This is a genomic window from Streptococcus suis (genome assembly GCF_002964575.1).
GTDB classification, from domain to species: domain Bacteria; phylum Bacillota; class Bacilli; order Lactobacillales; family Streptococcaceae; genus Streptococcus; species Streptococcus suis_R.
The window spans coordinates 1-51,960 of the sequence record NZ_POQQ01000056.1; the positions used below are offsets into that span (position 1 = coordinate 1).

The window sequence follows — 51,960 nt, forward strand, 5'->3', positions numbered from 1 at the left end:
TCTGTCTCATGTAGGAGTTGTTTGAGTCCCTCGCTAGTGAGGCATTCTTCCTTGGACAAGGCAGTATTCACCCCTTCTTGAACTAGCTTGTCATAAAGGGCAGAAATGTTTCCATTCAAGGCATCTTCATAGCGTTCAACGGCCTTTTTCCACGTGAAAGAATACTTGTTGGCATCAGCTTCTACCTTAGTCCCGTCAATGAAGAGAGCCTCATCTTCAATCAAGCCATTCTCTCTGAGGAGGAGAGTGAAGTAGATGAAGGCAGTTTTGATGAGCTGGTTGGCGTGTGTGCTAGCCCGAAAACTGTTTATGGTCCGATAACAGACATAGGTATCCTGACTCAGCCATTTCATAGGAATGACTTCTTCATTCATTTGAACGATTTTCCGACCAGAGAATACCTGACGAGCATAGGCAAACAGGGTCATTTTGAGCAACATGGCTGGATGAAAGGCTGAACGACCAGTATGGGAAGTTTCTTCTAATAGAACGGATAAAGGAATGGTATCCACAAACTGACTAATCAGACGAGCCTCGTGAGTAGCAGGTAAATCCCAAGCAAGATTTAATTCCAAACTTAACTGATTTGTGTTATACTGTTTATACATTTTCATGCCTTTCTAGTTGTTTTGTCGTTATTATAATTATAAAGCATGAAATGGAAAACGAGCAAATCCTAATTGGAATTGCTCGTTTTTTTATATGTGAGCGGCTAGTTTTTGCCCAGCCTCTTTTCTATCTCCACGGGTTGTAAAAACGACCACCGTTTACAACTAACAGACCGATTGTAATTAGAACTAGAATTACAATAAGGGCTAGAACGAGATAATCCACTCTTTGCAGGGCTTGGTAGGTGTACCAGGTCCGCATTTTGTTTTTCCCAAAACGACGCAGCTCCATAGCCATTGAAATGGTATCAATCCGCTCTAAAGAACTAAAAATCAAAGGAATGACCAGAGCAAGATTCCCCTTGATACGGTCCATTAACTTGCCCTTATTGGACAACTCCAAACCACGCGCTTCCTGGGACATCCGAATGGTATAAAACTCCTCCTGAATATCCGGAATGTACCGCATGGTCAAACTAACCGCATAAGCAACTTTGTAGGATACCCCAATCTGATTTAAACTTGAGGCAAATTGGCTTGGGTGAGTGGTCATCAAAAAGACAAGGGCCAGGGGTACTGTACAAAAATACTTCAAGAGTAGATTGACAAGATAAAAGAGTTGTTGACTGGTTAGAGAATAGGGACCCAAACCAGAGATCAAAACCGTCTCCGCACCATATAGCTCCACTCCGTATCTTGGAGCAAAAAGATGCACCATCAGAGCGTTAAGCAGGGCAAAGACAATGGTCAACAGCAAGACAAAGGAAACATCCTTATAGCGAATACCTGATAATTTAAACAAGGAAAGCGAAAATAGAGCAATAAAGGCAATCAAACGCGTATCGTAGGTCACCATTGCAAGAATGGTCACAATCAAGAAAAATAAGAGCTTACTCACAGCAGACAAATCATAAATAAAGCCTGTTCCCTTATGATAACCAATTAAATGTTGTTGACTCATTGCCCCCTCCTTTCTGCTTGCATGTAAAACATAGTCAATTCCAGTGGATTAACGCCTAAACGTTCCGCCAAGTGGAATATGGATGTTTCTTTCAAATTAGCCTCTTCTATGACTTGTGCATCTGACAAGATTTCAGCAGGACTAGCATCCGCAATAATCTGTCCATCCACCACAACAATAGCCCTATCCGAGTAATCCAACATCAACTGCATGTCATGGGTAATCATCACAATGGTGTGCCCCTGGGCATTTAGTTGGTCCAAGAAGTCCCTCATTTCCTGATAGTGACGTTGATCCTGACCAGCCGTCGGCTCATCCAATAGAATAATCTCAGGATTGAGCACCAAGATAGAAGCAATGGTCACCCGCTTCTTCTGACCGTAGGACAGGGCTGAAATCGGCCACTTGCGGTACTGGTACAAACCACAGACCTCTAAAATCTTAAAGACCCTGGCTTCAATTTCCTTCTCAGTCACTCCCCTCATTCGCAAGCCAAGGGCCACTTCATCAAAAATCATGGTCTGACTGATCATCTGATTTGGATTCTGAAGGACATAGCCAATCCGCTCCGCCCTCTCTTTGACAGAATCATCCTTGATTGATTGCCCCTGCCACAGCATTTCCCCATCGGGTTGGATAAAGGCACACAAGGCCTTGGCCAAGGTTGATTTTCCAGCTCCATTTTTCCCGACAATGGCCAAACGCTCACCTTTATGTATCTTCAAATGGATATCTGAAAGAATGAGCCTATCCGAGTAGGCAAATTGTAAATCACGTACTTCAAGCAAAACTTCCTTTGCCACTTCTTCCAAGCTGATTTCAGGGAGTTTGCCCATTTCTAATTGACCCAAATCAATATCCCAAACTGAAGAGAGCTGACCCGCTGTTTGGATGGGATAACCCAAGGCTCGTAAGGTGGAAATATAAAGCGGCTCACGGATGCCATTTTCTTTGAGAAGACTGGTCTGCAGGAGCTGATCTGGATGACCATTAAACAACATCCGCCCTTCGTTTATCAGTACAATCCTATCTACCTGACGATAGAGGACATCTTCTAAGCGGTGCTCAATAATAATGGTCGTCGTTCCCTCTTGTGCATGCAAACGATCAATCAAGTCAATGGTATCCTGTCCAGATTTTGGATCCAAATTAGCCAAGGGTTCATCGAATAGCAAAATCGGACTTTCATCGATTAGGACCCCCGCAAGACTGACCCGTTGCTTCTGACCTCCCGAAAGATCCTGGGGACGAAGGTTCAACAGTTCTTTTAAGTCCAAGCGTACAGCCCAGTCATGAACTCGTTCCTTCATGGTCGCCAAGGTTTCCATGTCATTTTCCAGCGCAAAAGCCAAATCTTCCGCTACAGAAAGCCCAATAAACTGACCATCCGTATCCTGCAAAACGGTGCTGACCAGAAGAGATTTTTGGTAAATAGACTGGTCAAAGGCAGAGACCCCCATCAGTTCAAAATCCCCTGTATGGGTTCCCTTATGGATGGCAGGGATAATCCCATTCAAGACCTGACCGAGAGTGGACTTACCTGAACCAGATGGCCCAATAATCAGCACCTTCTCTCCTTCATAAATGGTCAAATCAATACCATGTAAGGTCGCATCCGTCTGCGCATTGTATTTAAAGGAAAAATTCTTAAATTCGATGACTTTTTTCATATTCCTATTATATCAGAATCCAGCATGAAAAAAAGGAAGAATTCTCCCTTTCTCCCAATCCATAAGCTATGACGAACGATTAAAGGGGACGCTTCTTCGTGAACTACTTATTTCTATTCATTCGGCCTAGCTTGGAAAATACTGGTTAACTCTTTCGTTCCTAGCACTCACCAAGTAACAGACAGCACAAGACAGGAAAAGAAAAATTGCACTGATTTCTCAATGCAATCTTGATGTTATTAGGCATTTGCTGGAGCCAAGGTTTCCCCAATCGCTTCCAAGCGCTCTGCCCATTCTTGACGGGTCAAGCCGTTTTCAGTGATGTAACGGTTGCGCTCATGAGCACGGCATTCAGCTGAACAGCCACGAACATACTTGTGCTCGTTTTCTTCTGATGTCAAGATACGGCGGTTACAGAATGGGTTGCCACAGTTGACATAGCGCTCACATGGTGTACCATCAAACCAGTCCTTACCAACGACAACTGGGTTAACATGGTTAACATCGACAGCGATACGCTCGTCAAAGACGTACATCTTACCATCCCACAATTCACCACGAACTTCTGGGTCTTTACCATAGGTTGCGATACCACCGTGCAACTGACCGACATCCTTGTAACCTTCACGAACCATCCAGCCTGAGAATTTCTCACAGCGAACACCACCAGTACAGTAAACAACTACGCGCTTGTCCATGAATTTCTCTTTGTTATCACGGACCCATTGTGGCAATTCACGGAAGTTGCGGATGTCTGGGCGGATGGCACCACGGAAATGCCCAAGGTCGTACTCGTAGTCATTACGGGTATCTAGAACAACTGTGTCTTCGTCCAAAAGAGCTTCCTTGAATTCTTTTGGTGACAAATAAGCACCTGTTGTTACAAGTGGGTCAATGTCACTGTCGAAGTCGTTGTCTTCTAGACCAAGGTGAACGATTTCTTTTTTATAACGAACAAACATTTTCTTGAAAGCTTGCTCATTTTCTTCGTCAATCTTAAACCACAAATCGCTGAACAATGGGTTGGCATGAACATAGCCCATGTATTTTTGAGTTGTTTCATAGTCACCAGAAACGGTACCGTTGATACCTTCGTCGGCAATCAAGATACGGCCTTTGAGTCCGATAGACTGACAGAAAGCCAAGTGCTCTGCAGCATATTCTTTGGCATTTTCAATTGGAACATACTTGTAATATAACAATACGCGAATGTCTTTTGACATGATTTCTCCTTCTCAATCTTTGCAATAGATGATAGATTTCTGACATTTCTCATAAAAGTCAAGGACTATTATACCGCTTACAAGACTAAAAAACAAAAATCTGAACTGAAACTTATTCTTCCAATTCAGATTTGAGTTTCTCTAATTTTTCCAAGGTGTCATCTCCAATAAGTTGCCCCACTTTTCGCTTGTGTCGCTTAGAAATATTTTTCTGCCACTTATCCTCGATAGGATTGCTCTGTTTATCCGTTTTTTTAGGTTCCTCCACTTCCTCGCTCTCCTGCCATTCCACATCTCTTATCACTTCTTCCCAGTAGCTGACAATAGCAGAGCAAAGATAAAATTGTAGCCTGCGCAGGCATTTTCCAATAAGTGTAGATGGTGGTGGTTCTTCTACCAAACGGTAAGTCCTTTGAAGCTCAATCAATTGGGACTGGTATTTTTCCCATTGAAGCATGGATTTACTCGGTTTTTTACGGTAGAGGTGGCTTTGTCGGATAACCTCTATATAGGGTGCTACAAACCGGCTAATCCGTAACTTGAGAGAGGAACGAGAAAGATAGGTGGCTGTTAGTAAGCCTGATGCCAAAAGGCGCTCAACCTCCCTAGCCTGATGATCAGGAAACCGGTAGTGAACCATACAGTTTCCTTCTTCTTCCTCTATGAGCAACCGAACCTGCAACCTTCCTTTATACCAACTTGCAAAAATATCCTGCTTGACATCCCAAGCCTTCTGGAAAAATTGAAGCAAGTAGTAACCTTGTTTGGTTAAGGCGTACCAGCTTCCCTCTTGATAAAGGTAGTTTCGGATAGCCCCCTTCATATAAAATTCTCCGTGAAAGTCATAGAAGGTCGGTTGCTTATAGCTTGAGGTGGAAGAATGATTGCTGATACGAAAGACCTTATAATAACAGGTATTCCACAGGACACAGACATAGAGAGAATCCGTCCTTTCTGACTGATAAATCGTTAGTATCTCCTCACCTGGATTGAGAATAGAGTGAATGAGAGGAGCTAGATTTTCTTCTGTCCAAGCCATACATAATCCCTCCCTTCTTTTATATTATTATATCATACTATCAATTGTTTTCTCAAAAAAATCAACCTAGAAATTTTCTAGGTTGAACACATCATTTGAACTTATTCTATTTTTACATCTACAGGATTGGAAAAACATTAATCTTTTGACAAGCTGCCTGTTTTGGTTTGCGAACGAGCATATACGCCAAGAAGGATTGTACCAGCAATGGCTATTGTAATGCTATTGACAACTCCTGCTACCAAGCCTTGAGTGAAAACCTTATTGGCAGCTTCACTATAAATGACGATATCCAAAACTGGAGCGATAATCCCCCATGCGATGACATTGGCTACAACTTGGAAAATATTGAAAACCAAAATATCTTTTCCTTCAAAAATCCCTTCTTGGACACGAAGACGATTTTTGGCAAAACCAATGACCAAACCAACTACTCCTGAGGCTAAAATCCATGACCACCATGGACCGTATGTCAAGGAATCCTTAAGCGTATGCCCAATAAAACCAACAAAGAAGCCAACTACCGGACCAAACACGACTGACAAAAGTGCCTGAACAGCATATTGGAGCTGAATAGAAGTATTGGGAACAAAGGTAGGAATATTGATTAGCAAGCCAATGACAACAAAGAGGGCAGCGCCGATACCGGTCGCAACGACAGTTCTGATTGAATGATTTTTCATAAGTATCTCCTTACAATTCTTTAATTACTAATGCGTTTGATTTCAATGTGCCAGTTTTGACCGACACCAACATTATAGGCCTTGGCAAAGGAACCTTGGTTAATAGCCAATCCCACTCGGTAGAGCGAGTTGATATAGAGCAAGGGTTGACCAATTCTCACATCCGCAAAGGACTTACCATAGGTCACTTGGTTTTGATAGACCAACATATCGTTGTTGTAGATGGTCACTTCAAAGCGGTCCTCAAACTGAGGATTCAAAGTATAAAATTCCTCACGCGTGATGGAGGTCCAAAGTGAACCAAAACGAACATCCAAAATATCGATTGCTCCTTTTACAAAGTCCTGACCGATTTCAGTCGGTACAGTTGGAATTTCAACGATGGAAGCTACATCCAACTCTGGACCCACTTCTTCAAAGCTGATATGACCAGATGCTAATTTGGCACCTGTGTAAGCATACACATCGCGACCGTGAAAGGTGTAGGAATGCTCCGTGTTGGCTCTACGGTTGGCTACTTCTGAAATTTCACGAACAGCCTTAATGCCCACATGTTTCTTGATGAAAGAAAGCGTTCCGTTATCCGGGGTAACGATATAGTGGTTTTGTTCCGTCAAAGCCACCACACTTTTACGCTTAGAGCCTACTCCTGGGTCAACAACCGAGACAAAAGTTGTACCTTCCGGCCAATATTCAACTGTCTGAAAAAGACGGTAAGAGCCTTCAAAAATGTTGTAGGGTGTAATATCGTGGGTGAGGTTGTGAACTACTAGGTCACGCGACTCCTGAAGAGCCACACCAATCATAGCTGACACAGCACCATCTACTAGACCAAAGTCAGATTGTAAAACAAGTAAATTATTTGACATAGCTCCTCCTAAAAATGATACTGTTCTATCATAACAGAAAAGCTACAAGCTTTCAAATAGCTATTTTCTAGGGACGGTTATAGTTATCTATTATAACTAGATAATACTACAAACTTTCTCAGTCACACAAAAAATAAATTTTTTAATAAAACACTTGCATTTCAAAAATTATTGTTTTATAATAATTTTACAGATAATATTATCATAAAACAATAATAATCGGAGGTTTGCTATGAAAACCAATCTACTCAAAACAGCTGGCATTGTGGCTGCTTGTGTTCGTTTCTTCTTCTATTTATTAATTGCAGGCAATATTTTCTTTAGCCTGGCTGGTTTCAGAGGCGACTCATTTGTGATAGGCTCTTGGGAATACACCTTTAACAAACCCATTGACCAGATTAGTGTTTGGCTCATCCTTTTAACAAGTGGATTAATCTTAATCATCTTGGCGGTACTCAGTCACATTGCTCACTTGCTTCAAAAGTTATGTAAATTGCTTCTGGAAGAAGATTATTTCGCTTCAGCTAGTCTGGAACTTTATCAGAAACTCTTCATCAGTTTGCTCGTCTTGACTGCTGGGCAATTTTGCCTAACCAGCTTGATTGCTTTGACAAATGCTACTGGACCAACCAACTTCCTCAATCTTCGCTGGTCAGACTTTATCCTCAACGCCCTCTTCCTCCTCGCAACTTATTTTGTCTGGAGATTGGTTCAAAAAGGGCAACAATTAGCAACTGAGAACAGTGAGTTTATCTGATATGGAAATGATTCGCGTAAACCTAGACAAGGTCCTCAAAGACCGACAAATGACTTCCAAGGACCTAGCAGAGCAAGTCGGCATCACCGAAGCCAATCTGTCCATTCTCAAGACAGGCAAGGCAAAAGGTATTCGTTTCAATACCTTGATGAGCATCTGCCGAATTCTAGACTGCCAGCCAGGAGATATTTTAGAATATGTGGATGATGAAGAGTGATAGGGTTCTCCTAGATTTAAGGCTGCAAAGAAAACCAGCTACCGCTGGTTCTCATTTCCAACCTTCTAGGACGTCCCACTTACAATGAGAATCGTCTACCGACGATTTCTATTTCCAACCTTTTAATAAAAATGACTGTCCCCCGGACTTTTGAGTACAAAGAAAACTGCCTGCCGGCAGTTCCTATCTCCAACCTTTTAATAAAAATAACTGTCACCCGGACTTTTGAGTATAAAGAAAACTGCCTGCCGGCAGTTCCAATCTCCAACCTTTTAATAAAAATGACTGTCCCCCGGACAGTCATTTTTATTAAAAGCCATCTACATTTGTGTAGATTTTTTGGACATCTTCGTCGTCTTCGAGGGCGTCGTAGAGTTTTTCAAATGTTGCGAGGTCATCGCCGTCAAGTGATACTTCTGATTGTGGAATCATTTCAAGTTCAGTAACGTTAAACTCTTCAATGCCTGATTCTTTCAAAGCCACAATTGCCTTGTGCAAATCAGTTGGTGCTGTATAAACAGTGATTGTTCCGTCTTCTGCTTCTACATCATCGACTTCAACATCTGCTTCAAGGAGCAATTCGAAGATGGCGTCTGCATCATCACCAGCAAAGACAACCACGCCTTTTTTATCAAACATGAATGATACGGAACCAGACGCACCCATGTTACCGCCGTTTTTACCAAAGGCAGAGCGAACATTGGCTGCGGTACGGTTTACGTTTGATGTCAAAGTATCAACGATAATCATAGAACCATTTGGTCCAAAGCCTTCGTAACGACCTTCCACGAAGGTTTCGTCTGTGTTTCCTTTTGCCTTGTCAATGGCCTTGTCAATGATGTGTTTTGGAACCTGCGCTTGCTTAGCACGGTCGATAACAAATTTCAGCGCTGAGTTTGTTTCTGGATCTGGGTCACCCTTTTTCGCTGCTACATAGATTTCAACACCAAATTTGGCGTAAACTTTTGAGTTAGCACCGTCTTTTGCGGTTTTCTTGGCTACAATATTGGCCCATTTACGTCCCATGGGGAACCTCCTACATTTTATAAAATCGCTTTATTATACCATAAATGGCAAGGATTGAGAAGATTTTTAAAACAAAAGACAAGCTCACATGAACTTGTCTTTTTATCTTACAACTCAACTGTCGCAACTTGGCTATCTTGACCGACCTGTCCAAGATTTTCAAGGCTGACAGATTTGATTTCTGCTGTGTTTGTGAAGGCAACGACGATGGTTGTTTCACGTCCTGCTGAGCGAATGGCATCCAGATCTGCAACAAGGAGCAAGTCGCCTGCTTCAACGCGTTGACCATCTGTAACCTTAGCTGAGAATGGAGCACCGTTTAGCGCAACCGTATCTAGGCCGACGTGCACCAAGACTTCTACACCCTTGTCAGACAAAATACCGACAGCGTGTTTGGTTGGGAAGACACTGGTTACAATACCTGAAACTGGTGCATAAACATTGCCGGAGCTAGGCTCAACTGCATAACCGTCACCCATCATTTTTTGTGAGAAGACCGGATCTTTCACTTCTGTGATGGCAATGGCTTGACCTTCAGCAACAGCATAAACTGCCTCGGTCACACCCTTGAATTGTGCTTTCTCAACTACTGTTTCAGTCGCAACAATTTCCGTACGAGGGATGGCTACGCCAGATTCTAGCAAGTCTTGAATGTCTGATTTGAGAACATCTGCTTTTGGTCCATAGACTGCTTGAACACCTGAGTCCTTGATAATCAAGCCCATAGCACCAGCCTGTTTCCAAGCATTTTCATCTCCAACCTGTGCCACATCTTTGACACTTACACGAAGACGAGTCATACAAGCATCCACATCTGCGATATTATCTCGACCACCAAGCAAGTTGATGATTTGTACCACTTGTGAATTAGCATCTGCAGTATCTACGTTTGAATTTGAAACCACATCCGTTGTTTCTGTATCATAGTTGCCATTGCGTCCAGCTGTTGCTAGGTTGAATTTTTGAATCATGAAGTTGGCAATGAAGTACATTGCAACTGCAAAGAGGGCTGTTACCCAAATGAAGTTAACTACATCCATACCGATACCGGCTTTAATCGCCATCGGTGTACGTGTAAGGAATTCGATATTACCAAATGAGTGCATACGCAAGTTGACAACATCAGCCATGGCAAAAGCCGCACCTTGCACAAAAGCATAAACGACATAAAGTGGCATTGCCGCAAACATGAACATGAACTCGATTGGTTCTGTTACACCTGTCAAGAAGACAGCAAGTGCAGAAGATAGGAACATACCTTTGTATTTTTTCTTCTTATCTGGATCAACGTTGCGATACATAGCATAGGTCAAGCCCATAAGGATACCTGATGAACCAATCATTTGACCAACTTTGAAACGAGCTGGTGTTACATTAGCAAGGAGATCATTGTACTGAGCCATGTCGCCTGCATCTTTCAGGTAAATCAAGTCTGTGATCCAAGCCAACCAAAGCGGATCTTGTCCAAATACCTGTGTACCTGCTTGAGCACCTGTCAAGATGTCATAGGTACCGCCAAGTGATGTATAGTTCATTGGAATGGTCAACATGTGGTGAAGACCGAATGGAAGAAGCAAACGTTCCAAGGTACCGTAAACAAATGGTGCCAAGATTGGAGCTGTTTCTTGTGAAGTCGCAATCCATTTACCAAAGCTGTTGATACCTGTTTGAACGATTGGCCAGAAAATTGCCAAACCAAGTGCCACAAGCACAGAACGATAGATGACCACAAATGGTACGAAGCGTTTGCCGTTAAAGAAAGTCAATACATCTGGTAATTTGCGGTAATTGTAGTATTTGTTATAGGTTGTTGCCCCTACAAAACCAGCAATGATACCAACGAAGACACCCATGTTAAGCGCAGGTTGGCCCAAGATATTGACGAAATAACCTGAAACTGGGATTTGTGTCCCGAAGACTGTGCTGACTGTCGCTTCTGCATCTGCCAACATGTCAGTTGTCACACCAAAGAAGTGACCTGTAATCAAGTTAATAAGGATGAAGGCAAGACCTGCTGAGAAGGCACCACCAGCCTTTTCCTTAGCCCAGCTACCACCGATAGCCAAGGCAAAGAGCAAGTGAAGGTTTCCGATAATCCCCCAACCGATTTGGGCAATGATGTTCCCGATACGAATCAAGAGTTCTGATTCCGGGCTGATTAGTGGAATCGAGTTTCCGATAGAAACCATGAGACCTGCCGCTGGCATAACGGCAATCACGACCATCAAACACTTACCGAATTTTTGCCAAAATTCGAAACTAAGAAATTTTTTCATGTTTTTCTCCTTAAATTTTTCTTGGTCTCTTGACCATTAAATACTTAATCTTACTTCCACACCAAAGTGGTCCGATATTACAGGAAGATTGTCCCCGTTGAACATCACTCGACTGGATTGAACCTGTCTTTCCTGATTTAAGAACACATAGTCCAGACGTTTTTCCTGGCTATGACCTTCCCATCCGTCAATAGCTTTTTCAACAGTGATACCGCTATCCTTGTCCGCTGCCAAATCATAACTATCATAAAGGCCCAGGTCCTTGATAGCTTGATAGGCTTGGGGATTTGATAAAGCATCTGTATTGAAATCACCCATGAGGATTTTCAATCGATTCGAATCCGTTCTCTCAATAATCGAGCGAATATTTTCCAACTGATTTTCTTCTTGACTATCAGGAAGATTGATATGGCAGGAATACAAATCTATCAACTCATTCCCATATGCCACTGTCAAGCCAATAATCTTGCGAGACAGGATTGATGTCAAATCTTGGTGCTGACTACAGTAGAAGGCATCCACTTCGTAGACCGGTAATCTTGTGAGAAAGGCAATCCCTTCATCATACTTATCATATCCGATATGAGAATTGGACCAGAAATAAGAATATTCTGCTACTCCCAGCTCTTTCAGCTTTTCAAGCAAAACCAAACCATAATTATCCTGGCGCAGTTCTCTGGTCACCAAGGGACTCGTCATCAGTTGATTGACTTCTTGCAGGGCAATCACATCGTATTGCTTTTGAGCAATGGTCTGAGCAAGTATGTCCAACTTTTTGTCTTGATTTTCTTCTAACCAGGCATGGACATTAACTGTTAGTAATTTCATAGCTCTCCTTTCTTCATCGTATTCTAAAATAAAACGTTTCCGTATTTGTAAACTAATTGTAACGTAAACGTTTCCATTTGTCAACTCTTTTACGGAACAATTTAGAAACTTTTACGTAATTCTTTTAGAATTCTTTTAAAAAAGCTATAAAACTGACGATTATTCCTAAATATGTTAAACTAGTGACAGAAGAGTTGAGGAGTCACCATGAGTAAATATAAAAAAGTCTACGCAGACATCAAGGAAAAAATTGAACAAAATATCTGGCAGGCCAATCAGGAGATGCCAACCGAAAATGAGCTAATGGAGATCTACTCCTATTCCAAGGATACTATCCGCAAGGCACTATCGCTATTAGAAATGGATGGCTATATTCAAAAGCGTCAGGGGAGAAACTCCATTATCTTGGACCACAACCTGATCAGAAAACCGTACGTGTCTGAATTGAAGACCGTTAGCGAACTCAACCGCTCTGCCCACCATCAAGTCCAGACCCAACTGACCAATCTCTACATCGTACAAGGTCAGCCAGAAGTCATGAAGGAATTGGAAGTGGATGAAAAGACGGATCTGTACCGTGTCAGCCGCGTTCGGACTATTGACGGAGAACGATTAGAGTATGAGATTTCCTACTTTGACCGCAGGATTGTTCCCTATCTCAGCAAGGAAATCGCTGAAAAATCGATTTATCAGTATCTAGAATCGGACCTGGGCTTAGGAATCTCTCATTCACGCCGGGAAATTTCCTTCCGCTTTGCAACGGAGGAAGAAAAATCCTTGCTTGATCTGGCTGGCTACGACATGGTGGTTTCCGTCACCAGTACCACCTTTCTGGCGGACGGCCGTCCTTTTCAGTACGGAACCATCACCTATCGACCAGATAAGGTCACTTTTGTATCAATGGCCAAACGGTAAAAAATGAAAAATACAAAAAAGAATGTTCCCACTCAGGAACATTCTTTTCAATTTAGGAGAGCAAAAGTATTAGTTTGAATGCCAAATATCTTGGTTGTACTGTTCAATAGTACGGTCAGATGAGAAGAATCCTGCTTTGGCGATGTTGTGAACAACTTTCTTGTTCCAAGATTCTTGATCTTCGTAGTCTGCAAAGACTTGCTCTTTGACTTCAATGTACTCCGCCAAGTCAATCAAGGTCATGAACCAGTCTTTAGAAATCAATTCATGGTGCAGACGACCAAGACGCTCTTCATTACCAAGTGCAAGCACTTCATCGCTGACGATAAAGTCTACCGCACGTTTGATGTTGGCATCGCCATTGTAGTAGTCTGCAGATACGTAACCAGCCTTGTCGTACAAGTCGATAATAGTATCTGAGTCCTTACCAAATATGTAAATATTGTCCATGCCAACCAACTCTGCAATCTCAACGTTGGCACCGTCCATAGTACCAAGTGTCAAAGCACCGTTGAGCATGAATTTCATGTTACCAGTACCTGATGCTTCTTTAGAAGCCAATGAGATTTGCTCAGAAATATCTGTCGCAGGGATGAGTTTTTCAGCAACAGTTACATTGTAGTTTTCAACCAAATGAACATTGAGGTATTTATTTACTTCTGGATCATTATTGATCAACTCTGACAAGCAAAGAATCAAATGAATGATGTCTTGAGCGATAATATAAGCTGGGGCTGCTTTACCACCGAAGATAACAGTGATTTTACGTTTTGGCAGGTTACCGTTCTTGATTTCAAGATACTTGTGAATGACATACAAGGCATTCATCTGTTGGCGTTTGTACTCGTGGAAACGTTTGATTTGTGTATCGATGATAGAGTTTTCGTCCAATTCGATACCCTTGTTATCTTTCAGGTAACGTTTAAGAGCCAACTTGTTGTTGTGCTTAATTTCCGCCAACTTAGCATGAACTTCCTTGTTATCCGCAAAGGCAAGCAATTTCTCAAGCTTCGTCGCATCTGTCAAATACTCATCGCCAATCAATTCCTTGATGTAGTCAGCAAGGTCTTGGTTAGCAAATTCCAACCAACGACGGAAAGTGATACCGTTTGTCTTGTTGTTGAATTTTTCTGGATAAAGCTCGTAGAAACCTTTCAACTCAGAGTTTTTCAAGATTTCCGTGTGGAGAGCCGCAACCCCGTTGACAGAGTTTGAGAAGTGGATATCCATGTGGGCCATGTGCACACGACCAGACTCATCGATGATGTGAAGAGCAACATCAGCTACTTCCTTAGCTACCAAGGCATCCAATTCCTTGATGATATCTACCAAGTGAGGCACCACTTCTTCCAAGAATGACAATGGCCATTTTTCAAGAGCTTCTGCCAAGATAGTATGGTTTGTGTAACCAGTCATGTTCTTAACGATTGCCACTGCTTCAGCAAATTCCAAGCCGTGTTTTTCAGTCAAAAGACGAATCAACTCAGGAATCACCATTGATGGGTGAGTATCATTGATTTGAACATAAGCATAGTCTGCCAAGTCATGTAAGTTTGACCCACGCTCAATCGCTTCATCAATCAAGAGTTGTGCGGCGTTTGATACCATGAAATATTGTTGGTAGATACGAAGCAACTCACCATTTTTATCTGAATCATCTGGGTACAAGAAGAGGGTCAAGTTTTCTTTGATGTCTGTCTTGTCAAATGAGATACCTTCTGTAATCAAGTCATAGTTGACAGACTCAATGTCAAACAAGTTAAGGTAGTTCTTTGTTTCTTTTTTATAGCCAAGAATGTCAAGACGGTCCAATTTTGATTTCAAAGTGAAGTTTTTGAATGGAACATCATAGCTAATAGTTGTTGGAATCAACCAAGAATCATTTTCAATCCAGAAGTTTGGCTCTGCATCTTGTTGGTTGTCCTTGAAGACTTGTTTGAAGAGACCGCAGTGGTAGTTGAGACCAACACCCTCACCGTTGATACCAAGTGTTGACATAGAATCCACAAAACATGATGCCAAACGACCAAGACCACCGTTACCAAGTGATGGTTCTGGCTCCACATCTTCAACTTGTGCCAAAGACTTGCCAGCTGCTGCCAATTCTGCCTGAATGTCCTTGTAGACACCCAAGTTGATCAAGTTGTTTGACAAGAGTTTACCGATAAGGAACTCTGCTGAGATGTAGTAAACCTTGCGTTTACCTGTGTTTTTTGGTTTTGTAGCTACAGCTTCTTTTACGTAGTTTAACAATTGAAGATAGATTTCTTCGTTTGTGAGTTCTGCAAGTTTTTTGTTCGTGTTTGTTTCTACAAAAGTTGTAAAGTTAATCATGTTTTTCATTTCCTCGTTGATATAGTGTTGTCATTTTGACTAAGAAGTCTTTGCGTTCCTGGGTTAAATCTTCAGCTTTCATTCGCCATTCCCAGTTGCCTCCGACAGTTGAAGGCATGTTCATGCGGCTTTCTTCGCCCAAGTCAAGAACATCTTGCATGGTCGCAATAGCTGTGTCGCTGACAGTGGCAAAGAGTGTTCGAAGCATGGCTTGAGTCACTGGCTCAATCGGCTTTCTATTAGTATAAGCATCTACAAACTCCTGTTGTTCAGGCTCTAGATTGTTATACCAACCGTTGACCACCTCATTATCATGTGTGCCTGTGTAGGCGATAGAGTTTGGTACGCAACGGTGTGGGATGTCAATGCTCTGTCCAGTCACATCGAAGAAGCCAAATTCTAGAATCTTCATTCCTGGATAGCCGCAATCCGCAAGCAACTTACGAGCCTTGGCATCAATATTTCCTAGGTCCTCTGCAATAATTGGCAAGTCGCCGAGGGTTTCCTTGACCGCCTTGAAGAGATTGTAGCCTGGACCTGGCTCCCAAGTACCAATCTTGGCAACTTTAGCATCTCCTGCTACCTGCCAGTAATCTGAGAAGCCTTTGAAGTGGTCAATTCTCAAGACATCGTATAGTTTGAAACTCTCGTGAATGCGGTAGATCCACCAGTTGTAGCCAGTCTTTTCATGTTGCTCCCAATCGTAGAGTGGGTTGCCCCAAAGCTGGCCATCTGCAGAGAAGTTATCTGCTGGCACACCTGCCACATAAAGCGGCTTGCGCTCGCTATCTAATTTGAAGAGCTGTGGCTTGGTCCAAACTTCCACACTATCAGCAGAAACATAAATTGGCATGTCTCCGATAATCTTAATGTGGTTTTGATTGGCATATTCTTTTAGCTGTTTCCACTGGCTAAAGAAGAAATATTGAGTGACTTTAAAGTAGTCAATTTGGTCTGCCAATTCCAAGCGGTATTTTTCAAGGGCTTCTTCATTTCGAGCAACAACTTTCTTGTCATCCCACTCTTGTAGGGCCTTGTTTCCAAAGTGTTCTTTAATAGCCATGAATTCCGCATAGTCATTTAACCATGACGAATTGGCTTTTTCAAACTCTTGAAAGGCTGCTTTACGCTTGTCATCACTCAAGAAGTTTTTAACGGCTCTTTCCAAAATCGGACGGCGAGCCTCATAGATCAAGGCGTAGTCTACTTTTTCTGGATTGTCCCCAAATTTCACATCTTGGTAGTCAAAGTTGGCCAATAAATCTTCTTCTGCCAACAAATCAAAATCAATTAAATGGGTATTTCCTGCAATGGCAGAAAATGATTGATAAGGTGAATCTCCGTAACTTGTCGTTGTGAGAGGAAGGAGCTGCCAGTAGGTCTGCTTGGTTTCGACCAAGAAATCTACAAAGTCATAGGCAGGCTTTCCAAAAGTACCGATACCAAACTTACCTGGAAGTGAGGTAATATGCATTAAAATTCCACTGGTACGATTCGCCATAAAAACGTTTTCCTTTCTTTCGATTACAATGATAGTTTAACGCAAACGTTTGCATTTGTCAAGGATTTATACAATTTTTTTAAAACTTTTACGTAAAACCGCTCAAAATCTCCCATAAATACGCATTCTACTGCTCTTGTTACCGTTAAACAAAAGAAGAAATTCTGAGTATTTTAACCCAGAATTTCATTATTATTCGATTATTTTATGAAAAGGTTTGCTCGCTGATTTGAATCTCATTTTCCACTACATCAGCCAACAAGTTTGTCACATCTAGGTGATCCAGATAGTAATCCGTTACCTTGTCTCGAATCTGATTTTCAATCACACGGCGCAATGGACGAGCTCCCATAGCCTGATCATAGCCTTCTTCCATCAAGAACTCTTTGGCTGCCTCAGTCACTTCTAAGTGAATACCTTTTTTAGCTAGGGTCTTATTGACCTGGCCTAACATCAAATCGACGATTGCCTTGAGGTCTTCTTTACCCAAGTGTTTGAATTCGATAACTGCGTTGAAACGGTTAAGGAACTCCGGACGGAAGAATGGTGCGATGCGGTCCATGATGTCTTGATTTTCTTCAGCTTCTGGCATTCCATAACCAAAACCAGCATTTGAAGTCGCGATGACAAGGGTATTTTTGAAGTTGACCTGGTTGCCCTGTCCGTCTGTCAAATGACCATCATCTAGCACTTGCAAAAGGAGGGTAATCACTTGTGGATCTGCTTTTTCAATCTCATCCAAGAGGACAATGGAGTACGGATTGCGGCGGACACGTTCGGTAAGAGTATGGGAATTATCATCATAACCAACATAACCAGCTGTAGTACCGATTAATTTGGAAACGGCTGTCCGATCGCTGTATTCAGACATATCCAAACGAATAATGGCATCCTTGTTACCAAACAAGTCAAGCGCTAACTGTTTTGCCAACTCTGTCTTACCCACACCTGTCGGACCGACAAAGAGGAAGGAACCAATTGGACGGTTTCCGTCATCAAAACCTGCACGATTTCGACGAATAGCCCGAGATACTGCTTCCACCGCATCGTCTTGACCGATAACGTTAGCTGCCAGACGATTTTTCAATTCCTTGAGTCGTTCAATGTCAGAAGCTCCCATTTGTGAGACTGGGATGCCTGTCATTCGCTCAACCGCCTGAGCTACATCATTAACAGTCGCTACCACTTTCTGTTGCTCCGTGTGGTTGTCAATTTGTTCTTGGAGCTTGTCGATGCGGACTTTTTCATTGAGTGCTGTTTCGTAATCTTCTTTTTCAGCTGCTTGACTTTGCAAAGCTTTAGCCTGTTCAATCTCTGCCTCCAAAGCTTGAATATCTGTCACAGGATGTTGTGCAGCTAAGTGAGCAGAGGTCACATCGACCAGGTCAATAGCCTTATCAGGCAAGCTACGTTGTGGAATATATTGGACGGAATAATCAACCGCAGCTCTCAAGACCTCATCTGGCAATTCAATATTGTGGTGGGCTTCATAAAGCGGCTTGATCCCTTTCAAAATCTGGTAGGTATCTTCTGCGGACGGAGCATTGACCTTGACTTCGTTGAAACGACGAGCCAAGGCAGCATTCTTATGAATAGTATTGCGGTATTCGTCCTGCGTAGTCGCACCGATAACAGTTAACTCTCCACGGGAAAGAGCTGGTTTGAGAATATCTGCTAAGCCCTTGGAACCTGAGTCTCCACCAGTGCTACCAGCTCCCAAAATCTGATGGATTTCATCAAAGAAGAGAATGATATTTCCAGCTTTTTTGACCTCATCCACAAGATTCTGCACATTTTCCTCAAAGGCTCCGCGGTACTGAGTCCCAGCTTCCAATCCTGAAATGTCGATGGAGATGATTTCCTTGTTCTTAATGGCTGCTGGCACATCACCATTGACAATGGCTTGAGCCAAGCCTTCTACTACCGCAGTTTTACCGACACCCGCATCACCGACCAGAACAGGATTGTTTTTAGTCCGACGTGCCAAAATTTCAGATGTTTCTTGGATTTCCTTATTTCGTCCAATGACTGGATCCAACTTCCCTTCACGCGCATCTTGTGTCAAATTGCGACCAAGTTTTGCCAGAATTCCGTCTGACTTTATCTGACCTTTAGCCTGAGTTTGAGCCACTTCTTCTGTCTGTGGCAGGCGACCAGTCTGACGGTAAATTGCAAATTCCTCCGGTGTCACTTCACGCCCATTGATAGAATAACGGCGACGCTCTGTGCTGTAGCCACCCATGTTACCCATGAGTTGATTGAAAATATCGTCCATATTGTTAAAATTATTGAAATTGTTGTTCATAGTAGTTACCTCGTTTAAGTTTTAATTGTTTTTGACTTTTACTGACCTTTGTTTTAAAAATATAATAGCTAGTATGGAATAATCCTATCTTTCATAACAACCTCCTTAGAAGTTTGTCTTTTACTGACCAATAGTCCCAAGAGTAAGTCAAACCCTTCTCGTTTGACCTATGCTGACCTTTTGTTCAAAGAATTCGTAAGGTCCTTTACCTTACGAATCTTATTTTACATCATTGGTCAGTAAAAGTCAATAGTTTTGTTTGACCTTTTTTGACTTTTTATAGTCGAATGAAGAGCTTTCAGACAAGGAACTGAGGCGCGGGCTATACTAAAGTATGGCATGGCGAAAGTGACGATGTATCAAAGTTAATTCAAATGACTAAAAAAATCTACCTGACGGTAGATTCGGTAGCTACTAGATGATAATCCCTTCCAAATGATCTAGTTCATGCTGAACAATTTGAGCTTGGAAGTCTGTCAGCCTTAGGCTCTGCCTTTTCCATGAAGCATCAAAAAACTCCACTTCAATCTCCTGATAGCGTGTCGTCGGGCGAGTACCTTCCAGCGACAGGCAGCCCTCCTCTGTCTGATAGGGCTTGGCCTTGCGGATGAGGACGGGATTGTACATGACCAGGTTGGTGAAGCCCATGTTGACGATGATAATCCGCTTTTTGACGCCAATCATGTTGGCCGCCATGCCCACGCAGGCGTGAGCATTGGCTGCTAAAGTGTCCTGCAAATCCTGACCGACCTGTACATCTAACTGAGTCGCAGGCTCAGATTTCTGTTGCAGGAAGAAAATGTCTTTCATAATGGGTTGAATCATGGGGTGTCTCCTTTGTTAATCGTATTCATAAATATTAAATCTATAACCATTGCTGTCATAGTCTATAAAAATACGTTCCCTATCCCAATCACTGTTAAACACTTTTTCTAGTACTTTGAGAAGTGCTTCAAATTTTTCAAGTTTATCCTGATCTGAATATTGATCGTATTCTTGCATCTCCTTTATAAAATCAACAATTTCGATATAGTCTCCCCTATCATTCGGACATACTAAATGTATAATTTCTTTCATAGATTTTCTAATTCGAATATTTAACTCTTCAACAAACGGTTCTAATTCATCATCCTTTTCTTGCAGTGCATTAGCTGCTAGATTGGCCAAGTAAGCTATTCCTCTTAAATTAACAGTTCCAAACTCATGCTGAAAGAGGTAGATGTTTCTGACAAGCTCCTGAATAACACTATCATACTCCTCTGTCATCTTTTTTATTATGTCTTCCTGATTCGGAATATTTGTCACAATCGGCTTAAACTTCTCTTCAACAATCTGTTGATAAGTATTCTCCATATCTTTCCTATTCATTAAAACAAGTATTTTTTGATTACGGTGATTTGCGAGATGATCTATAAAACCTAAAAGATCATTATAGTCCTCAGGATTATCTTTTTGTTTTTCACTATAAGTAACACGTTCCAAATCATCGAAGATGATGAGAGAATGTTTTTTCATCAAGTCTAGACCTAAAATTTTATAAGCCCATTTCACAAGACTACTTATGACAGGAATATGGTCCAAACTCCCAAAGGTCGAATGTTGCTCTATCTCATCAACCAATACTTTCTCCACCTGCTCCCTGGTTCGAATCCCAAAACAGGAAATATAGTAAATTTCATGCGGTTTGTAGAATTGATTTTCAAAGAATGTCCGAATAAAGTGAGTCTTCCCACTCCCCCATGAACCATCCAACCAAAAGATATTCCTCCCCCGCTCTTTCTCTCGATTCAAAAAAGAAAGCAATTCCTCTTGGAAAGAGAAGTCATATTCAGGGTATTTTTTCTTATCCAGTGGAAAATAGCGGATAACCTCACACCGTCGCAAGATGCTAAAAATAATCTTCGCTAGAATCAGCAGAAAGGTGGATACTAACAAAATAGTCAATCTATTCACATAAGGCCATTGTATCCAGAGAAAATCCATCAGATAATCACCCACTGGTTTGAGAATTTCCTTCACCAGCTCTTCTCGCAAAAGAAAATAGACAATCCACGCCAAAGCTAAACCTTGCTTGTATCTTCGGACAAACCATCTCTCTCCGCTCCAATCTACTCGTCGTACAGGCTTTTTGGCGAGTTCTTTTAACTTCTTACAAATTTTTTCTTTCACAACTTCCTCCTCATTTTAGTATACCAAAAAAAGCCTAGTTTTCACTAGACTTCTTTCGATTATTCTTGGCAATAAATTGCAATAGCCTGACTGACAAAGGTTGCTGTTCCTGGTCCACCTGCTCGGTCAATGTTGGCTGAAAATCGTTCATCTTCAACATACATCAGACCTAGCCCCTGCAAGATTTCCTTGGTGCAGGTGTAGAAGTTTTCTGTGATATAGGCCTGTAAAGTAGCTACCTGAACCTGTACATCTGGATGACTAGCTTCCAAGCTCTGCATTTTTCCAAAAGCTTCAAAAATGCTCTGCATCTCTCGGGCAAACACCCAGTCCTTACTGGCATCATATCGCTCTTCAAATTCAGCATAGGCCGCGGTATTCCTCCACCGCTCCTTGGCCTCCATCTTGTAGACATCTAGTTGACTGCTGTCAAATGCGTGAAAGTCCATGACTTCTCCTCCTTTTTCTGTGAGCAATCTGGCGTGATTGATGATGCGGTCCAGACGTTCCCTTTTGAGCTCTAAAAGGGCGATATGGTCCCGCAAGACCTGCTGACGATTGACTTCCGTCACATCCAGAAGTTGCTGATACTCAATGAAAATCAAAATCAGGCTAGGCGACGCAGATGCAGATAGAACTGAAGTTCATCAAATCAAGTCAACAACGCCTGACTTTGATTTTCGAAGAGTATGAATGTCTCTGAGAGGAAAATCCATCCCACGAAACAATAAAATTTCTTGCAGACGAGCCAAATTCTCCTGATTATAGTGGCGATAACCATTTTCAGCCACAAATGCTGGTTTGAGCAAACCAATCTGGTCATAGTGGTGCAAGGTCCTCACCGTCAATCCTGTCAACTGACTGACCTGCTTAACTGTCCAATTTTCGTTCATAGAAATCTCCTCTCTATACCCAGTATAAGGGATAACGTAAGGTGAGAGTCAAGGGAAAATTTAATTTTTTATCCCTTCTTTATAATTTCATTCATATAACCAGCGGTAATAATCCCTGCAGGTAGAGCAACAATCGCAATTCCAATTATTGAAGACAACATTGTAATGATTTTTCCTAGCATTGTTGTTGCAAATATGTCACCATAACCAACAGTAGTTAATGAAATTGTCGCCCAATAAATTGCATCAAAAAATGTTTCAAAAGTATCAGGCTCAACCGAAAAAATCAATAAAGCAGTAAAGAAAATATAACCAACAGCCAGGCTTGCTACTAGCAATAATGACTCTTTTTGATTTTGCAAAACGTTCATCAAAATCTGAATGTTTTTTGAATAGCGGATAACTTTGAAAACTCGAAGTACACGCCCCATCCGTACAATTTTCAATAATCGAAGACTGTTATTAAAGTATAAAAAAGTCGGTAAAATGGACAATAAGTCCACTATTGCTAATAGGCTAAATGGGTAGAACAGAAATGATAGTTTTCCTTTTTGCAATTTGAAGTCAGCTGTTAGCATTCTAAAAAGATAATCCAAGCAAAAAATAGCGGTCGAAATATAATCCATTAACAAATGAAAAGAATTCGTATGCTTAGACATCAAAGGAATCAAACTAACCACTATTGCAACTAACATTATTAAGTTATAGAAACGTGACAATAAACTATCGTTATCATTTTCTAGAATACAAAATAATTTTTCCCTCATCTCACTCCACCCTCACCGGCACGCGCCCGTAGGTCTGCTCTGCTATTGCGTCAGCACCCAACTGATAGACCGCGTCCGCCTGCTGGGTCAGGCTGTCCCAGGGCTCTTTGCCGATCCGCGTCACCAAGTCCACCCGCTCCTTGACTGTCTTGAGATAAGCCTGACCTCGATCTGAAAAGCCAAGCACATGGACCGCTTCTGGTAAGGGAGCTTCCACCGCATTGACCAGGATGTAGGTCAGTACCCGCCGCACGCGCGCCTTGGTGTAGCGTTTGGTCGCAACGGCATCCACTAACTCCTCCACGGTCGCTGCGCTCCCAATGGCAGAGCGGATACGACTGGCCAGCTCATCGTTGACCTGAAAGACCTGACTGAGATCTGGGTGGGTCGCAATCTGGTAGCGGAGCAGGGGAAAATAATTTCTCCAGCTTACCTTGGTCGCCTCTTCAAAAAGACTGGCAGACGGTAAAAAATCACGCACCAAGTCCAACTGGTCAGCACCCTTTCGGATAGCCGTCGCCGAGGCGTAGGTGGTTTCCACTTCTTCCGAGTGAAAACCAGCCCCCTGCCGCTGAACAGGACCGAGCTGAATACCTGTTCCAGCCACCGCCTTAGCGTAAGCCAATCCCAGAATATGATTGGGTGTATCACCTGTGAAGGTCAGACCTGCAAATTCCTGCCACATGGCCTGGGTCTTCTGTGGATAAGAGAGATTGTCTGGCAAGTTTTTCACAAAATTTTCCATCTCTTCCGACTTATCCACATAGATATCCGCAATTTTCTGGTAATCCAGCATTTCTTCCGTACCGAAAACCAGTTTTTCCACACCTAGCCTGTGTAAAATGCTGATGGCTCCCTTTGCAAAATGGTCAGCCGACTGGACCGACACTAAAAAGGGCATCTCGACAACAAGATCTGCCCCGTGTTCCAAAGCCATCTGAGCCCGTGTCCACTTATCCACAATGGCTGGCTCACCCCGTTGCATAAAATTGCCAGACATAACCACGATTTTCAAGCCTTCCGCCTGTTCCAACAGGTATTTATGTCCCGTGTGAAAGGGATTGTATTCTGCAATAATCCCTGAAATCATGCCTTGACCGCCTTGAAAAACCAGCGCTGGCTAGTTTCTGTCGGAGCTTGATCTTCAAAGTCTGCAAAGACTTCTACAGATGTAAAACCAGCTTGTTTCAAACATTCCACATAGGTTTCAATCGGATAGGTCCGCTCTTCATGAACTTCATCCCGACGGATAAATCGCTCCTCTTGACTGTCCTCATCTTTGACAAAGAAGGTCAATTCATGAACAATGGAATGCTCATGCTCCCCTTCATAGGTGTCCCAGACAAAGGCAAAATCCTCGTAGTTTTCATGGTAGCTATAGCCTGCAAACACTTCCTCCATTTGATAGATGGAGTGAACGTCAAAAAGGAAAGTACCACCTTGATTGAGAACTGAGTGAACTCCTTCAAAGACCCGCAAAACAGCTTCTTGGTCCGCCATATAGCACAGACTGTCCGAGTAACAGGTCACCGCATCGAAATCTCCAACACCTTCCAGAGCCATCATATCTGCTTGGGCCAGTTCCATCATGACACCAGCAGCTTCTGCTTTTTTCTGGGCCAATTCCAACATTTCATAGGACAGGTCAAGCCCTGTCACTTCAAAGCCCTTTTGAGCAAAACGTACAGCCTGAATCCCTGTCCCACAGGCCAATTCCAAAATTGTCTTGGTGTCTTGTGGCAAGTTCCGCAAGCTAAAATCTGTCCATTTATCATACAAGCTGTCATCCATGATTTCATCATAGACCGCCGCAAAGGTTTCATAAGTTGCCATATTTTTCCTTTCATAAAAAGCAGCCAATCGACTGCTTCATTAACTCACACTGTGTTCAAGAAGTCATAGTTTTGAGTTGTTGACAAACTCTTTTTGCCAGTCGAGTTCTCTCAACTCTCACTACTCCTCTTCTAAAAAGTCTGCGACTTCCAGGAAGCTGCCTTCGTGCCATAATTTTTCAAGGTTGTAGAGGTCACGCATTTCTTCTGAGAAGATATGAACGACTACGCCTCCAAGGTCCAAAAGGACCCAGCCACCGTTACTATCGCCTTCTACACGGCTACCCTTGATCCCAACTTCCGCTACCTTTTCACGGATGTTTTCCGCAATAGCCTCCAACTGACGACTGTTCATGGAACTGGCAATCACAAAGTAGTCTGTCAGGCTGGTCACACCTTGAACATCAATTACAACAAGGTCCTCAGCTCGCTTGTCATCAGCAGCCTGGACCACAACTTTTACTAAATCTAGTTCTTTCATCTTATCCTCTAATTATATTTTCTAATGTATCCACCTGGGCAAAATTCCATGACCAGATAGTTTCATACTGACCAATCAAGTCGTTTGCTGGAAGATCTGCTGTATAGGGAGTAGTGGTTCCATCTTTGATGACCGCTACGGTGTAGCCCAATTCAAAGGCCACCTTGATAGTTGTATCAATACAGAAATTGGTCGACATCCCCATGACAATCAATCGCTCAATCCCTTGCTCTTCAAGATAGGCTTGCAAGTTCGTATCCTTGAAGGCAGAACTGTACCTCTTGTCAACAATCTTCTCGTCAACCAAAGGAGCCACTGCTGGATGGATGTCCCAACCATGACTGCCTGTGGCAAATTCCTCGTCATTTTGACGGACATAGATAAGCTCTATCCCCGCTTGACGAGCTTTTGTGATGCTATCTTGCCAGAGGGCTAATCGCTCTTCAATGGCATAAGGTTTTTCCTCCACTAGGAGGTTTTGAATGTCAACGACTAACAATGCAGATTTCAAAACTTGACCCCAGGCGTTTCCAAACGGAACACCAATTCCCTTTCTTCTTCAAGATCTAAGACAAAACCATTTTTCTCCAAGAGTCTTGCCATCTTTTGGTTGCCCTTGACATAAGAGACAATCAAATGATTACAGACAGGGTGCTTCTGAGCCAGTTGAATAACAGCTTCCAAAGCTGCCTGTCCATAGCCTTTCCCCTGAAATTCTTGACCAATCATAAACCGCCAGAGCATATATTGTTGGATGTCCTCATCAATGTCAATCAAAGCAAAGCCAACAACCTGCTCATCTGCCCAGATGGCATAGGGAAAGACATCGCCGTTATTTCTATATAACCAGGCATCTGCCAAGGAACGCACGTTGGGAGCCACGAAGCCCTTATCTGCCTCAGCTACTGTCAAGTCCAAGACAGCTTGATAGGAACTTTCATCCACAGGTTTTAATGCAATCATTCTTGCTCCTTCAACAAAGCAACATATCCATTATAGGTTTCCAAAGTTTGTGGATAAATGGGAATCCCCTTCTTGGCCAAGTAAGAAATGGTTTGAGCAGTTTCATAGGCTACCGCCTTGTCCAAGGACTCTTTTGCAATCCGTCGCGCCTCATCCACCCCAGGAAAATCCCGATTGGGTTCGATGTAGTCCGCCACATAGAGCACCTTGTCCAGCAAGGTCATCTGCCCAGCACCAACGGTGTGTCGTTGAATGGCTTGGAAAATCTCCTCATCTTTCAAGCCAAAATCTTCTGCAATTTTATAGGCCCCAACCACACCGTGCCAGATGTTATTATCCCAGTTAAGCAGGTCCTTGTCCAAATTATACTTGGCAATCAAATCCAGAAAGACTTGGTCTTCCACTTCTTTGGCATAATCATGCAAAAGCGCTGCCAGACTGGCTTTTTTCGGATCACAGCCGTATTGGTCTGCCAAGGCAAGCGCCGCCTGCTCCACACCCAAGACATGTTGGAAGCGCGCTGGCTTCATGGCTACACGGATTTTTTCCAAAAGAGCCTGACGGTCAAATGTCAAATCTGCTGCAATCATTGGTAGAGTCCCTTTTCTTCGATATAGTCCAGAACTTCATGAGGCACCATAAAATTCGGCACCCGTCCTTGCTTGATAAAGCTTCGTACCATGCTGGAGGAAATGTCCATCAAGGGCACATCTACCCAGATAACAGGATAGGAAGTCCCTGCCTTGTAACGAGGACGCTGGACACCAACAAACTGCACCATCTGGACCAATTCATCAATCCTGTGCCATTTTGGGAGATAGTCTACCATATCTGCACCGATGATAAAATAATAATCCGTATCAGGATTTTTTTCCTTCAGCAATTTCATGGTGTCGTAGGTATAGCTGACACCACGGCGTTCCAGTTCAATGGTTTCAATCCCCAAGCCTTCAATACCTGCAATAGCCATCTTGAGCATGGAATAGCGATGGTATTCATCAATTGTTTCTTTTTTATCCACATGGGGCGGAATGAATTCTGGCATGAGCAAGACCTCATCCAACTTCAACTGTTGACGGACCTGGTCTGCCACAATCAAATGAGCATTGTGGACAGGATTGAAATTCCCTCCCAGAATCCCCACTTGTTTGCGATTGGTTTCTTTCTTTTCAACCTCTAATTCAACCTTGGTAAAGGGTGTTAAGAGTTCAATAGCCATAGGCTCTCCTTCTTAGATTTCTTTGACCTGTTTGGAAATTTTACGGTTCTCTTTCTTGCTAGATTGTTTGAATAAAATCAAGATGCGACCGATTTTTTGGACCGTATCCACACCGATTTCTTCTTCCAAGATTTCAGCTACTTCGTGGATGTTTTCATCCGTATTTTGTAGCAAGGTCACCTTGATCAATTCACGCGCGTCCAACGCCTGACGAACACTGGTTTTAATCTGGTCATTGAGACCATTTTTCCCAATCTGAATGATGGGTTTGAGACTGTGTGCCTGACTGTTCAAAAAGGCACGTTGTTTTGAAGTTAATGACATCTATTTTTCCTATGTTTCTATATTTATCGTCATTTAGTTTATCTTTTATTACGTCGACGAATGAGGAAACTTTGTTTCCTTATTTCCAACTTCAAACAGTCTGGGGGACTGTTTCAAGTCAATGCCTAGAAACAAGAAAGCATTGAGTTATGCCTGCGGCTCGTTGCCTAGTACTAAAAGTAAACTAAAAGACTATATTGGCTAACAAATGTAACCAGGACTCACATCTAAATAATCGCCTTGCGGATCACCACATCCACACCCTTAGGTGCCCAGGCAGCAATCTTGGCCTTTTCATTGACCCGAATCCAACCAAGACCTGAGAAGACCACATCCGTCTTCTCGTTGATGGTAAATTCATGACGGACCAATTCAGGAAATTCTTTCAATTCCTTGCTGGTTGGCGGCACTAAAAGTGAGCCCGCATGTTTCTGGTAAAATTCACTAGCTCCCTGCAGTTTGGTACGGTGGAGCTGCAATTCATTGTCAAAGAAGGCCGTAAAGCCTTGGCGTTCACCAGCCACAAAGTCAAATCGTCCCAGACCAGCCAAGAACAAGGTTTGTTCTGGATTGAGCTGGTAGGTCTTTGGCTTGATTTCCTTGCGAGGACTGATGTACTTGAGGTTTTTAGCCGTCAAGTAATGAGCCATCTGGTGACGATGGATAATTCCTGGCGTGTCATAGATGTAGGAACCATCATCCAGAGGAATTTCAATCTTATCTAGCGTCGTTCCAGGGAAACGTGAAGTCGTAATGACATCCTTGTCCCCTGTGATTTCTTGAATAATAGCATTAATCAAGGTTGACTTGCCGACATTGGTCACGCCGACCACGTAGACATCTCGTCCCTTGCGGTGCTGTTCAATCTTCTCAATCAAATCTTTGATGGCCTGCTTGTTTTGGGCTGAAGTCAAGACCACATCAACTGGTCGCATGCCGATTTCATGCGCCCGCTCGGTCAACCACTGAGTGACCTTGCCTGTCTTGACAGACTTGGGTAAAATATCCTGCTTGTTGCCGACCAAAAGCACGTCATTTCCTGAAATAAAGCGAGGCAAGCCTGGAATGACCGAACCATTGAAGTCAAAAATATCAATGACATTGACCACCAAGGCATCGCTTTCTCCTACGCTATGGAGAAGTTTCAAGAAATCATCGTCTGAGATATTGACATCTGAAATCTCATTGTAATGGCGCAAACGGAAACAACGTTGGCAGTAGAGTTGCCCGGTTTCCAGGCCTTTTTCTAGGGCTGATTGAGGTGTAAATCCAGCGACAGCCTTGTCTTGCGTCTGAATCTGGGCACCACAGCCGATACAAAATAATTCTTCCACTTACATCTCCCTCTTGTAGTCTATCGCCCCATATTTGGCGATGATTTTTTTCATGGTCCGCCGCTCACGCCAACGGTTAATCTGCGTATTGATAGAGTCCGTCTGAATCAAGGGTTTGACCAGTACAGACTTAAGCCCAGCTCGCTTAGCAGCCCGAATGTCTGTCATCAACTGATCCCCAATCATAACCACCTCATGTGGCTGAACATCAAAGCGTTTTAAGGCGCGGTTAATCCCAAAGGTGAAAGGCTTGAGCGCAAAGGCTTCAAATTCAATCCCAAAAGGTGCAACTGCACGTTTAACCCGCTCGTATTTGTTGTTGGAAACCACCACAACGGGAATGCCTGCGGCCTGTAAATCCTGTAACCACTGGCGCATCTCTGGCGTACCATCGGGATTATTCCAAGCAATTAAGGTATTGTCCAAATCGACAAAGACCACCTTGATACCCTGTTTTTTCAAACTGTCAACTGTCACATCATAGGCCTTTTCCAAGGCAAAATCTGGCATATAATTTTCTAACGTCACGGACTTCTCCAAAGAATTTTATCAGATAATTATACCATTTTTCTAGGAAAAAGGCGAATAGATAGCCAAAAGGAAAACACCCGGTGGAACCGAGTGCCTATTCTACGAACCTATTTGCTTTCTAAAATCCAATCCTTAGGAATGAAAATCATATGGGTCAACAACCAATCAATATCCAGCGAGTATTTTGAAAAGGCAAATCCAATTTCCTCAACACCAGAATCATCCTCATCCATGCCTAAAATCGTCGTCGCATGGCCATAGTCTGCATGACTATCATCAAAGAGGCGCCAAGTTAGAGCCTTGTAAACCAATTTTTTGGCATCATAAAGCGTATAAGCCTCTCGATATTCTGAAAAGGCCAGACAGTCCTTGCCTTTTGGCTCGACACCCTTGATTTGAGCAATAGCAATAAGACTATCATAGTTGTGATAACGGAGGGAGCTACTCAAGGATTGAGCCAAACTGTCTGCATAATCCAGGGCTAAATCACTGACCTCCACAGCTACAGTTCCCAACTGTTCCCGCAATGGATTGAGCAAGTTCGCAGCAAAGCGAGCTAACTCTTCACGGATTTCTTGTGGCAAATTCTCAATATCTTCCAGAATAACTTCCCTATCTTGCTCAGACCCCTTGTAGACATTGATGTCTAGCCCCTGCTCACCCAGTTTTTCCAGTTCCGAATCAAAACCTGTTTTCCCAGCTTGAACATATTGAGCGAGAGTTTCATAGTAACCTTCTGGCAAGATGATCCGCTCTAGGTTGTCAGCTCTTTCAATGATTGTCATGTTTTTCTTCCCCCGTATGTTTGATATTCTTATTGTAACAAGATTAGGAAAAAATGTAAACCTTTTCAACTTTTGTTACATATTTACACCATGTATATGAATACAAGTAATTCATCGCTACCAAAACAAACGGGTCCCATGCACCTGGTCAACCGGTAATTTTTCCAGTAATTCAGGCACATTGTCCACCGTCAAGCCACCACCAATTAAGATTTCTATCTTACCTTGGGCATAGGAAACAAGCTCCTGCAACCAATCGACATTATTCAAGGCTGACCCCGTCAAACTGCCTCTTGTCAAAATCCGTGTCACTCCATGGGCTGCCAGCCAATCAATAGCCTCAAATTGACGTTGGCGAGGGATTTGATCAAAAGCCATGTGAAAAACAATTTGGCAACCCTGCGACACAGCAAACAAGCGTTCCAAAGCAACTTGATCCAGCCAATTATCCTCTGTTAAAACACCAAATACTAAGCCATCTGAGCCTAGTTCTTTGGCAACCTTACAATCTTCCACCATCATCTCAATCTCTGCCTCATCGTAGCAAAAATCACCACCACGAGGGCGAATCATGGTCATGACAGTCGCATCGTTTTCATGAGCTAGTCGAACAACATAGTTAATCACTCCATAGCTCGGAGTCGTTCCCCCAACTGCTAAATTATCACAAAGTTCTATCCGTTGGGCACCCATTGAGATAGCTTTTGCAAGATCTACATGGTTTTCCGAACAAAATTCTTTTATCATTCCAATTTCCTCTTATATTTTTTACTTTAGTATACCAAAAAAGAGTATATTAACCAATACTCTTTTCGGTAATCAAAAAATCCTTTAGCGAAATCAGCAGAACTGCTAGTAGAATACAAACCATGCCGACTAAATCCATGCTCGTAAAGACCTCATTAACCAACCACACTGCAAAAATAATGGAAGCAACAGGTTCAATAGAAGCTAGCAAGCTGGCATTGACAGGGCCGACCATGGTAACCCCTTTGAGAAAGACTGTATAGGCAAAGATGGTCCCGACACCAACAATCCCCACTAAGCCAAACATACTTCCACTATCTAATTGAAGGGGTTCTTGCCAGGTCTGTAAACCAAAAGTAACCATCAGCCCTCCCATCAACATCCCCAGACCAATGACCGACAAACTACCATACTGGTCAATAACTTGGGCAGGTAGGATAATATAGAGAGCATAGGTCAGGGCTGAGAAAAGTCCCCATGCTAAACCAAGCGGGGTAATCGCTAGTTCCGTCAACTGTCCATGGGTTGCAATAAAAAAGGTTCCTACAATTGCCAAGACAATCGAAATCACTTCAACCCCTGTCGGTCTTTGCCTATCTTTCAAGCAGGTATAGGCTAGCACTAAGATAGGACAGAGGTATTGAAGAACTGTTGCCGTTGCCGCATTTGTATAAGCAATGGCTTGTAAATAGGCCAGCTGATTGAGGGCTAGGCCAAACAAGGCAAAAAGAGATACAGCTAGCACGGCGCGTCCATTTTTCAAGAGTGCCAGCAAATTTCTCCTAGCTGTCACAGCACACAGACCGAGCAAAACAAGACCTGAAACCATCAGGCGCATGGAGGTAATCAACTGTACAGACATGCCTCGTCCAATTAAATACTGTCCACTCACCCCTGACAAGCCCCAGGCAATCCCTGCTATTAAGGTTATCAAGGTTCCCCATCTTTTTTCTGTCATCCTAACTCCTTCATCTCGTGTCAATAGTCCCATTATACCAAAAAGAGTAGGACACCGTCCCACTCTTTGCTGTCATTATTTTTTGAGGCCCACAAACTCTACGAATCGCATAAAGGCCGCCTGACCTTCTGAAGTGCGTTTGTAGACACCTGCATCCTCTAGGACACGGGCGAAAATTTGTCCGACAGATGCTCGAATGATTTCTTCAGCCCTTTCTTCTGTCACATCTGGATGTTCCGCTTTTAACCTATCCGCCCAAGGTTGATGATAGGCTGCCACCTGACTAGCTTGACCCAGTAAGTATTTCTTGACTTCAGCTAATTCCGCCTTCAAACGTGGAGGCAAAATCGCCAAGCCCATGACCTCAATCAAGCCGATATTTTCTTTCTTAATGTGCTGTACATCTGGATGTGGATGATAGATGCCATCCGGAAACTCTTCTGAAGTCTGATTGTCGCGGAGAACCAAATCCAGCTCGTACATATCTCCTCGTTTCCGAGCAATCGGAGTGATGGTATGATGGGGCGTTCCATCCGTTTCAGACTTAATCTGAACGGAATCATCTGAGTAGCTCCGCCATTTTTCCAAAATCTTAGCCGCCAGGCTCAATAGCACTGGCTTATCTGCCGAGCTCAAACGAATAACCGACATGGGCCACTTGACAATGCCAGCAGATACGGACTCAAAGCCCTCAAAGACCAGTTGGCGTTCTATCGCTGCCTTTTCCATGGCAAAACTGTGCCGCCCACCCTGATAGTGATTATGGGTCAAGATGGAGCCACCCGAGATGGGGAGGTCTGAGTTGGATCCGACAAAATAATCTGGAAAGATGTCCAGCAAGTCCAAGAGCTGTTCAAAGGTTTGGGGACTGATAACCATTGGAACATGCTCTTGGTTCAAGAAAATAGCATGTTCATTGTAGTAGGCATAAGGCGAATACTGGAAGCCCCACTTTTCCTTGCCAAGATCTAAGCGAATAATGCGGTGGTTGGCGCGTGCTGGATGGTTAATCCGACCTTGATAGCCCTCGTTTTCCATACAAAGCAGGCACTGAGGGTAATTAGAAGCTTCTGCTAAACGGGCTGCCGCAATAGCCTTTGGATCCTTCTCTGGTTTGGACAGATTGATGGTAATTTCTAGGTTGCCATAGTCTGTCGGTGTTTGATAATAGATATTTTTGGCAACAGCAGCCACCTTGATGTAGTCATTGCGCTTACTCAAGGCATAAAAATTTGCCACAGCTTGTTCAGGATTTTCCTGATAGGTCTGCCAAAAATCACGATTGACCTGACTAGGACTTGGCGTGATTAAATCCATCAAACAAGCCCCAACCATGTCCTGTTCTTCCAGCAATTCACCCACAAAACCAGTTCGAACCCCGTGAGCCAATAGTTCTTCCTTAAGTTCAATCAAGTCTGTTAGCTCTGTTTGGACAGTCAAAACTTGGTCCCCAACCAAGGCTAAAACCCGATTGCGCAGGTAAAGGGCATCCATTCCTTCAAAATCACTGTTGGCAATAACCTGCTCAACAAAACGCTCCACCAATCCAGCCATCATTTCTCCAATCTATTTTCGAGATAAAACGCGAGAGCCTCCAGCAATCTCCGCTACATAGAAGCTTGGCTCATAGCCAACCACTTCAGTATAGGTCTTGCCGACATTTTCCGTGAAGGCTTCAACCTTATCCTTGTGGACAATGGCAATACCACAGCCGCCGAAACCAGCTCCTGTCATCCGAGCACCAAGAACTCCTTCCTGCTCCCATGCGGTATGGGCCAAGGTATCCAATTCCAAACCTGTCACTTCATAATCATGCTCCAGAGAAACATGGGAAGCATTGACCAAGCGGCCAAAGGTTGCCAAATCTCCTTCTTCCAAGGCCTTACGAGCCTGTAAGGTCCGTTGGTTTTCCAAGACAGCATGGCGGGCACGCTTGATGCGGTTTACATCTTTGATTAAGTAACTATATTGGTCAAAAGTCCACTCATCCAACTCTCCCAGAGTTTGAATAGTCAAGACTGCATTCAATTCTTCTACAGCTTTTTCACATTCTGCACGGCGCTCGTTGTACTTAGAATCGGCCAATTCACGACGTTTATTAGTATTCATGATGACGATCACATGGTCACCCAAGTCCAACGGCACCAATTCATACTCAAGTGTATTGGTATCTAGGTAAATGGCACGCTGGTCTGCTCCCATACCGATCGCAAACTGGTCCATGATTCCAGAATTGACACCGATAAAATGATTTTCCGTTTGTTTACCAATTTTCACCAAATCAAGTCGAGTTAGCTCAAGTCCATACAGTTCTTCTGCGATAATGCCAATCAAAAGTTCCAAGGAAGCTGATGATGACAAGCCTGAACCGTTTGGAATATTTCCGTAAACAAAGACTTCCATCCCTGTATCAATGGTATGCCCTGCTTCTTGCAAGAATTTAAGAACACCCTTGGCATAGTTGGTCCAGTTGTCCGCCTTGTCGAAGACTAAGTTGTTCAAATCTACCTCAATCACACCAACTTCTTCAAAGTTAGCAGAATAGAAACGTAGTAGCTGGTCATCACGTTTGCGAGCAGCACCGTAAGTCCCTAAGGTAATGGCTGCTGGAAAGACATGACCACCATTATAGTCTGTATGCTCACCAATCAGGTTAATCCGACCTGGTGAGAAGAAAGTCGCATCCGCCTCTTGACCAAACACATCGAGAAAGGCTTGCTTGAGTTGTTCTGTGTTCATAGGAACCTCCTTGATTTTGTAATCGTTTTCTTTTATTGTACAACACCAAAAAACAAAAGTCAATAAATTTACTAAAGTTTTACTAATTTTATTTTTTATGCTATACTAGATACAAATAGATAGGAGAATACCATGGTTACCATTAAAGACATCGCTGAAAAGGCTCAATTATCATCTGCCACCATTTCCCGCGTACTCAAGAACGACCTGACCCTATCCGTCAGCCAAGAAACCCGCGACCGCATTTTCAACTTGGCACAGGAATTGGGCTACACCAAGCACATCAAAAAACAAGCACCTCAACAAAAAGGCACCATCGGCATTGTCCAATGGTACACTGAAAGCGAAGAGCTAGCCGACCTCTACTATTATTCCATCCGTGCCAGCATCGAACAGACCGCCAGCTTACTCGGCTACCAAATCGTCCGCTCCTTCAACGACCTGACCAATCCCCTCCTCCAAGAAGTTGATGGCATCATCGCAGTTGGTAAATTTTCTTCTGGGCAAATAGCAGAGCTAGCCAACTTATCACCCAAGCTGATTTTTGTGGATTCTGATACACTGACCGAGGGATTTTCCTGCATCACGACTGACTTTGAACACTCTGTACAGACAGTTATTAACCACTTCCATTCACAAGGTCTGACAGACATTGGTCTCCTAGTTGGACAGGAAGAAACCACAGACGGCCACCAACTGCCAACAGACCCCCGCCTGACTGCCTTTCGTGACTACCTGAACACCTTGGGTATTCTCCAAGAAAGCTATATCTACCAAGGAAAATTCTCCACCCAGTCGGGCTATGAGCTGATGAGCCAGGCTATCGAAGACCTAGGCGACAAGCTACCGTCAGCTTTCTTCATGGCCAATGATACCCTGGCGGTCGGTGCCCTTCGAGCCCTACAGGAACGCCAAATTGCCGTGCCAGAAAGAGTTCAACTCATCACCTTTAACGATACAGCCATCACCCGCCAGGTCTATCCTGCCCTATCTTCTATCAGCGTCTTCACTGAAGAAATGGGCCAGGAAGCCATGCAACTGCTGGACCGTGTGATTGCTAGTCCGCACCCCCACCATCCCCGTAAGATTAAACTAGGTACCCAGCTGGTTATACGGGAGAGTTCTTATTAATAAGGTATAAGAAAATCTTCCTACTTTGAGTAAGAAGATTTTTTGCTTAACGATAATGGTGGTGATGTTGATGCTGGTGTTGGTGGTGGTAATGATGATTGTGAACAACATTAACTTTCAAATTTTTTAAGTAAGATGCTGCCTCAGCAGTATTGATACGAATGGATTCTAATTTAGAGATTTGTATAGTTTGAAGATGGTTATTGTAGCGAAGATACTCAGCCATTTTCTCACTAATGTGATTTTGTTCTTTCTGCAACCTTAGCATTTCTTGTTGATACGCAATTTGAGATTCCTTATACTTCGTATCATCATATAAGTTGACCAACTCTTTTATGCTACTAGCCTTAAAGTTTTCTAGAGAAGCGATAAAAAAGTCCACTGCATCGATGAAATAATAATCTTTAGGAAACCAGCCGTTACCATAGGCATAAAGTCCCTCAGCCGTTTTATTCATTTCATTTATTATATGTTCTTTTTCCTTTTGGACATCCCTATAATGATAGATTTGTCGTTGATATTCCTTAACTGACAAACCTGCTGCCTCTATTCGCTTACAATTTTCTTTGTCAATTTGATAGTTTATAATTTCCAACCATTTAGGATAGAAACGTTTCCCTAAATACCAGATCAAGAATATCAGTCCAATACCTGGAATGAACGATATCATATTAAAACTTAGTAAAGATATTATGACTATTTGAAGCAATAACAAGGGTTTATTTAACACTATGCACAGAGAGATAATTATCCCTAAGTCTATCCCTATCCCTTTAGTCCTATACATTTTCTTCTGCAGTAAGAAAACAAGTATTGCACTTGCTACCAAAGACCAGATAAATTCAAGAAAGTCCCCACCACCAAAAATAATCAAATATGTGAACATAATGCCATTTGCCAGTGTACCAATAAAAGCAGCATATGAAAACCATTTTATTAGTCGTTCCGAAAACGTACCGTCTTTATCTCCTAAAAAATTTGCTAATTCTCTCTGAACGCCCACTGCTTTTCTTCTAGAATCTTCAATCTTATTCAATTCCATTTTTTTATCAAAGATGTAAGATACACCTTGTAATATTAATTTTAGTTTATTTATTAATTGAGAATTATCGTCGCTTTGCACCCCACTCATTTTTATACTCTCCTGTAATTAAAACGGATATTTTGACTGCTCTTTCAATTATTTATAACTCTTATCTTTTCTTTCTGTGTTTCAAGAAAAATAGAGAACCTAACATTACAAATCCTAATGCACCCAAAACTGAATAGGTTTCCCCGGTCATTGGCAAAACGCCAAATAATTTCTTCGGTTCTTGTTTTTTTGCAGTTGATTTTTCTTCGGAAGAAGTTGTCTTTGTTTCGGAACTGGACGTTGAAGTAGATGAAGCTGCAGTTTCCGAACTTGAACTTGTTGAAGACGAAGCAGTTGTTTCTTCCTCTTTTACAACAAAATTAGGGTTGGTAAAGGAAGCAAGTACACTTGGATTAGAATAGTCTTCTGCACCAATTGTTACTTTCCAACTAACATTCTTCAATGTTTGTCCTTCTATTATAATACCAAATTCAGTTTTTACATTTGATTCAGATAGCCACCCAATACCATTTAGACCAAAAAGTCCATGATTCACAGTATCGCTGGTAATCACAAATCCATTTTCTGATACCTTTCTCAAGGTCGTCATATTCCCAATCAAATCTCCATCAGAGTAAACAGCAGCATATGAACCGTCGCCAGAAATAATTAGGGAAGAAGGACGCCCTGGTTTAGTACCATTCGGTGTTTCAACCGTAGTCCAAGTACCTACAAGTTCACTTGGAAAAGAAATTTCTTGACCAATTGCAGCATCTCTCATAGCCTTTGGCAATAGTGAAGCTTGCTGAGCTTGAACTGCTTGTTCGGAAGAACCTGCAGAAATAGGGGTTGCCAAGGGTTTATAATCTAAAAGCGACAAATCAACTTCTGTCTTACCAGAAACATCAATCGCACCTTCTGCACTACCAACTTTATAATTTGCTTCTTGAAGCAAAATCACTTCTCCATTGGTCTCGGATAATTGATATAGCTTAGCATTTATCTCACCCGAACCCCGAGAAATACCAACTATTTGAATAGTCCCGTCATCAAATACCTGAAAATTATCACCACCTGCAGGTCCAAAAATCTTACCAATTAACAGTGTAGGGGTTTGCTGGTTGGCATAGTAAAGTGCGACTGGGTTCATGGAACCATTTTCTGCTTTTTCACCAATAACTAACTCCTCTTGACCATTTTTATCTATATCAAAAAGAGCATAATGGAATTCTTTTGAACCAACTGAGTTAATCGCATAACTTTCGTTAGGAACTGTACTCAAGGTCGATTGATACACTAAACTATCAGCTTGAACAGGTTGAGTTGTGGCCAAACCAAGAACAGCCAGTGACAAAATAGATAATTTAAAATGATTCTTTTTCATAAATTTAATATCCATATTTTCTGTACATTATATAATTATCGATTTGCTTCTGCTTTTATTACTAAGTATATATGAAGCAGTAACTCCAAGTCCGTTACTTTTTAACTAAAACGATTTCGTTATCGCCATCGCTCTCAGCAATCCGCAAGATATTTCCCTCTTTTTCAAATATCATTTCAACAGGCTCAGCATCTTCAGAAGAGTATAGGTCTAATGTTTTGCTAGAAGGATTGATATTTTTGATGATTGCCTCCTTCGACTTATCGCCATCAGTCATAATTAAATCCGCTGTTTCACCATGAATGACAACTGTCATGGAAATACCATCGTATTCACCATAATAATTTCCATCTAGATCGCTTCTAAGAAGTGTCTTACCTGAAAATAAGGCAATGACCACTACTATACCAACTGTTAATAACTGTTGTTGCTTATTCAAGCTCAGAAACCAATTTTTGATTGATTGCCATAATGTTTTAAGTTTGTCCATTTTAACCCCTTTCATTTTTTCTGAACAAAATTAGTTTAGCAAAAAATGACTTCCTTTTTTAAAAATCGAACCCATAGGTTCAATGTTTTGAAAACACCTCAAAAATCAAGTTACTTTTTTTTTTTTGCAACTATAGGTCATATTCTATAGCTTTTTATCATTATTTTCGATATAATTAACCAAAATAGAAAGGTCAGGTTACTATGACAAATCTTTATCCATTTGGTCAAACTTTCAAGCAACTCCGGGAAATGAGAGGACTTAGCCTGAAAGAAGTTGCTTCGAATGTCGTTACTCCACAATTTTTAAGTCGTTTTGAAAAGGGAGAAAAAGGTATTTCTCTTGAAAACTTCAGTCGATTGTTGATTGTGCTTGGGCTAGAATGGAAAGATTTTGCTACTGCATACGCCAATAACGGAGGAGACTGTATCGAGTTTCCTGCTTTTGAATTTGCAAAACATGTCAAAAATGAAGAAGACATGATTCAGTACCTACCTGAGTATGAAAAATTATTCGAAAGTTATTTAAAAGATAGCCCTATCCAAGCAGAAATGTTACTAAAGGCCATCAAACTTCGTCACTATCCTGCAATAGATAAATCAGACCAAACAATCTCTAAAATTCAGAATATTATTGATTATTTGATGAACCTCGAAACCTATAGTAGTGCTGAATTAGAAATATATTGTATCATTGCCAGTCATTGTCCTCTTGAATTTCTCGAACACATGACAAAACAATTATTATTCATGTACAAACAAAGTGCAGATACAGACACCTATATCCGTATCCTGAATGGACTAACCTATACAGCAAACTACTATTCAAAATTAGGATACTACTCAAAGGCCAACAATATTATCCAAGCAGTAAAAAAACAACAAACTTATGAACGCGGCTATTTATCAACCCCTCTTATGTTTTTAGAAACCGTGCATGTCTACAATCAATTCCGCTGGAATAAGTTAGAGGCTATCGAACTTGCTAGAAACCTATTAAAGTATATGGAAAGTGCCAAATTTATTGACGAAAATTACTACTCCAACTCCATTAAAGCTTTTCTGTATCAATGCCACAAATTAAACAAAACAGGTAAGGACCTTTTTTAAAGATAGTACAAAAAACCGAGAGTTCACAACGAATTCTCGGTTTTCTTATGTTTATCCAATACTCAATGAAAATCAAAATCAAACTAGGCGACGAAGATGAAGATAGAACTGAAGTTCATCAAATCAAGTCAACAACGTTTGAGTTTGATTTTCGAAGAGTATTAATCCAACAACTTAGCCAGTTCCTGAGCCAAGAGTTGTTGTGCAACTTGTGGGTTGGCTTGTCCCTTGGTTGCTTTCATCAAGAAGCCTGTAAAGGCCTTATCAGCATTGCGTTTGCCAGACTTGAAGTCGGCTACGGCTGCTTCATTATCCGCAAAGACTTGGTGGATAATCGGAATGAGAACAGCAGGGTCTGAAATTTGTACCAAGCCAGCTTTCTCAACGTAAGACTTAGCAGAGCCGCCTTCTTTGGCCAGGTGAACAAAGACTTTCTTGGCAATCTTAGATGAAATAGTACCATCTGCAATCAAGGCAATCATCTCCACCAAGTTTTCAGGTGTTAAAGAGATTTGCTCAATAGTCTTACCTTCAGCATTGAGGAACTGAGCCACCTCACCCTGCAACCAGTTAGATACTTGTTTAGCATCGCCACCTGCTACCACTGCTGCTTCAAAGAAGTCAGACAGAGCTTTGGTAGACGTCAACTGACTAGCATCGTAGGCGGTCAAGCCCAAGTTTTCCACATAGTGAGCACGGCGAGCCTTTGGAAAGACTGGCAATTCTGCGCGCACTTCCTCAATCCAGCTATCATCAATCTCATAGAGTGGCAGGTCTGGCTCAGGGAAGTAACGATAGTCTGCTGAACCCTCCTTGACACGCATGAGAATGGTTTCACCAGTAGATTCATCGTAACGGCGAGTTTCCTGCTGGATTTGACCACCAGAACGCAAGATTTTCGCCTGACGTTCTACTTCGTGCTGCAAACCCTTGCGCACATAGTTGAAGGAGTTGAGGTTTTTCAACTCAGTCTTGGTACCAAATTTCTCCTGACCATAGGGACGAAGGGAGATATTGGCATCCACGCGCATAGACCCCTCTTCCATCTTGACATCTGAAATGCCAGTGTACTGAATAATTTCTTTAAGGGCTGTCAAGTAGGCATAGGCTTCCTCAGGCGAGCGCATATCCGCTTCTGATACAATCTCAATCAATGGCACGCCCTGACGATTGAGGTCCACATAAGAATAGCCGTCTGTCCCGTGGGTATTCTTACCAGCATCCTCTTCCAAGTGGGCACGCTCGATACGGATTTTCTTGGTTGAACCATCTTCTAGCTCAATCTCAATCCAACCATTGTAGCCGATTGGCTCGTCAAACTGGGAAATTTGATAGGCTTTCGGGTTATCAGGATAGAAATAGTTCTTCCGGTCAAAGTGCATTTCCTTGTGAATGTCCATGTTCAAAGCCAAGGCAGCCTTGATACCCGCATCCACAACACCCTTGTTAAGAACAGGAAGGACACCAGGGAAAGACCAGTCAATCACGTTGGTATTAGCATTTGGATCCTCACCAAAATGAGCAGATGAAGGTGAGAAAATTTTCGAGTTGGTATTCAACTCCACATGGACTTCTAGACCAATAATCGTTTCAAAGTTCATTAGTTAGCACCTCCAAAAATCACTGGTTGTTGCTTGTGGTAGTCTGTTGTCGCTTCAAAGGCAGCAGCCACTTGGTAAATGGTCTCTTCTGAGTATTTTGGACCAATCAACTGCAAACCAACTGGCAAGCCTTCCACAAAACCTGCAGGAATAGAAAGACCAGGAAGACCTGCCAAGTTTACAGGAATGGTTAACAAGTCCGCCAAGTACATAGCCACAGGGTCATGGTTGAGCGTGTCCAAACCAAAAGCAACCGTCGGAGCTGTCGGCCCCAAAATCAAATCATAGTTGGCAAAGACTTTTTCAAAATCCTGGATAATCAAGGTCCGCACCTGACCAGCCTTCTTGAAGTAGGCATCGTAGTAACCAGATGACAAGCTAAATGTACCTAACATAATACGACGTTTGACTTCCTCACCAAAACCTTGGCTACGGGTTTTCACGTAAATCTCATCCAAGTTTGTCGCATCTTCTGCACGGAAACCATAACGGATACCGTCAAAACGTTGCAAGTTAGAAGAAGCCTCTGACGAAGCAATGATGTAGTAAACGGCAACCCCATACTTAGAATGTGGCAGGCTAACTTCCTCGATAATCGCTCCCAGGCTTTCCAAGTGCTTAGCCGCCTTGAGAATGGTTTCCTTGACCTGTGGATCAATCCCTTCACCCATGTATTCTTTTGGCAGAGCAATCTTCATCCCCTTGATGTCCTGACCAATCTTGCTAGTGAAGTCAGCAATTTCATTGAGCGTTGATGTTGCATCCTTGACATCATGACCAGAGATGACATTGAGCAACTGGGCATTTTCCTTAACCGTCTGTGAAAACGGACCAATCTGGTCAAGAGATGAACCAAAGGCAATCAAACCAAAACGGGATACCGTTCCATAGGTCGGTTTCATACCAACGATACCATTAAAGGCTGCTGGTTGACGAATGGAACCACCTGTGTCAGAACCGAGTGACAAACGGACCTGACCCGCAGCAACCGCAGCTGCCGAACCACCTGAAGAACCACCAGGGACTTTTGTCTGGTCCCAAGCATTTTTCGTTGGTTTGAAGGCAGAGTTCTCATTCGAACCACCCATGGCAAACTCGTCCATGTTGGTCTTACCAACAACAATCATATCCTTTGCATAGGCCTGAGCAACCGATGTCGCATCAAAAATTGGCTCGTAATTGTAGAGCATTTTTGAGGCTGCTGTGGTCAAAATTCCCTTGGTTGAGATATTGTCCTTGACTGCCAAAGGAATCCCTGCCATAACATTGTCCGCATCAATCCCTTTTTCATCAAGGACCGCAGCCTGTGCCAAGGCCGCATCTTCTGTGATAGTCAAGAAAGCATCCACCGCTCCCTCACGGCTCTTGATGTCTTCCAAGGTTGCCTTGGTCAATTCAACCGCAGAAATCTCCTTTTTGACAAGGAGGTCATGCAATTCATCAATGGTTTTATTGTTAAACGTCATTAGGCATCTCCTCCCCCGTCTAAAATAGCTGGCACCTTGATAAAGTTATCTTGTGATTCAGGCACATTTTTAAAGAGTTCCTCACGGCTCTCACCTTTTTGGGCAATATCTGCTCGCAAGACATTCTTACGGTCAGCCATAGTGGTCGTTACCGCAACACCTGTCGTATCTACTTCATTGAGCAATTCAACCATATCAACAATCTTGCTCAAACTTGTCGCAAATTCCGCTGTTTCTTGGTCCGAAAACTCCAGCTTAGACAGCTTGGCAACGTGACGGACTTCAGCTTCAGAAATCTTCATTCTTACTTTCCTCCTAATGGAAATCTATTTTCTCATTATACCATATTTCCAGCCCCAGACAAAGGTAGAAATAACCTTAGATGGAAGCTTTTCCAGCAAAAAACCAGTCTAACGACTGGTTCCTAAACCCTAATCTACAATCGTCGCACCTAGCACATGTCGCAAATGATTGAGTGCAAACTGGTGACTCTCCTCCGTCAATGCGGCAATGGCAGAGGCAACAACCTCAATCCGATAGCCTTTGTTGTAGGCATCGATTGCAGTATGAAGAACACAAATATCCGACAGGACACCTGTCAAGACGACCGTATCAACCCGACGTTCTCTCAAGCGAACATCCAAGTCCGTTCCAGAAAAGGCCGAATAATGCCGTTTGTCCATCCAACGCACACGCGCATGGTTCTTGTTTTCTTGATAAAACTCCGCCAAGGGACCATACAAATCCCGACCACTTGTACCTATGATATTATGTGGCGGAAAGAGCTTGCTTTCAGGGTGCAAGTCATCCCCCTCTTCATGGCCATCAATGGCAAAGACGATATAGTCCCCATTTTCAAAGGCTTCTTTGGTCACTTGAGCAATTCGCTCAGCAATAGCCTGGGCAGGTTTCCCTGCTGTTAATTTGCCATGGTCTGCCACAAAATCCACCGTATAATCAATCGAAATCAATGCTTTGGTCATCTTAGTAATCACGCTTCTTAATTTCATCAAAAATAGCTGGAATAAGGACCTTCAAATAGGTTCCTTTCATACCAAGCGAACGGCTTTCAATAATCCCTGCACTTTCCAGCTTACGAAGGGCATTGACAATGACCGAGCGGGTAATGCCGATACGGTCAGCAATAACAGAAGCCGTCAACTGACCTTCATTGCCATTTAACTCGCCCAGAATTGCCGCAACAGCCTTCATTTCAGAGTAGGAAAGGGTGTTAACTGCCATATTGACCGCTGCACGGCGACGAATATTCTTCTCATCTTCTTCCCGCTGGAAGTTGAGCAACTGGATACCTACCACCGTCGAGGCAATTTCAACCAGAATCAAGTCATCTTCATGGAATTGTTCCTCGTTACGCCAGATAATCAAGCTACCAAAACGAATCCCCGTCACATGAATAGGCGCAATAGTGGTCAAACCATTTGGATAGGTCGCACGAGATTCCACAGGAATAGCAGTCAATTCACTCTCCACAGGCAAATTAACCTGAGTATCATAAACTTGGGCAACAGCTTTTACATAGTCTTCCGGAAACTGTTTATTTTGGAAAAATTCCTCCACACGATCATTATTGGTCTTGTAGTTCATGTGGTAACCCAAAACCTCTCCCTCACTATTGATAATGCAAGAGTTACAATCGATAATAGCCGACAAATGCTCCGCAATGGCATTATAAGGCAATTCTTCTGCCAGTTGCTCTTCGGAACGCTTCAAAATGGAAGTAATATCCCGAGTTTTTTCTAATAATGTTGTCATATGTTCCTCTTTTTACTGTAGTTACATTCATTATACCGAATTATCAGGCAAATTTCAATAATTATCAGAAAATTTACTATTGTTGGAAAAGTACTGACAATTAAACGCATAGAAAAAAGAGGCTGAAAACTCAACCTCTGATTACTATCACATTTTGTCTAATTATCTACGGTATTGACGCAAGAAACGAGTCATTTTTTCCTGAATTTCAGCCAGTTCATCCACACGTGGCAGATAGACAATTCGGAAATGGTCCGGATCTTTCCAGTTGAAACCACGACCATGAACCAGCAAAACTTTTTCCTGTTTTAAGAAATCCAAGACGAATTGCTCATCGTCATCTATACGATACATTTCCCGATCAATTTTCGGGAAAATATACAAGCCAGCTTTTGGCTTGACTGCTGACAAACCTGGAATATCAGTAATAGCCTTGGTAATGAATTCCCTTTGCTCATAGAGGCGACCACCTGGCATGAGTAGTTTGTCAACAGATTGAACACCGCCCAAGGAAGTCTGAACAACTTGCTGAGCCAAAACGTTTGAACACAAACGCATATTGGACAACATATTCAAGCCTTCGATATAGCCCTTCACGTGTTTTTTAGGGCCTGACAAGACCATCCATCCTACACGGAAGCCACAGATGCGATGAGATTTTGACAAACCATTCATGGTCACGACAAACAAGTCTGGTGCCAAGGTCGCAATAGGAATATGAACCGCACCATCAAAGACCATCCGATCATAAATCTCGTCAGAGAAAATAATCAATTCATGTCTGCGAGCGATATCGATAATCCCCTCCAAAACCTCTTTGGGATAAAGAGCACCCGTTGGGTTGTTAGGGTTGATCAAGACAATAGCCTTGGTCCGTGACGTCACCTTGGCCTCCATATCAGCCAAGTCTGGGTACCAATCCGCTGCCTCATCACAGATATAATGAACAGCCTTACCGCCTGCTAAGCTTACCGCTGCCGTCCAAAGTGGATAGTCTGGCATAGGAACCAAAACTTCATCACCATTGTCTAGCAAGCCCTGCATGGACATGACAATCAACTCACTGACACCATTACCAATATAAATATCTTCAATATCCACATTTGGAAACTTCTTCAACTGACAATACTGCATGACTGCTTTACGGGCTGAAAAAATTCCCTTACTATCAGAATAACCTTCTGACTTACGAGCATTGTGGATAAGGTCACGAATAACCTCATCTGGAGCAGTAAAACCAAATTCAGCAGGGTTTCCTGTATTCAGACGTAAAATCTGCTCACCGTTGGCCCGCATACGCATCGCCTCTTCCAAAACAGGCCCACGAATATCATAAGCTACATCATCTAATTTCGTTGATTTATTAAACTGTTTCATGTCGTCACCTCGACTTTCTTCTATTTTTCTATTTTACTTTAAAAGCAAAAAAAGCACAAGAATCCCTTTACATTTTCTAAAAAAAGACTTATAATATAAATGTAATAACAACCTATCATTCCAGGAATAAACGCTTACTGAAAGGAGTGGCTACTATGACACAATCTTATAAGACTATCCTCGTTGCAGTCGATGGATCCACAGGTGCTGAATTAGCTCTACACAAAGCAATCCACGTTGCCAAACGAAACCAGGCTCGGTTGGTCATTGCCCATGTTATTGATACAAGAGCCCTACATAACGTCGTTGCCTTTGACGCTTCTGTTTACGAAACGCTCGAAAAAGAAGCTGAGCTACTATTGGAAGAATATAAGCAAAGTGCAGTGGATGCAGGTTTGAAAGAAGTGCAGCTTCATATCGAATTTGGTAATCCCAAGACCTTGTTAGCAGTAGACATTCCCAAGGAAACCGGTGCCGACCTCATGTTACTTGGCGCAACAGGCCTCAATGCCTTTGAACGCCTCCTAATCGGCTCATCTTCCGAATACATCATGCGCCACGCTAATATTGATTTGCTCATCGTACGCGATGGGGAGAAAAGCCTATAAAACTCGAAAAGACTAGACTTCATTGTCCAGTCTTTTCTTCTGTCTTTCAAGTTCTTCCATAATCTTTGTCTCTGGCGCAAACTTCTCTTCCCAATCCCCTGGTTTTAATATCTTGTGAGTAATAGGATCAAAATGGGCCTTCCCATCTGGAAATTGCTTTCCCATATTGGCAATATGGACCAAGTCAAAAATCGGTGCCGGATCAACACCCATTAAGACAAAAGAACCATAGGTAAAATAAAGGATATCTAAGAGTGCATCGACCTGGTCCTGTAAAGATACTCTAGCCTGACCCTTGCTCCTCACCTTTTCTACTGCCCTATCCAAGTCTTCATGCAAGCGATGAATATACTCTTGGAAATCCTCCTCACAGTCGGCAGATGCATAGAGGAACTCTACCACTTCCTCCAGCTTAAAACCTGCACGGAAAAGAGCTGTCTGCCCATCAAATTCCTTAGGACTTTCCTGAGTAATCCCGTCCATCAAGGCATGAAAATCCTTTACACGATTAAAATTCTCATCTCTACTCTGAAACATCATTTTCCTCAAGTAAACCTAGGCGAACAAAAGCCTTATAAATACCATCACGATTATTGCTATCTGTCACCAACGAAGCGATCTGTCGAACCCTCTTGGTTCCATTTCCCATCGCTACCGAATATTTAAGGGCTTTTAGCATCTCAAAATCATTATTCGAATCTCCAAAAGCCACCACTTCATCTAAGCTAAAACGATATTTCTCTGCAACTTTTAAAATCCCAGACAGTTTTGAACTTCCCTTGCTGATAATATCTGTTGCATAAGGGCTTGAACGAGTAAAGGACAAATCAGTAAATCTTGCTTCCAATTCCCTGGTTTCTCTCTCTGTTGTCAACATCATGAGCTGATAAATCGGTTGTGCCAAATAAGCCCTCAGGTTTGTCTGTCGCTGTGGTCGAACCAAGCGCACCAAACGATTAAAAATAAAATTCACCAAACCAGCAAACTTATCAGGAATAAGCCGACTAACACGGTAGGCGAAATTCCCTGTACCTGTTGACATAATCCCGCTACCAAAGACCCCTTTAGCAGTGCCAATTGCCAAGTCCTTATGATTCCTCTGGGCATAATCCATCATGGCTTCCACCTGACTCGTGTCTAAAATACGACTATAGATCAGTTCCTCCCTAGAAAAAATGTACTGACCATTGTAGGTAATGGCCAGATCCAAACCCAGACTAGCCATATATTGCAAAACGAAACGGGGGTCCCGACCCGTTGCTAAACCAACCAATATCCCCTTCTTTTTTAAGGAATTAATTGCCGAGATAGTCGACTTACTAACCGTACGCTTATCTGTCAACAAAGTCCCATCAATATCAAAAAATACAGCCTTAATCGTCAACCATCTCACCACCTTTCTTAGAATTGTGTTACAATTAGTATATCACATTTTGAAAGAAACAGAAAATTTATGAAAAAAATTCTCGCCTTACACACAGGTGGAACCATCTCCATGCAAGCCGACCAAGACGGTCACGTAGCAAGCAGTCAAATCAATCCAATGACACAAATCGACACCCCCATTGAAGAAATTCAAGTCACATCCGTCGATTTTCTCAATGTCCCAAGCCCTCATATCCGTTTGGAACACATGATGGCTCTCTATCAAAAAATCAAGACTGAGCAAGACAACTTTGATGGTTTTGTCATTACACATGGCACCGATACACTGGAAGAAACAGCCTATTTCCTTGATACCATGGCTATTCCGGAAAAACCAATCGTATTAACTGGAGCCATGCGTTCATCCAATGAGTTAGGTAGCGACGGAGTTTACAACTATCGAACAGCCCTCCGTGTCGCAGCAGATGAAAAATCCGCAGACAAGGGCGTTCTAGTCGTTATGAATGATGAAATTCATGCCGCAAAATATGTCACCAAAACCCACACAACCAACGTTTCTACCTTCCAAACACCAACCCATGGACCTCTTGGACTGGTTACCAAACGTGAAATTCTCTATTTTAAAACAGCAGAACCTCGTGTCCGATTTGACTTATCACATATCTCTGGGACAGTTCCAATTATCAAAGCCTATGCAGATATGGACTCAGTTCTCCTTGACTCGCTTCCAAGCTCAGCAATTTCAGGCTTGGTCATCGAAGCCCTTGGAGCAGGAAACCTCCCACCGACCATCCTTCCTGCCATCCAAAACCTTCTCACTCAAAACATCCCCATCGTCCTAGTTTCTCGTTGCTTCAATGGAATAGCAGAACCCGTTTATGCCTATCAAGGTGGAGGCATTCAGCTTGAGCAAGAAGGTATCCTCTTTGTCAAAGAATTGAATGCACAAAAAGCACGACTGAAACTACTAATTGCCCTAAACGCAGGTTTGAAAGGGCAAGCGTTAGCTGATTATATCCAAGGCTAAACCTCACATATACTTCAAAAGACCGGCATATTTGCTCGGTCTTTTTCATATCTAATCTAATTCTTCTCTATCCTTCAAATGATTTAACAAAACGGACCAGTTGGGATCTTTCTGCCAATTCTCTTCACTAACAATCTGACTTGCAACTCGTCTGGCTTCCTCCAAAATCGGATAATCTTCCACGATATTAGCCACTTGAAATTCTGGCAAACCTGACTGACGGGTTCCAAAAATTTCACCAGACCCACGCATTTTTAAATCCGCTTCAGCCAGTATAAATCCGTCTGTGGTTTCAGTCATAATCTTCATCCGTTCCTTGCCTGACTCCGTTTTGGGATTGGCAACCAAGATAGCATAGGACTGTTTGTGACCACGCCCAACACGCCCCCTCAACTGATGTAGCTGACTTAAACCAAAACGATCCGCATCCATAATCACCATTACAGTTGCATTGGGCACATTGACTCCTACCTCGATAACAGTTGTCGACACCAAAATAGCTGACTTCCTGTCCTTAAAAGCCTGCATAATCGCATCTTTTTCTTCATTTTTCATCTTACCATGCAACAAATCAACAGTAACACGACTTCCAAAATGTGCTTGTAACTCAGCCTGCAAGTCAATAGCATTCTTCAAATCCAAGGCTTCAGACTCTTCGATCAGGGGAGAAATGAAATAAACCTGAGCCCCACTCCTAAGTTCCTTCTCAAGCCATTCTAATACAGTCGGTAACTGCTGATGTTTAACCCACCGAGTAATAATCGGCTTGCGACCAGCAGGCAGTTGGTTAATGATCGACACATCCATATCGCCAAAGGCAGTAATAGCCAGAGTCCTTGGAATAGGGGTCGCAGTCATCATCAGCACATCAGGATTATCCCCTTTTTCTCGGAACAAACGCCTTTGCTTGACACCAAAACGATGTTGCTCATCCGTCACAACTAGTCCCAGTTGATGATAAGACACACTCTCTTGAATCAGAGCATGCGTCCCAACAATCACATCTACCCGTCCATCAGAAATAGCTTCCAATGCTGTTCTACGTTCTGCCACCTTCATTCCACCCGTCAAAAGTGCAATAGATAAATCTGGAAAAAGCTGGCGCAAACTCTGATAATGTTGTTCTGCCAAAATTTCCGTTGGCACCATAATCGCAGCCTGCATACCAGCCGAAACAGCCGCAAACATGGCTAATCCAGCAACCACCGTCTTACCAGAACCAACATCCCCTTGTAACAAACGATTCATATGACTAGGTGACTGCATGTCAGCCAAAATTTCCGACAAGGCATTGGCCTGGGCAGCCGTCAATTCAAAAGGCAATTTCTCAATCTGTCGATTAACTGTATTCAAATCATACTCAATCATCAAACCATTGGAAACATCTCGATTACCAGCTTTTAAGAGTTGCAACTGCAACTGGAAATAAAATAATTCCTCAAATTTAATCCGTCGCAGAGCTTGCCTGTATTCTTCCAAATTTGTCGGAAAATGCATAGCAAAAACTGCCTGTCTACGATTTAAAAGCCGGTATTTCTCCAACAAAACGATTGGTAAATTCTCTTCCAAGAGCTCCAAATAGCCTTGATCAACAGCCGCTTTTATAGCCTTGACCAAGTTGGTTTGAGAAATTCCTTGAGCCACATGGTAAACAGGCTGCAAATCTTCAGACACCTGAGCTAACACCTTCATGCCAGTTAAACTAGCTTTAGCCTTATCCCATTTCCCCCAAATCGCAACTTCCTGCCCCATTACAATCTTATCAGCTAAGTAAGGTTGATTGAAAAAAGAAACAGAAACCACTACCTCACCCTGCTTAATCGAAAACCGTAGCCGATTTCTCTTATAACCATAATACTGCACATTTGCTGGAGATACCACATGACCGACCACTACAGCCTTTTCCCCATCCTGCAAATCTAATAGTGACTTACTTTCAAAGTCCTCGTACCGAAAAGGATAATAAGTTAATAACTGACCAATCGTCTCAAGGTCTAATTTCAAAAATTTCTCTGCCGATTTTGGTCCAATCCCAGGCAACACTGATAAATAATCTGACAAACTTTTCATAATTTAATTATATAATAAAATTCAATTAGATTACAAAAAAAGGGCTACTGCCCTTCCATATAGTCCGTACGGGATTCGAACCCGTGTTACCGCCGTGAAAAGGCGGTGTCTTAACCCCTTGACCAACGGACCACAATTCATAATGGGCACGAGTGGAATCGAACCACCGACCTCACGCTTATCAGGCGTGCGCTCTAACCATCTGAGCTACGCGCCCAAACGAGTTGTTTGGGTATGAACAATTGTTCAAAGCGGGTGACGAGAATCGAACTCGCGACAACAGCTTGGAAGGCTGTAGTTTTACCACTAAACTACACCCGCTTTCATGGGAGTTAACGGGATCGAACCGCTGACCCTCTGCTTGTAAGGCAGATGCTCTCCCAGCTGAGCTAAACTCCCTTGCGCTAAGCGACTACCGTATCTCACAGGGGGCAACCCCCAACTACTTCAGGCGTTCTAGGGCTTAACTGCTGTGTTCGGCATGAGTACAGGTGTATCTCCTAGGCTATCGT

49 protein-coding genes, 4 tRNA genes, 1 rRNA gene and 2 pseudogenes are annotated in these 51,960 nt (G+C 42.7%); 7 read left to right on the forward strand and 49 right to left on the reverse strand.

What is annotated here, in order from left to right; translation table 11 throughout:
• From C1E58_RS07490 to C1E58_RS07520, 7 genes are all read right to left on the reverse strand, one after another.
• Window positions 1-608: transposase (locus C1E58_RS07490; RefSeq protein WP_161951290.1), on the reverse strand; the 608-nt coding region annotated here is incomplete at its 3' end.
• A gap of 127 nt (window positions 609-735) precedes the next feature.
• Window positions 736-1,569, reverse strand: coding sequence for an energy-coupling factor transporter transmembrane component T family protein (locus C1E58_RS07495; RefSeq protein WP_105209920.1), 834 nt, complete (start codon window positions 1,567-1,569; stop codon window positions 736-738).
• Complete coding sequence (locus C1E58_RS07500; RefSeq protein ID WP_105209921.1) at window positions 1,566-3,239, reverse strand: ABC transporter ATP-binding protein; 1,674 nt, start codon at window positions 3,237-3,239, stop codon at window positions 1,566-1,568. The genes C1E58_RS07495 and C1E58_RS07500 overlap by 4 nt, the downstream gene beginning before the upstream one ends.
• Window positions 3,240-3,478: 239 nt before the next feature.
• Entirely contained in the window at window positions 3,479-4,462 is a 984-nt protein-coding gene (locus C1E58_RS07505; RefSeq protein ID WP_105209922.1) for a rhodanese-related sulfurtransferase, read from the reverse strand.
• A gap of 112 nt (window positions 4,463-4,574) precedes the next feature.
• On the reverse strand, window positions 4,575-5,501 hold the full coding sequence (locus C1E58_RS07510) for a hypothetical protein (protein WP_105113570.1): 927 nt from the start codon (window positions 5,499-5,501) through the stop codon (window positions 4,575-4,577).
• A 137-nt stretch (window positions 5,502-5,638) separates the two neighbouring features.
• Window positions 5,639-6,184: an ECF-type riboflavin transporter substrate-binding protein gene (locus C1E58_RS07515; RefSeq protein WP_105209923.1), complete on the reverse strand. Its 546-nt coding sequence runs from the start codon at window positions 6,182-6,184 to the stop codon at window positions 5,639-5,641.
• Window positions 6,185-6,204: 20 nt separating this feature from the next.
• Window positions 6,205-7,053: an SAM hydrolase/SAM-dependent halogenase family protein gene (locus C1E58_RS07520; RefSeq protein ID WP_105106884.1), complete on the reverse strand. Its 849-nt coding sequence runs from the start codon at window positions 7,051-7,053 to the stop codon at window positions 6,205-6,207.
• Between the two features lie 232 nt (window positions 7,054-7,285).
• Here C1E58_RS07520 and C1E58_RS07525 point away from each other — a divergent pair, with 232 nt between their 5' ends.
• Both C1E58_RS07525 and C1E58_RS07530 read left to right on the forward strand, forming a co-directional pair.
• Window positions 7,286-7,810, forward strand: a complete 525-nt coding sequence (locus C1E58_RS07525) for a hypothetical protein (protein ID WP_105209924.1) — start codon at window positions 7,286-7,288, stop codon at window positions 7,808-7,810.
• Window position 7,811: 1 nt separating this feature from the next.
• Window positions 7,812-8,027, forward strand: coding sequence for a helix-turn-helix domain-containing protein (locus C1E58_RS07530; protein WP_105209925.1), 216 nt, complete (start codon window positions 7,812-7,814; stop codon window positions 8,025-8,027).
• Window positions 8,028-8,336: 309 nt separating this feature from the next.
• Here C1E58_RS07530 and C1E58_RS07535 read toward each other — a convergent pair whose 3' ends face one another.
• The 3 genes from C1E58_RS07535 to C1E58_RS07545 form a co-directional block, all read right to left on the reverse strand.
• A complete protein-coding gene (locus tag C1E58_RS07535; protein ID WP_105118565.1) occupies window positions 8,337-9,053 on the reverse strand; it encodes a YebC/PmpR family DNA-binding transcriptional regulator in 717 nt (238 codons plus the stop codon).
• A 107-nt stretch (window positions 9,054-9,160) separates the two neighbouring features.
• On the reverse strand, window positions 9,161-11,329 hold the full coding sequence (locus C1E58_RS07540; RefSeq protein WP_105209926.1) for a PTS transporter subunit IIBC: 2,169 nt from the start codon (window positions 11,327-11,329) through the stop codon (window positions 9,161-9,163).
• Window positions 11,330-11,365: 36 nt separating this feature from the next.
• The gene (locus C1E58_RS07545; RefSeq protein ID WP_105209927.1) at window positions 11,366-12,157 is read right to left on the reverse strand and encodes an endonuclease/exonuclease/phosphatase family protein; all 792 of its coding nucleotides are present in this window, start codon (window positions 12,155-12,157) and stop codon (window positions 11,366-11,368) included.
• Between the two features lie 207 nt (window positions 12,158-12,364).
• Here C1E58_RS07545 and C1E58_RS07550 point away from each other — a divergent pair, with 207 nt between their 5' ends.
• A complete protein-coding gene (locus C1E58_RS07550; protein WP_105209928.1) occupies window positions 12,365-13,072 on the forward strand; it encodes a UTRA domain-containing protein in 708 nt (235 codons plus the stop codon).
• Between the two features lie 69 nt (window positions 13,073-13,141).
• Here the strand turns inward: C1E58_RS07550 and glgP are convergent, their stop codons facing one another.
• The 23 genes and pseudogenes from glgP to C1E58_RS07675 all read right to left on the reverse strand — a co-directional run bounded on the left by glgP (window position 13,142) and on the right by C1E58_RS07675 (window position 34,954).
• A complete protein-coding gene (glgP, locus tag C1E58_RS07555) occupies window positions 13,142-15,406 on the reverse strand; it encodes a glycogen/starch/alpha-glucan family phosphorylase (protein WP_105209929.1) in 2,265 nt (754 codons plus the stop codon).
• Window positions 15,399-16,907 carry a 4-alpha-glucanotransferase gene (gene malQ / locus C1E58_RS07560; RefSeq protein ID WP_105209930.1) on the reverse strand — a complete coding sequence of 503 codons (1,509 nt, stop codon included), beginning with the start codon at window positions 16,905-16,907 and terminating at the stop codon, window positions 15,399-15,401. Before malQ ends, glgP begins: the two co-directional genes overlap by 8 nt.
• Window positions 16,908-17,112: 205 nt before the next feature.
• On the reverse strand, window positions 17,113-19,212 hold the full coding sequence (locus C1E58_RS07565; RefSeq protein WP_105209931.1) for an ATP-dependent Clp protease ATP-binding subunit: 2,100 nt from the start codon (window positions 19,210-19,212) through the stop codon (window positions 17,113-17,115).
• Window positions 19,213-19,626: 414 nt separating this feature from the next.
• Window positions 19,627-20,037, reverse strand: a complete 411-nt coding sequence (locus C1E58_RS07570) for a peptide deformylase (protein ID WP_105209932.1) — start codon at window positions 20,035-20,037, stop codon at window positions 19,627-19,629.
• 15 nt (window positions 20,038-20,052) lie between these two features.
• Entirely contained in the window at window positions 20,053-21,381 is a 1,329-nt protein-coding gene (locus C1E58_RS07575) for a KAP family NTPase (protein WP_238142254.1), read from the reverse strand.
• A gap of 59 nt (window positions 21,382-21,440) precedes the next feature.
• Window positions 21,441-21,986 (reverse strand): TipAS antibiotic-recognition domain-containing protein, encoded by a 546-nt coding sequence (locus C1E58_RS07580; RefSeq protein WP_238142255.1) that lies wholly within the window; start codon window positions 21,984-21,986, stop codon window positions 21,441-21,443.
• An 87-nt stretch (window positions 21,987-22,073) separates the two neighbouring features.
• A pseudogene (locus tag C1E58_RS07590) lies at window positions 22,074-22,274 on the reverse strand (MerR family transcriptional regulator); the annotation flags it as partial.
• Window positions 22,275-22,342: 68 nt separating this feature from the next.
• On the reverse strand, window positions 22,343-23,041 hold the full coding sequence (locus tag C1E58_RS07595; protein ID WP_105209935.1) for an ion transporter: 699 nt from the start codon (window positions 23,039-23,041) through the stop codon (window positions 22,343-22,345).
• A 1-nt stretch (window position 23,042) separates the two neighbouring features.
• A complete protein-coding gene (locus C1E58_RS07600) occupies window positions 23,043-24,131 on the reverse strand; it encodes a nucleotidyltransferase (protein WP_105209936.1) in 1,089 nt (362 codons plus the stop codon).
• Window positions 24,128-24,874 (reverse strand): class I SAM-dependent DNA methyltransferase, encoded by a 747-nt coding sequence (locus C1E58_RS07605; RefSeq protein ID WP_105209937.1) that lies wholly within the window; start codon window positions 24,872-24,874, stop codon window positions 24,128-24,130. Before C1E58_RS07605 ends, C1E58_RS07600 begins: the two co-directional genes overlap by 4 nt.
• A gap of 120 nt (window positions 24,875-24,994) precedes the next feature.
• Entirely contained in the window at window positions 24,995-25,354 is a 360-nt protein-coding gene (rsfS, locus tag C1E58_RS07610; RefSeq protein ID WP_029177784.1) for a ribosome silencing factor, read from the reverse strand.
• Window position 25,355: 1 nt separating this feature from the next.
• The gene (locus C1E58_RS07615; RefSeq protein WP_105114902.1) at window positions 25,356-25,865 is read right to left on the reverse strand and encodes a cysteine hydrolase family protein; all 510 of its coding nucleotides are present in this window, start codon (window positions 25,863-25,865) and stop codon (window positions 25,356-25,358) included.
• On the reverse strand, window positions 25,862-26,317 hold the full coding sequence (locus C1E58_RS07620; RefSeq protein ID WP_105114901.1) for a GNAT family N-acetyltransferase: 456 nt from the start codon (window positions 26,315-26,317) through the stop codon (window positions 25,862-25,864). Before C1E58_RS07620 ends, C1E58_RS07615 begins: the two co-directional genes overlap by 4 nt.
• The gene (gene yqeK, locus C1E58_RS07625; RefSeq protein WP_105114900.1) at window positions 26,314-26,907 is read right to left on the reverse strand and encodes a bis(5'-nucleosyl)-tetraphosphatase (symmetrical) YqeK; all 594 of its coding nucleotides are present in this window, start codon (window positions 26,905-26,907) and stop codon (window positions 26,314-26,316) included. The genes C1E58_RS07620 and yqeK overlap by 4 nt, the downstream gene beginning before the upstream one ends.
• Window positions 26,904-27,536, reverse strand: coding sequence for a nicotinate-nucleotide adenylyltransferase (locus tag C1E58_RS07630; protein WP_105209938.1), 633 nt, complete (start codon window positions 27,534-27,536; stop codon window positions 26,904-26,906). Before C1E58_RS07630 ends, yqeK begins: the two co-directional genes overlap by 4 nt.
• 12 nt (window positions 27,537-27,548) lie before the next feature.
• Window positions 27,549-27,860, reverse strand: coding sequence for a ribosome assembly RNA-binding protein YhbY (yhbY, locus tag C1E58_RS07635; protein ID WP_004195298.1), 312 nt, complete (start codon window positions 27,858-27,860; stop codon window positions 27,549-27,551).
• 227 nt (window positions 27,861-28,087) lie between these two features.
• Window positions 28,088-29,194, reverse strand: coding sequence for a ribosome biogenesis GTPase YqeH (yqeH, locus tag C1E58_RS07645; RefSeq protein ID WP_053867172.1), 1,107 nt, complete (start codon window positions 29,192-29,194; stop codon window positions 28,088-28,090).
• Window positions 29,195-29,722 (reverse strand): YqeG family HAD IIIA-type phosphatase, encoded by a 528-nt coding sequence (locus C1E58_RS07650; RefSeq protein ID WP_105118579.1) that lies wholly within the window; start codon window positions 29,720-29,722, stop codon window positions 29,195-29,197.
• A 110-nt stretch (window positions 29,723-29,832) separates the two neighbouring features.
• The gene (locus C1E58_RS07655; protein ID WP_105209939.1) at window positions 29,833-30,510 is read right to left on the reverse strand and encodes an SEC10/PgrA surface exclusion domain-containing protein; all 678 of its coding nucleotides are present in this window, start codon (window positions 30,508-30,510) and stop codon (window positions 29,833-29,835) included.
• A gap of 117 nt (window positions 30,511-30,627) precedes the next feature.
• Window positions 30,628-31,257, reverse strand: coding sequence for a copper homeostasis protein CutC (locus tag C1E58_RS07660; RefSeq protein WP_105209940.1), 630 nt, complete (start codon window positions 31,255-31,257; stop codon window positions 30,628-30,630).
• 49 nt (window positions 31,258-31,306) lie between these two features.
• Window positions 31,307-32,215 carry a DMT family transporter gene (locus C1E58_RS07665; protein WP_105118582.1) on the reverse strand — a complete coding sequence of 303 codons (909 nt, stop codon included), beginning with the start codon at window positions 32,213-32,215 and terminating at the stop codon, window positions 31,307-31,309.
• 75 nt (window positions 32,216-32,290) lie between these two features.
• Window positions 32,291-33,772 (reverse strand): UDP-glucose--hexose-1-phosphate uridylyltransferase, encoded by a 1,482-nt coding sequence (galT, locus tag C1E58_RS07670; RefSeq protein ID WP_105209941.1) that lies wholly within the window; start codon window positions 33,770-33,772, stop codon window positions 32,291-32,293.
• Between the two features lie 9 nt (window positions 33,773-33,781).
• Entirely contained in the window at window positions 33,782-34,954 is a 1,173-nt protein-coding gene (locus C1E58_RS07675; RefSeq protein ID WP_105209942.1) for a galactokinase, read from the reverse strand.
• A 132-nt stretch (window positions 34,955-35,086) separates the two neighbouring features.
• On the opposite strand from C1E58_RS07675, the gene C1E58_RS07680 reads away from it, so the two are divergent.
• Complete coding sequence (locus tag C1E58_RS07680; protein ID WP_105209943.1) at window positions 35,087-36,085, forward strand: LacI family DNA-binding transcriptional regulator; 999 nt, start codon at window positions 35,087-35,089, stop codon at window positions 36,083-36,085.
• A gap of 46 nt (window positions 36,086-36,131) precedes the next feature.
• Here the strand turns inward: C1E58_RS07680 and C1E58_RS07685 are convergent, their stop codons facing one another.
• The 3 genes from C1E58_RS07685 to C1E58_RS07695 form a co-directional block, all read right to left on the reverse strand.
• Window positions 36,132-37,217 carry a hypothetical protein gene (locus C1E58_RS07685; protein ID WP_105209944.1) on the reverse strand — a complete coding sequence of 362 codons (1,086 nt, stop codon included), beginning with the start codon at window positions 37,215-37,217 and terminating at the stop codon, window positions 36,132-36,134.
• Window positions 37,218-37,278: 61 nt separating this feature from the next.
• Window positions 37,279-38,556: an LPXTG cell wall anchor domain-containing protein gene (locus tag C1E58_RS07690; protein ID WP_105209945.1), complete on the reverse strand. Its 1,278-nt coding sequence runs from the start codon at window positions 38,554-38,556 to the stop codon at window positions 37,279-37,281.
• A gap of 79 nt (window positions 38,557-38,635) precedes the next feature.
• Entirely contained in the window at window positions 38,636-39,031 is a 396-nt protein-coding gene (locus C1E58_RS07695) for a hypothetical protein (RefSeq protein ID WP_153055828.1), read from the reverse strand.
• Between the two features lie 203 nt (window positions 39,032-39,234).
• Here C1E58_RS07695 and C1E58_RS07700 point away from each other — a divergent pair, with 203 nt between their 5' ends.
• On the forward strand, window positions 39,235-40,140 hold the full coding sequence (locus C1E58_RS07700; RefSeq protein ID WP_105209947.1) for a helix-turn-helix domain-containing protein: 906 nt from the start codon (window positions 39,235-39,237) through the stop codon (window positions 40,138-40,140).
• 161 nt (window positions 40,141-40,301) lie between these two features.
• Here C1E58_RS07700 and gatB read toward each other — a convergent pair whose 3' ends face one another.
• The 6 genes from gatB to C1E58_RS07735 form a co-directional block, all read right to left on the reverse strand.
• The gene (gene gatB / locus C1E58_RS07710; protein WP_105209948.1) at window positions 40,302-41,741 is read right to left on the reverse strand and encodes an Asp-tRNA(Asn)/Glu-tRNA(Gln) amidotransferase subunit GatB; all 1,440 of its coding nucleotides are present in this window, start codon (window positions 41,739-41,741) and stop codon (window positions 40,302-40,304) included.
• Entirely contained in the window at window positions 41,741-43,207 is a 1,467-nt protein-coding gene (gene gatA, locus C1E58_RS07715; protein ID WP_105209949.1) for an Asp-tRNA(Asn)/Glu-tRNA(Gln) amidotransferase subunit GatA, read from the reverse strand. Before gatA ends, gatB begins: the two co-directional genes overlap by 1 nt.
• A complete protein-coding gene (gene gatC / locus C1E58_RS07720) occupies window positions 43,207-43,509 on the reverse strand; it encodes an Asp-tRNA(Asn)/Glu-tRNA(Gln) amidotransferase subunit GatC (protein ID WP_011921930.1) in 303 nt (100 codons plus the stop codon). Before gatC ends, gatA begins: the two co-directional genes overlap by 1 nt.
• 129 nt (window positions 43,510-43,638) lie before the next feature.
• Entirely contained in the window at window positions 43,639-44,190 is a 552-nt protein-coding gene (locus C1E58_RS07725) for a cysteine hydrolase family protein (RefSeq protein WP_105209950.1), read from the reverse strand.
• Between the two features lies 1 nt (window position 44,191).
• Window positions 44,192-44,980, reverse strand: coding sequence for a GTP-sensing pleiotropic transcriptional regulator CodY (gene codY, locus C1E58_RS07730; protein WP_105114888.1), 789 nt, complete (start codon window positions 44,978-44,980; stop codon window positions 44,192-44,194).
• A 162-nt stretch (window positions 44,981-45,142) separates the two neighbouring features.
• Window positions 45,143-46,357, reverse strand: coding sequence for a pyridoxal phosphate-dependent aminotransferase (locus C1E58_RS07735; RefSeq protein WP_105209951.1), 1,215 nt, complete (start codon window positions 46,355-46,357; stop codon window positions 45,143-45,145).
• Window positions 46,358-46,512: 155 nt separating this feature from the next.
• Here C1E58_RS07735 and C1E58_RS07740 point away from each other — a divergent pair, with 155 nt between their 5' ends.
• A complete protein-coding gene (locus C1E58_RS07740) occupies window positions 46,513-46,965 on the forward strand; it encodes a universal stress protein (protein ID WP_105114886.1) in 453 nt (150 codons plus the stop codon).
• 12 nt (window positions 46,966-46,977) lie between these two features.
• On the opposite strand, the pseudogene C1E58_RS12400 reads toward C1E58_RS07740, so the two are convergent.
• Window positions 46,978-48,349 (reverse strand): annotated as a pseudogene (locus C1E58_RS12400) (Cof-type HAD-IIB family hydrolase).
• Window positions 48,350-48,418: 69 nt separating this feature from the next.
• Between C1E58_RS12400 and C1E58_RS07755 the strand changes: the two are divergent.
• Window positions 48,419-49,378, forward strand: coding sequence for an asparaginase (locus tag C1E58_RS07755; protein WP_105114883.1), 960 nt, complete (start codon window positions 48,419-48,421; stop codon window positions 49,376-49,378).
• A 51-nt stretch (window positions 49,379-49,429) separates the two neighbouring features.
• Here C1E58_RS07755 and recG read toward each other — a convergent pair whose 3' ends face one another.
• From recG to rrf, 6 genes are all read right to left on the reverse strand, one after another.
• On the reverse strand, window positions 49,430-51,448 hold the full coding sequence (gene recG / locus C1E58_RS07760; RefSeq protein ID WP_105114882.1) for an ATP-dependent DNA helicase RecG: 2,019 nt from the start codon (window positions 51,446-51,448) through the stop codon (window positions 49,430-49,432).
• Between the two features lie 60 nt (window positions 51,449-51,508).
• Window positions 51,509-51,580, reverse strand: a tRNA-Glu gene (locus C1E58_RS07765).
• A gap of 11 nt (window positions 51,581-51,591) precedes the next feature.
• Window positions 51,592-51,665 (reverse strand) — tRNA-Ile (locus C1E58_RS07770).
• 33 nt (window positions 51,666-51,698) lie between these two features.
• A tRNA-Gly gene (locus C1E58_RS07775) sits at window positions 51,699-51,769 on the reverse strand.
• Window positions 51,770-51,774: 5 nt separating this feature from the next.
• Window positions 51,775-51,847: transfer RNA gene (locus C1E58_RS07780), tRNA-Val, on the reverse strand.
• A gap of 4 nt (window positions 51,848-51,851) precedes the next feature.
• A 5S ribosomal RNA gene (rrf, locus tag C1E58_RS07785) occupies window positions 51,852-51,960 on the reverse strand; the annotation flags it as partial.

Excerpts from the sequence above, each read along its gene's own strand:
- C1E58_RS07600 (WP_105209936.1), bottom strand. The coding sequence starts at position 24,131 with ATGATTTCAGGGATTATTGCAGAATACAATCCCTTTCACACGGGACAT.
- C1E58_RS07695 (WP_153055828.1), bottom strand. The coding sequence starts at position 39,031 with ATGGACAAACTTAAAACATTATGGCAATCAATCAAAAATTGGTTTCTG.
- C1E58_RS07675 (WP_105209942.1), bottom strand. The coding sequence starts at position 34,954 with ATGAACACAGAACAACTCAAGCAAGCCTTTCTCGATGTGTTTGGTCAA.
- C1E58_RS07500 (WP_105209921.1), bottom strand. The coding sequence starts at position 3,239 with ATGAAAAAAGTCATCGAATTTAAGAATTTTTCCTTTAAATACAATGCG.
- C1E58_RS07540 (WP_105209926.1), bottom strand. The coding sequence starts at position 11,329 with ATGAAAAAATTTCTTAGTTTCGAATTTTGGCAAAAATTCGGTAAGTGT.
- C1E58_RS07510 (WP_105113570.1), bottom strand. The coding sequence starts at position 5,501 with ATGGCTTGGACAGAAGAAAATCTAGCTCCTCTCATTCACTCTATTCTC.
- C1E58_RS07680 (WP_105209943.1), top strand. The coding sequence starts at position 35,087 with ATGGTTACCATTAAAGACATCGCTGAAAAGGCTCAATTATCATCTGCC.
- C1E58_RS07735 (WP_105209951.1), bottom strand. The coding sequence starts at position 46,357 with ATGAAACAGTTTAATAAATCAACGAAATTAGATGATGTAGCTTATGAT.
- C1E58_RS07725 (WP_105209950.1), bottom strand. The coding sequence starts at position 44,190 with ATGACCAAAGCATTGATTTCGATTGATTATACGGTGGATTTTGTGGCA.
- gatB (WP_105209948.1), bottom strand. The coding sequence starts at position 41,741 with ATGAACTTTGAAACGATTATTGGTCTAGAAGTCCATGTGGAGTTGAAT.
- gatA (WP_105209949.1), bottom strand. The coding sequence starts at position 43,207 with ATGACGTTTAACAATAAAACCATTGATGAATTGCATGACCTCCTTGTC.
- C1E58_RS07525 (WP_105209924.1), top strand. The coding sequence starts at position 7,286 with ATGAAAACCAATCTACTCAAAACAGCTGGCATTGTGGCTGCTTGTGTT.
- C1E58_RS07740 (WP_105114886.1), top strand. The coding sequence starts at position 46,513 with ATGACACAATCTTATAAGACTATCCTCGTTGCAGTCGATGGATCCACA.
- C1E58_RS07685 (WP_105209944.1), bottom strand. The coding sequence starts at position 37,217 with ATGAGTGGGGTGCAAAGCGACGATAATTCTCAATTAATAAATAAACTA.
- codY (WP_105114888.1), bottom strand. The coding sequence starts at position 44,980 with ATGACAACATTATTAGAAAAAACTCGGGATATTACTTCCATTTTGAAG.
- C1E58_RS07605 (WP_105209937.1), bottom strand. The coding sequence starts at position 24,874 with ATGGCAACTTATGAAACCTTTGCGGCGGTCTATGATGAAATCATGGAT.
- recG (WP_105114882.1), bottom strand. The coding sequence starts at position 51,448 with ATGAAAAGTTTGTCAGATTATTTATCAGTGTTGCCTGGGATTGGACCA.
- C1E58_RS07530 (WP_105209925.1), top strand. The coding sequence starts at position 7,812 with ATGGAAATGATTCGCGTAAACCTAGACAAGGTCCTCAAAGACCGACAA.
- C1E58_RS07565 (WP_105209931.1), bottom strand. The coding sequence starts at position 19,212 with ATGAACAACAATTTCAATAATTTTAACAATATGGACGATATTTTCAAT.
- malQ (WP_105209930.1), bottom strand. The coding sequence starts at position 16,907 with ATGGCGAATCGTACCAGTGGAATTTTAATGCATATTACCTCACTTCCA.
- gatC (WP_011921930.1), bottom strand. The coding sequence starts at position 43,509 with ATGAAGATTTCTGAAGCTGAAGTCCGTCACGTTGCCAAGCTGTCTAAG.
- C1E58_RS07520 (WP_105106884.1), bottom strand. The coding sequence starts at position 7,053 with ATGTCAAATAATTTACTTGTTTTACAATCTGACTTTGGTCTAGTAGAT.
- C1E58_RS07665 (WP_105118582.1), bottom strand. The coding sequence starts at position 32,215 with ATGACAGAAAAAAGATGGGGAACCTTGATAACCTTAATAGCAGGGATT.
- yqeK (WP_105114900.1), bottom strand. The coding sequence starts at position 26,907 with ATGATTGCAGCAGATTTGACATTTGACCGTCAGGCTCTTTTGGAAAAA.
- C1E58_RS07595 (WP_105209935.1), bottom strand. The coding sequence starts at position 23,041 with ATGAGGGAAAAATTATTTTGTATTCTAGAAAATGATAACGATAGTTTA.
- C1E58_RS07700 (WP_105209947.1), top strand. The coding sequence starts at position 39,235 with ATGACAAATCTTTATCCATTTGGTCAAACTTTCAAGCAACTCCGGGAA.
- C1E58_RS07570 (WP_105209932.1), bottom strand. The coding sequence starts at position 20,037 with ATGATTCAACCCATTATGAAAGACATTTTCTTCCTGCAACAGAAATCT.
- glgP (WP_105209929.1), bottom strand. The coding sequence starts at position 15,406 with ATGATTAACTTTACAACTTTTGTAGAAACAAACACGAACAAAAAACTT.
- yhbY (WP_004195298.1), bottom strand. The coding sequence starts at position 27,860 with ATGTCATTAACTTCAAAACAACGTGCCTTTTTGAACAGTCAGGCACAC.
- C1E58_RS07620 (WP_105114901.1), bottom strand. The coding sequence starts at position 26,317 with ATGATTGCATTAAAACCTGTGGATGAAAGTTCCTATCAAGCTGTCTTG.
- galT (WP_105209941.1), bottom strand. The coding sequence starts at position 33,772 with ATGATGGCTGGATTGGTGGAGCGTTTTGTTGAGCAGGTTATTGCCAAC.
- C1E58_RS07495 (WP_105209920.1), bottom strand. The coding sequence starts at position 1,569 with ATGAGTCAACAACATTTAATTGGTTATCATAAGGGAACAGGCTTTATT.
- C1E58_RS07545 (WP_105209927.1), bottom strand. The coding sequence starts at position 12,157 with ATGAAATTACTAACAGTTAATGTCCATGCCTGGTTAGAAGAAAATCAA.
- C1E58_RS07660 (WP_105209940.1), bottom strand. The coding sequence starts at position 31,257 with ATGATAAAAGAATTTTGTTCGGAAAACCATGTAGATCTTGCAAAAGCT.
- C1E58_RS07550 (WP_105209928.1), top strand. The coding sequence starts at position 12,365 with ATGAGTAAATATAAAAAAGTCTACGCAGACATCAAGGAAAAAATTGAA.
- C1E58_RS07535 (WP_105118565.1), bottom strand. The coding sequence starts at position 9,053 with ATGGGACGTAAATGGGCCAATATTGTAGCCAAGAAAACCGCAAAAGAC.
- rsfS (WP_029177784.1), bottom strand. The coding sequence starts at position 25,354 with ATGAAAGAACTAGATTTAGTAAAAGTTGTGGTCCAGGCTGCTGATGAC.
- C1E58_RS07515 (WP_105209923.1), bottom strand. The coding sequence starts at position 6,184 with ATGAAAAATCATTCAATCAGAACTGTCGTTGCGACCGGTATCGGCGCT.
- C1E58_RS07655 (WP_105209939.1), bottom strand. The coding sequence starts at position 30,510 with ATGACAATCATTGAAAGAGCTGACAACCTAGAGCGGATCATCTTGCCA.
- C1E58_RS07755 (WP_105114883.1), top strand. The coding sequence starts at position 48,419 with ATGAAAAAAATTCTCGCCTTACACACAGGTGGAACCATCTCCATGCAA.
- C1E58_RS07505 (WP_105209922.1), bottom strand. The coding sequence starts at position 4,462 with ATGTCAAAAGACATTCGCGTATTGTTATATTACAAGTATGTTCCAATT.
- C1E58_RS07690 (WP_105209945.1), bottom strand. The coding sequence starts at position 38,556 with ATGGATATTAAATTTATGAAAAAGAATCATTTTAAATTATCTATTTTG.
- C1E58_RS07630 (WP_105209938.1), bottom strand. The coding sequence starts at position 27,536 with ATGGCTATTGAACTCTTAACACCCTTTACCAAGGTTGAATTAGAGGTT.